Origin of the sequence: Rhizobium sp. 11_C7_N12_5, assembly GCF_051811145.1 — a bacterium.
GTDB classification, from domain to species: domain Bacteria; phylum Pseudomonadota; class Alphaproteobacteria; order Rhizobiales; family Rhizobiaceae; genus Rhizobium; species Rhizobium lusitanum.
In genome coordinates, this window is record NZ_JBPWPY010000001.1 from 2,309,483 (window position 1) to 2,365,393 (window position 55,911).

57 protein-coding genes, 1 pseudogene and 1 riboswitch (2 of these 59 only partly in view) are annotated in these 55,911 nt (G+C 60.2%); of the genes and pseudogenes, 28 read left to right on the forward strand and 30 right to left on the reverse strand.

Features of this window, described 5'->3' with window-relative positions:
• Together AB8B29_RS11400 and AB8B29_RS11405 are read left to right on the forward strand one after the other, a co-directional pair.
• A protein-coding gene (locus tag AB8B29_RS11400; protein ID WP_113118469.1) for a pyridoxamine 5'-phosphate oxidase family protein crosses the window boundary here: on the forward strand, positions 1-464 show its 3' portion. 220 nt of this gene lie to the left of the window's left edge; only the last 464 of its 684 coding nucleotides appear in the window; its start codon lies beyond the left edge, outside the window; its stop codon occupies positions 462-464.
• A gap of 29 nt (positions 465-493) precedes the next feature.
• Positions 494-1,156: a GNAT family N-acetyltransferase gene (locus AB8B29_RS11405; RefSeq protein WP_047562480.1), complete on the forward strand. Its 663-nt coding sequence runs from the start codon at positions 494-496 to the stop codon at positions 1,154-1,156.
• Positions 1,157-1,231: 75 nt separating this feature from the next.
• Here AB8B29_RS11405 and AB8B29_RS11410 read toward each other — a convergent pair whose 3' ends face one another.
• Entirely contained in the window at positions 1,232-1,717 is a 486-nt protein-coding gene (locus AB8B29_RS11410) for an HIT family protein (RefSeq protein ID WP_047638726.1), read from the reverse strand.
• Between the two features lie 232 nt (positions 1,718-1,949).
• Here AB8B29_RS11410 and AB8B29_RS11415 point away from each other — a divergent pair, with 232 nt between their 5' ends.
• The 3 genes and pseudogenes from AB8B29_RS11415 to AB8B29_RS11425 all read left to right on the forward strand — a co-directional run.
• Complete coding sequence (locus tag AB8B29_RS11415; protein ID WP_113118468.1) at positions 1,950-2,945, forward strand: sterol desaturase family protein; 996 nt, start codon at positions 1,950-1,952, stop codon at positions 2,943-2,945.
• A gap of 226 nt (positions 2,946-3,171) precedes the next feature.
• Positions 3,172-6,495, forward strand: coding sequence for a thiamine pyrophosphate-dependent enzyme (locus AB8B29_RS11420; RefSeq protein ID WP_439006539.1), 3,324 nt, complete (start codon positions 3,172-3,174; stop codon positions 6,493-6,495).
• A gap of 23 nt (positions 6,496-6,518) precedes the next feature.
• Positions 6,519-6,741 (forward strand): annotated as a pseudogene (locus AB8B29_RS11425) (flotillin family protein); the annotation flags it as partial.
• Positions 6,742-6,949: 208 nt separating this feature from the next.
• On the opposite strand, the gene AB8B29_RS11430 reads toward AB8B29_RS11425, so the two are convergent.
• The 14 genes from AB8B29_RS11430 to AB8B29_RS11495 all read right to left on the reverse strand — a co-directional run bounded on the left by AB8B29_RS11430 (position 6,950) and on the right by AB8B29_RS11495 (position 20,749).
• Positions 6,950-7,795: an aspartyl/asparaginyl beta-hydroxylase domain-containing protein gene (locus AB8B29_RS11430; protein ID WP_080760682.1), complete on the reverse strand. Its 846-nt coding sequence runs from the start codon at positions 7,793-7,795 to the stop codon at positions 6,950-6,952.
• A gap of 298 nt (positions 7,796-8,093) precedes the next feature.
• Complete coding sequence (crcB, locus tag AB8B29_RS11435) at positions 8,094-8,483, reverse strand: fluoride efflux transporter CrcB (protein WP_113118467.1); 390 nt, start codon at positions 8,481-8,483, stop codon at positions 8,094-8,096.
• 107 nt (positions 8,484-8,590) lie between these two features.
• Positions 8,591-9,994 carry a voltage-gated chloride channel family protein gene (locus AB8B29_RS11440; RefSeq protein ID WP_113118517.1) on the reverse strand — a complete coding sequence of 468 codons (1,404 nt, stop codon included), beginning with the start codon at positions 9,992-9,994 and terminating at the stop codon, positions 8,591-8,593.
• A 116-nt stretch (positions 9,995-10,110) separates the two neighbouring features.
• Positions 10,111-10,199: riboswitch (Fluoride riboswitch) on the reverse strand.
• 57 nt (positions 10,200-10,256) lie between these two features.
• Positions 10,257-11,081 (reverse strand): class I SAM-dependent methyltransferase, encoded by an 825-nt coding sequence (locus AB8B29_RS11445; RefSeq protein WP_047562469.1) that lies wholly within the window; start codon positions 11,079-11,081, stop codon positions 10,257-10,259.
• Positions 11,082-11,238: 157 nt separating this feature from the next.
• The gene (locus AB8B29_RS11450) at positions 11,239-12,282 is read right to left on the reverse strand and encodes a Gfo/Idh/MocA family protein (protein ID WP_037195072.1); all 1,044 of its coding nucleotides are present in this window, start codon (positions 12,280-12,282) and stop codon (positions 11,239-11,241) included.
• 8 nt (positions 12,283-12,290) lie between these two features.
• Positions 12,291-13,076 carry a ThuA domain-containing protein gene (locus AB8B29_RS11455; RefSeq protein WP_047562465.1) on the reverse strand — a complete coding sequence of 262 codons (786 nt, stop codon included), beginning with the start codon at positions 13,074-13,076 and terminating at the stop codon, positions 12,291-12,293.
• A 163-nt stretch (positions 13,077-13,239) separates the two neighbouring features.
• Positions 13,240-13,581: a DMT family transporter gene (locus tag AB8B29_RS11460; RefSeq protein ID WP_037195076.1), complete on the reverse strand. Its 342-nt coding sequence runs from the start codon at positions 13,579-13,581 to the stop codon at positions 13,240-13,242.
• Between the two features lie 19 nt (positions 13,582-13,600).
• Positions 13,601-14,164: a TetR/AcrR family transcriptional regulator gene (locus AB8B29_RS11465; protein WP_037195079.1), complete on the reverse strand. Its 564-nt coding sequence runs from the start codon at positions 14,162-14,164 to the stop codon at positions 13,601-13,603.
• A 95-nt stretch (positions 14,165-14,259) separates the two neighbouring features.
• Positions 14,260-15,348: an ABC transporter ATP-binding protein gene (locus AB8B29_RS11470; protein ID WP_439006540.1), complete on the reverse strand. Its 1,089-nt coding sequence runs from the start codon at positions 15,346-15,348 to the stop codon at positions 14,260-14,262.
• A gap of 100 nt (positions 15,349-15,448) precedes the next feature.
• Positions 15,449-16,324, reverse strand: coding sequence for a carbohydrate ABC transporter permease (locus AB8B29_RS11475; RefSeq protein WP_080760681.1), 876 nt, complete (start codon positions 16,322-16,324; stop codon positions 15,449-15,451).
• Position 16,325: 1 nt separating this feature from the next.
• Positions 16,326-17,231, reverse strand: a complete 906-nt coding sequence (locus tag AB8B29_RS11480) for a carbohydrate ABC transporter permease (RefSeq protein WP_037195084.1) — start codon at positions 17,229-17,231, stop codon at positions 16,326-16,328.
• Positions 17,232-17,302: 71 nt separating this feature from the next.
• A complete protein-coding gene (locus tag AB8B29_RS11485) occupies positions 17,303-18,571 on the reverse strand; it encodes an extracellular solute-binding protein (RefSeq protein ID WP_113118466.1) in 1,269 nt (422 codons plus the stop codon).
• A 236-nt stretch (positions 18,572-18,807) separates the two neighbouring features.
• A complete protein-coding gene (locus AB8B29_RS11490; protein ID WP_113118465.1) occupies positions 18,808-19,701 on the reverse strand; it encodes a sugar phosphate isomerase/epimerase family protein in 894 nt (297 codons plus the stop codon).
• Positions 19,702-19,705: 4 nt separating this feature from the next.
• On the reverse strand, positions 19,706-20,749 hold the full coding sequence (locus AB8B29_RS11495; protein WP_047562461.1) for a Gfo/Idh/MocA family protein: 1,044 nt from the start codon (positions 20,747-20,749) through the stop codon (positions 19,706-19,708).
• A 135-nt stretch (positions 20,750-20,884) separates the two neighbouring features.
• On the opposite strand from AB8B29_RS11495, the gene AB8B29_RS11500 reads away from it, so the two are divergent.
• The 3 genes from AB8B29_RS11500 (at position 20,885) to AB8B29_RS11510 (ending at position 22,793) form a co-directional block, all read left to right on the forward strand.
• Complete coding sequence (locus AB8B29_RS11500; protein ID WP_113118464.1) at positions 20,885-21,928, forward strand: substrate-binding domain-containing protein; 1,044 nt, start codon at positions 20,885-20,887, stop codon at positions 21,926-21,928.
• A 90-nt stretch (positions 21,929-22,018) separates the two neighbouring features.
• Entirely contained in the window at positions 22,019-22,408 is a 390-nt protein-coding gene (locus AB8B29_RS11505) for a group II truncated hemoglobin (RefSeq protein WP_113118463.1), read from the forward strand.
• Between the two features lie 7 nt (positions 22,409-22,415).
• Positions 22,416-22,793, forward strand: a complete 378-nt coding sequence (locus tag AB8B29_RS11510) for a DUF423 domain-containing protein (RefSeq protein ID WP_113118462.1) — start codon at positions 22,416-22,418, stop codon at positions 22,791-22,793.
• Between the two features lie 49 nt (positions 22,794-22,842).
• Here the strand turns inward: AB8B29_RS11510 and AB8B29_RS11515 are convergent, their stop codons facing one another.
• The 5 genes from AB8B29_RS11515 to AB8B29_RS11535 all read right to left on the reverse strand — a co-directional run bounded on the left by AB8B29_RS11515 (position 22,843) and on the right by AB8B29_RS11535 (position 25,715).
• Positions 22,843-23,157, reverse strand: a complete 315-nt coding sequence (locus AB8B29_RS11515; protein ID WP_037195102.1) for an antibiotic biosynthesis monooxygenase family protein — start codon at positions 23,155-23,157, stop codon at positions 22,843-22,845.
• Between the two features lie 18 nt (positions 23,158-23,175).
• Positions 23,176-23,454: a hypothetical protein gene (locus tag AB8B29_RS11520; RefSeq protein ID WP_113118461.1), complete on the reverse strand. Its 279-nt coding sequence runs from the start codon at positions 23,452-23,454 to the stop codon at positions 23,176-23,178.
• Positions 23,451-23,849, reverse strand: coding sequence for a DUF2325 domain-containing protein (locus AB8B29_RS11525; RefSeq protein WP_439006541.1), 399 nt, complete (start codon positions 23,847-23,849; stop codon positions 23,451-23,453). Before AB8B29_RS11525 ends, AB8B29_RS11520 begins: the two co-directional genes overlap by 4 nt.
• A gap of 158 nt (positions 23,850-24,007) precedes the next feature.
• Complete coding sequence (locus AB8B29_RS11530; RefSeq protein WP_113118460.1) at positions 24,008-25,261, reverse strand: TonB family protein; 1,254 nt, start codon at positions 25,259-25,261, stop codon at positions 24,008-24,010.
• A 4-nt stretch (positions 25,262-25,265) separates the two neighbouring features.
• The gene (locus tag AB8B29_RS11535; protein WP_047562451.1) at positions 25,266-25,715 is read right to left on the reverse strand and encodes a hypothetical protein; all 450 of its coding nucleotides are present in this window, start codon (positions 25,713-25,715) and stop codon (positions 25,266-25,268) included.
• Positions 25,716-25,910: 195 nt separating this feature from the next.
• On the opposite strand from AB8B29_RS11535, the gene hemP reads away from it, so the two are divergent.
• From hemP to AB8B29_RS11570, 7 genes are all read left to right on the forward strand, one after another.
• Entirely contained in the window at positions 25,911-26,084 is a 174-nt protein-coding gene (gene hemP / locus AB8B29_RS11540) for a hemin uptake protein HemP (protein ID WP_037195115.1), read from the forward strand.
• A 9-nt stretch (positions 26,085-26,093) separates the two neighbouring features.
• Positions 26,094-27,149 carry a hemin-degrading factor gene (locus tag AB8B29_RS11545; RefSeq protein WP_037195121.1) on the forward strand — a complete coding sequence of 352 codons (1,056 nt, stop codon included), beginning with the start codon at positions 26,094-26,096 and terminating at the stop codon, positions 27,147-27,149.
• A gap of 10 nt (positions 27,150-27,159) precedes the next feature.
• Positions 27,160-28,095, forward strand: a complete 936-nt coding sequence (locus AB8B29_RS11550) for an ABC transporter substrate-binding protein (RefSeq protein ID WP_113118459.1) — start codon at positions 27,160-27,162, stop codon at positions 28,093-28,095.
• 37 nt (positions 28,096-28,132) lie between these two features.
• Positions 28,133-29,206, forward strand: coding sequence for a FecCD family ABC transporter permease (locus tag AB8B29_RS11555; RefSeq protein ID WP_439006682.1), 1,074 nt, complete (start codon positions 28,133-28,135; stop codon positions 29,204-29,206).
• Between the two features lie 7 nt (positions 29,207-29,213).
• The gene (locus AB8B29_RS11560; protein ID WP_113118457.1) at positions 29,214-30,005 is read left to right on the forward strand and encodes a heme ABC transporter ATP-binding protein; all 792 of its coding nucleotides are present in this window, start codon (positions 29,214-29,216) and stop codon (positions 30,003-30,005) included.
• A gap of 180 nt (positions 30,006-30,185) precedes the next feature.
• Positions 30,186-30,533: a glycine zipper domain-containing protein gene (locus AB8B29_RS11565; RefSeq protein ID WP_037195129.1), complete on the forward strand. Its 348-nt coding sequence runs from the start codon at positions 30,186-30,188 to the stop codon at positions 30,531-30,533.
• A 9-nt stretch (positions 30,534-30,542) separates the two neighbouring features.
• A complete protein-coding gene (locus AB8B29_RS11570) occupies positions 30,543-30,947 on the forward strand; it encodes a hypothetical protein (protein ID WP_037195130.1) in 405 nt (134 codons plus the stop codon).
• Positions 30,948-31,065: 118 nt separating this feature from the next.
• Here the strand turns inward: AB8B29_RS11570 and AB8B29_RS11575 are convergent, their stop codons facing one another.
• Together AB8B29_RS11575 and AB8B29_RS11580 are read right to left on the reverse strand one after the other, a co-directional pair.
• Complete coding sequence (locus AB8B29_RS11575; RefSeq protein ID WP_034505427.1) at positions 31,066-31,617, reverse strand: RNA polymerase sigma factor; 552 nt, start codon at positions 31,615-31,617, stop codon at positions 31,066-31,068.
• A gap of 11 nt (positions 31,618-31,628) precedes the next feature.
• A complete protein-coding gene (locus AB8B29_RS11580) occupies positions 31,629-31,835 on the reverse strand; it encodes a NepR family anti-sigma factor (RefSeq protein WP_037195131.1) in 207 nt (68 codons plus the stop codon).
• Positions 31,836-32,095: 260 nt separating this feature from the next.
• Between AB8B29_RS11580 and AB8B29_RS11585 the strand changes: the two genes are divergently transcribed.
• From AB8B29_RS11585 to preA, 4 genes are all read left to right on the forward strand, one after another.
• On the forward strand, positions 32,096-32,890 hold the full coding sequence (locus tag AB8B29_RS11585) for a response regulator (protein ID WP_113118456.1): 795 nt from the start codon (positions 32,096-32,098) through the stop codon (positions 32,888-32,890).
• Between the two features lie 186 nt (positions 32,891-33,076).
• A complete protein-coding gene (locus AB8B29_RS11590) occupies positions 33,077-34,069 on the forward strand; it encodes a sensor histidine kinase (protein WP_439006684.1) in 993 nt (330 codons plus the stop codon).
• Between the two features lie 472 nt (positions 34,070-34,541).
• Positions 34,542-35,900: an NAD(P)-dependent oxidoreductase gene (locus AB8B29_RS11595; RefSeq protein WP_037195134.1), complete on the forward strand. Its 1,359-nt coding sequence runs from the start codon at positions 34,542-34,544 to the stop codon at positions 35,898-35,900.
• 13 nt (positions 35,901-35,913) lie between these two features.
• Complete coding sequence (gene preA, locus AB8B29_RS11600) at positions 35,914-37,227, forward strand: NAD-dependent dihydropyrimidine dehydrogenase subunit PreA (protein WP_113118454.1); 1,314 nt, start codon at positions 35,914-35,916, stop codon at positions 37,225-37,227.
• 90 nt (positions 37,228-37,317) lie between these two features.
• On the opposite strand, the gene AB8B29_RS11605 is transcribed toward preA, so the two are convergent.
• Positions 37,318-37,962, reverse strand: a complete 645-nt coding sequence (locus AB8B29_RS11605; RefSeq protein ID WP_037195138.1) for a TetR family transcriptional regulator C-terminal domain-containing protein — start codon at positions 37,960-37,962, stop codon at positions 37,318-37,320.
• A gap of 300 nt (positions 37,963-38,262) precedes the next feature.
• Here AB8B29_RS11605 and AB8B29_RS11610 point away from each other — a divergent pair, with 300 nt between their 5' ends.
• Positions 38,263-39,516, forward strand: a complete 1,254-nt coding sequence (locus AB8B29_RS11610) for a Zn-dependent hydrolase (protein WP_113118516.1) — start codon at positions 38,263-38,265, stop codon at positions 39,514-39,516.
• Positions 39,517-39,754: 238 nt separating this feature from the next.
• Positions 39,755-41,209, forward strand: a complete 1,455-nt coding sequence (hydA, locus tag AB8B29_RS11615; protein WP_092573297.1) for a dihydropyrimidinase — start codon at positions 39,755-39,757, stop codon at positions 41,207-41,209.
• A 33-nt stretch (positions 41,210-41,242) separates the two neighbouring features.
• On the opposite strand, the gene AB8B29_RS11620 is transcribed toward hydA, so the two are convergent.
• Positions 41,243-41,656, reverse strand: a complete 414-nt coding sequence (locus AB8B29_RS11620; protein WP_037195154.1) for a cupin domain-containing protein — start codon at positions 41,654-41,656, stop codon at positions 41,243-41,245.
• A 124-nt stretch (positions 41,657-41,780) separates the two neighbouring features.
• On the opposite strand from AB8B29_RS11620, the gene AB8B29_RS11625 reads away from it, so the two are divergent.
• From AB8B29_RS11625 to AB8B29_RS11655, 7 genes are all read left to right on the forward strand, one after another.
• Positions 41,781-42,572, forward strand: coding sequence for an ABC transporter ATP-binding protein (locus tag AB8B29_RS11625; RefSeq protein WP_037195157.1), 792 nt, complete (start codon positions 41,781-41,783; stop codon positions 42,570-42,572).
• Positions 42,573-42,579: 7 nt separating this feature from the next.
• Positions 42,580-42,915: a membrane protein gene (locus tag AB8B29_RS11630; protein ID WP_037195159.1), complete on the forward strand. Its 336-nt coding sequence runs from the start codon at positions 42,580-42,582 to the stop codon at positions 42,913-42,915.
• On the forward strand, positions 42,912-43,805 hold the full coding sequence (locus AB8B29_RS11635) for an ABC transporter permease (protein WP_037195161.1): 894 nt from the start codon (positions 42,912-42,914) through the stop codon (positions 43,803-43,805). Before AB8B29_RS11630 ends, AB8B29_RS11635 begins: the two co-directional genes overlap by 4 nt.
• Complete coding sequence (locus AB8B29_RS11640; protein WP_047638731.1) at positions 43,802-44,935, forward strand: ABC transporter permease; 1,134 nt, start codon at positions 43,802-43,804, stop codon at positions 44,933-44,935. Before AB8B29_RS11635 ends, AB8B29_RS11640 begins: the two co-directional genes overlap by 4 nt.
• A 55-nt stretch (positions 44,936-44,990) precedes the next feature.
• Positions 44,991-45,959, forward strand: coding sequence for an ABC transporter substrate-binding protein (locus tag AB8B29_RS11645; protein WP_037195165.1), 969 nt, complete (start codon positions 44,991-44,993; stop codon positions 45,957-45,959).
• A 390-nt stretch (positions 45,960-46,349) separates the two neighbouring features.
• Entirely contained in the window at positions 46,350-47,540 is a 1,191-nt protein-coding gene (locus AB8B29_RS11650) for an efflux RND transporter periplasmic adaptor subunit (RefSeq protein WP_037195167.1), read from the forward strand.
• 14 nt (positions 47,541-47,554) lie between these two features.
• Positions 47,555-50,878, forward strand: a complete 3,324-nt coding sequence (locus AB8B29_RS11655; RefSeq protein ID WP_037195169.1) for an efflux RND transporter permease subunit — start codon at positions 47,555-47,557, stop codon at positions 50,876-50,878.
• 42 nt (positions 50,879-50,920) lie between these two features.
• Here the strand turns inward: AB8B29_RS11655 and ureG are convergent, their stop codons facing one another.
• The 6 genes from ureG to AB8B29_RS11685 all read right to left on the reverse strand — a co-directional run.
• Positions 50,921-51,532 (reverse strand): urease accessory protein UreG, encoded by a 612-nt coding sequence (gene ureG / locus AB8B29_RS11660; protein WP_037195171.1) that lies wholly within the window; start codon positions 51,530-51,532, stop codon positions 50,921-50,923.
• Between the two features lie 106 nt (positions 51,533-51,638).
• Entirely contained in the window at positions 51,639-52,313 is a 675-nt protein-coding gene (locus tag AB8B29_RS11665; RefSeq protein ID WP_376774229.1) for an urease accessory protein UreF, read from the reverse strand.
• An 18-nt stretch (positions 52,314-52,331) separates the two neighbouring features.
• Positions 52,332-52,829, reverse strand: coding sequence for an urease accessory protein UreE (gene ureE / locus AB8B29_RS11670; RefSeq protein WP_037195175.1), 498 nt, complete (start codon positions 52,827-52,829; stop codon positions 52,332-52,334).
• Positions 52,830-52,910: 81 nt separating this feature from the next.
• The gene (locus tag AB8B29_RS11675) at positions 52,911-53,771 is read right to left on the reverse strand and encodes a GGDEF domain-containing protein (RefSeq protein ID WP_037195177.1); all 861 of its coding nucleotides are present in this window, start codon (positions 53,769-53,771) and stop codon (positions 52,911-52,913) included.
• Between the two features lie 272 nt (positions 53,772-54,043).
• Positions 54,044-55,756: an urease subunit alpha gene (gene ureC, locus AB8B29_RS11680; RefSeq protein ID WP_439006542.1), complete on the reverse strand. Its 1,713-nt coding sequence runs from the start codon at positions 55,754-55,756 to the stop codon at positions 54,044-54,046.
• A 3-nt stretch (positions 55,757-55,759) separates the two neighbouring features.
• Positions 55,760-55,911, reverse strand: partial view of a Urease operon accessory protein gene (locus AB8B29_RS11685; RefSeq protein WP_113118515.1) — the 3' end only. It continues 472 nt past the right edge of the window; only the last 152 of its 624 coding nucleotides appear in the window; its start codon lies off the right edge, out of view; its stop codon occupies positions 55,760-55,762.

The window sequence follows — 55,911 nt, forward strand, 5'->3', positions numbered from 1 at the left end:
CCGCCAGCCGCTTCCTGCGTGCGGCGGAAGACATGCCAGTCTGCCTGACCTGCAGCATCATGGACGGCTACGTGCTCGGCCGCTCCGCCTTCAATCATTCGGTCAACTACCGCTCCGCCATGGTCTTCGGCACGGCACGCCTGGTTGATGACGTCGAAGAGAAAGCCGATGCCTTGCGCCGCCTTATCGAAGACCTGTTTCCCGGCCGCTGGGACAGCCTGAGGCCGATGACGGGGCAGGAAGCGAAGGCGACATCGGTCCTGCGGATGAAAATCGACGAGGCGACTGCCAAGGTCCGCAACGGCCCGCCGGGCGACATCGACGAAGCGGACTACCCGGTCTGGGCCGGCGTCCTGCCCATAAGAAGCCAGCTGGCCCCGGCGCAAGCCGCGCCCGGCATGCCCGACGGGATCGCGCTACCGCAACCGCTCTCGGACCTGATAGGATCGGGCCGGATTCGCTGAGCTGCATTTGATGACCAAAGGACTTTGACATGGATCTTGCCAACTGGAGCGGCGTGCCACGCCCCGAAAGAATCACCCTCGAAGGTCGCTATGTGAGGATCGAACCGCTCGATCCGGCGCGCCATGGCGCGGAGCTGTTTGCCTCGGCTCAGGCTCCCGGCGCCGAGGATCGCTTCCGCTATCTGTTCGAGGATGCGCCTGCCGATTATGCTGCCTTTTCTCCCTGGCTCGAAAAATCTGCCTCCAGCACGGATCCCCTGTTCTTTGCGGTGATCGACAAGCGGACCGGCCGTGCCGAAGGTCGCCAAGCCCTGATGCGCATCGATAGCACGCACGGCGTCATCGAGATCGGCAGCATCCTCTGGGGGCCGGCGATCGCCCGCAGCCGCGCGACCACCGAAACCCTCTATCTCTTTGCATCCTACGTCTTCGATACGCTCGGCTACCGCCGTTTCGAATGGAAGTGCAACAATCTCAATGAACCGTCAAAACGTGCCGCCGAACGCTTCGGCTTCACCTTCGAGGGCATTTTCCGTCAGCATATGGTCGCCAAGGGCCTGAACCGCGACACCGCCTGGTTCGCGATGATCGATGCCGATTGGCCGAGACTGAAGGCCGGATATGAGCGCTGGCTTAGCCCCGAGAATTTCGACGAAGTCGGGCAGCAGAAGAGCAAGCTGACGTTCGGCTAACCAGCCAGAGCCCCTCTGGCGTGGTGTTTCGATGCCAAAGGGATTCTCGGCAGCACACGACGCGTTCGGTTTCCTCTATGCAACCAAGAACGCGCTTCGCATCAGCTCGACAACATCCGAAACCATCGGCCCCGTCACCTGCGGTGGATTTGGTGCTTCGCAAAACTCCCGCCAGATGTAAAATGTCAGCTCGGCCCCATCCGTCTCCGGCTCGGCAGCAGGCCTGCCGAAGGAGGCGAGAGCTCGATAGCGCTCATCCTTCCAGAACAGGGTCTCAAGCCAATCATAGACCGGTATGATATGGAAATGGATCGGATGCCCCGGCGAATGACCGTAACGGCCGATATAGACACGCTTGGGACGAAGCAGGGTTTCGACTTCCCGCTGCGCCCTGGCAAGGAGAGGCCCAAGCGATACAAGCGCTCCGGTCGGCAGATCGTACAATGCGTTGGTTCCCGACTTGGAGCCGACCATCAGGTAGCCCGGCAGGACCGTGTCGATGCGATGGTTCACGAGCCAATGTTCGGTCTCGTGAATTCTGTACTTGGAAGGAATATCCAATTCCGACACCTTTTCATTGCCGTCAGGGCAGCCTTCCCTAGAACAGTCGTTGGACGAGCCGGATTCCCGACGTAGAGCAACCGAGGATGGCGAACTCGATCGGTGTCAGCAATATAATGAAACAAAAACACTTCTGTTCCACTCAAGATTCCGCTTCCGTGGCCGCAATCATCACGGTACATATCGCCTATATTCGCGCCAACCCACCTGATGACGATCCGAGGATAGTGGCATGACATTTCAGAGCAGTTCGCGTCTCTACGCTGCTGTTTCATCCCTGTTGTGGCCGGCCATCTTTTGCGCCGGACTGACGGGCTCGTATTTCGCGTTCCATTCGCAGATGCATCTGCTGTGGTTCAATGTCGTCTATCTCTCGGTCGTTGCGACAATCGCGCTCTTCGAGCGGCTCATGCCCTATGAGGAGACTTGGCTCGATGCCGATGGCGAGACGTTCAACAACCTCGCGCATACGCTCCTGAGCAAGGGTGCCGTACAGATCGCGGCGGCCATCGGCACGTCATTTCCGATGGCGGTGGCAATCGTTGCGCAACCTTTCCTGAGCCACAAGGCAAATATCTGGCCGGATCAATTGCCGATGGCCTTGCAGGTCGTGCTGGGACTCATCATCGCCGAATTCGGCCTCTATCTCGCCCATCGCCTGGCCCACGAGCACCTGTCGCTCTGGCGTTTCCATGCCTTGCATCACAGCGTCGAACGCCTATGGGTCATCAATACCGGGCGCTTTCATATCATCGACAGCCTGTTCAAGATCGCGCTCAGCCAGATCCCGCTCTATCTGCTCGGCGCGCCGCTGCCGGTCTTCCTGTGGATCGGCGCCGTCACTGCCTTTATCGGCCTTCTGACCCATTGCAACATCGATGTGCGCACCGGCCCGCTCGACTGGATCCTGTCGACTCCGCGCCTTCACCGTTGGCATCACTCCAAGCTGCTTGCCGAGGGCAACACCAATTACGGCGAGAACCTTGTCATCTGGGACCAGATCCTCGGCACCTATTACAATCCGCCCCGCCCCTCCTCCACCGACATCGGCATCACCGGCAAGGTCGCCGACAGTTTCCTCGCCCAGCTTGTGCAACCCTTTTCCAAGAAGGGCGCCAAGCAGATCATCGGCAAGAAGCCGAAGGAATTGCGGGACAAGGAAGAGCTGGCCGCAAAGGCGGCTGCTGCCCGCGAGCAGGCCAACGAACCGATCCGCAAATCCAGCTAGCAACCCCTCCGGATCGTTGCACCAATCCGAATTTCCGGGTGGGCAAAATGTCGAACTCGCTCAGCAAAGGGCATCGGCTGCCACGAATCCCGGCCGGGCCAATGCACGTAAATCCATTTCAATTCGAGAGGATATTGTCATTTAACGTGTATTGAAAAAGGCACCCCGGGGGGTTACCTAGGTCCACACAAATTATTCATGATGAAAGATTAGGAAAATCATTGAGATGGAAGGGAGGTTTACCACAGAATACCTCAAGCAACTCCATAGAATATTCTTTATTTCTAGAGAAATAGATAGGCTTGAGCGAGAATTCATTAAGCAAGGCATAGCACATTTTCATGTCTCCGGCGCCGGGCACGAGTCGACGGCGCTGCTCAACGAATTCCTCCATGACGACGACTGGCTGCATCTGCACTATCGCGACAAGGCCCTGATGCTGGCGCGCGGCATGCCCATTCGTGAGTTCTTCTCGAGCCTGCTCGCCACAGCCAATTCCCATTCCGCCGGCCGGCAGATGAGTGCGCATCTATCCTCACGCGCGCTCAACATTACCTCCATCGTCGGCCCGGTAGGCAACAATGCGCTGCATGCAGTCGGTGTCGCCGCATCGCTGAAATACAAGCCCGGCATGCCGATCGCCATCTGCTGCGTCGGCGACGGTACGACCCAGCAGGGCGAGTTCCTCGAGGCCGTGGCAGAAGCGGTTCGCAGCCAGTATCCGATTGTCTTCATCGTCGAGGACAACAGTTTCTCCATCTCGACACGGACCAGCAAGCAGACCTTCTTCGATCTGCCCGATGGCCCCGCATCCTCCTTCTACGGCATCGACATCATCCGCACTGACGGCGACGATCTGCCGGCCTCGCGAGAGGCCTTCCGCAAGGCCGTTCGCCACAGCCGCAACAACCGTACTCCGAGCATCGTGCTTCTCAATCTCGAGCGCCTGTCCGACCATACCAATGCCGACGACCAGAAGACCTATCGCACCCTATTGGAGATCGAATCGGGCTCTTCCCGCGATCCACTTCCAAACTTGCGGGCGATGCTTCAAAAAGCGGGCGTCAGCGCTGATGCGCTCGAGAAGATCGAACAGGAGCTGACAGCGGAAGTGCAGGCGGAAGCCGCACTCGCCCGCAAGGAAGATGCACCCGAGGTCGAGCCGGATGCAAAAGCCCCATACCCCGCCTCCTTCGCCAAAACGGCGGAGTATCGCGGTCTCGAGCGCGAAGCAACGCTGACCATGCGCGAGGCGCTGAACGGCGTGCTCGACAGGCAATTGGCCGCCAATCCCGAAGTCGTGCTGTTCGGCCAGGATATCGAAGATCCCAAGGGCGATGTCTTCGGCGTCACCCGCGGCCTCAGCACCAAATATCCCGAGCGCGTTCGCAACGCGGCACTCACCGAATCCACCATCGTCGGCACCGCCGTCGGCCGGGCGCTCGCCGGGCAACGGCCAGTCGCCTTCCTGCAATTCGCCGATTTCCTGCCGCTCGCCTATAACCAGATCGTCTCGGAAATGGGCAGCATGTACTGGCGCACCAAGGGCGCCTGGGAATCTCCCGTGATCCTGATGGTGAGCTGCGGCGGCTACAAGCCCGGCCTCGGGCCATTCCACGCGCAGAGCTTCGAAAGCATGCTGGCCCATACGCCCGGCATCGATGTCGTCATGCCCTCCAGTGCCGGCGATGCCGCCGGCCTGCTGAATGCCGCGTTCGAATCGAGGCGCCCCACCGTTTTCCTCTATCCGAAAGCGGTGCTCAACAATTCCGACGGCCGCACCTCGACCGATCTCGACAAGCATTTCGTCCGTCCGGGCCTGTCGCGCTACGTTGCCCGCGGCCGCGACCTGACACTGGTCAGCTACGGCAACACGGTGTCTCTCTGTGCCAACGCCGCCAAGGCCTTCGAAGCGCAGGGCTTTTCCGTCGAGGTGATCGACCTCCGTTCCATCTCGCCGTGGGATGAAAGGGAAGTGCTGGCAAGCGCCAAGCGCACGAGACGGCTGATCGTCGTGCATGAAGACAACCGCACTGTCGGCATGGGCGCCGAGATCGTCGCCACCGTCACCGAAAAGGCCGACGTTCCCGTCGTCGTCCGCAGGCTTGCCCGCTCGGACGCGCATGTTCCCTTCAATTTCCGCAACCAGCTCGAAATGCTGCCGTCCTACCGCAAGCTCGTCGACCTGATGGCCGAGGTTCTCGAATGCGAGGTCACCTGGCACGAAGAGGATGATAGCGGCCCGACCGCCGCCATCAAGGCAATCGGCTCCGGTCCCGCCGACGAGAACGTGTTGATCACCGATCTCCTGGTCAAGCCGGGCGACACGATCGAGGTCGGTCAGCTCGTGGCCGTCGTCGAGGCGACGAAGGCCTCGGTGGAAATCTGTGCCAATATCGGCGGAGTCGTGCTCGAGGTCTTCGCAAGGATCGGTGACCAGATCGCCACCGACAGCACGCTTCTGACCGTTGACGCCAACCGGGATACGAGCGAACAGAACTTCGCTCTCGCCTCGGAGACGCAAAACAAGTTCGTGCTGCGCCGCCTGAAATCGCACTCCATTCCGGCACTGCGCCGTCATTCCGGCAGTTTCTCGGAAATAGCCGTCAGCGGCATCGGCTTTGCGACCGGCGCCCGCCGGGTCGCCAACGAAGACATCATCCATCATTGGCCGAACCGGCGCGCCGACGAAATCTTTGCACTGACCGGCATCAAGAGCCGGTTCTGGGTCGGTCCTGGGGAAGGCACGTTGAGCCTTGCGACAGCGGCCGTTCGCGATCTGCTGCGCCAGACCCAGATGTCGATCCACGACATCGATCTGGTCATCGCCGCGACGGGCACCCCCGATATCGCCACGCCGTCGCTTGCCAGCCGCGTCGCCGTTGCGGTCGCCGAAGACGGCGTGCGGCCGTCCCTTGCCGCCTACGATATGGGCGCCGCCTGTTCCGGCTATCTCTACGCGCTGCAGCAGGCCTACGATTTCATCGCGCAGCAGAATGACGCGAAGGTGCTGATCGTCACCTCGGAAGTGCTGTCTCCGCTGCTCGACATGAAGGATTTCTCCACCGCCATCCTGTTCGGCGACGCCGCCACCGCCAGCCTCGTGACCACCCGCGACATGGCGCGCAGCCCGCTATTTGCGGCAAGCCGTCCGACCATCAGCGGCCGCCCGGAACCGGGCGATCTTCTCTTCGTCCCTCTGCCGGATGAAGGCGTCATCGCCATGAACGGCCGCGCGGTCTTCACCGAGGCGGTGCACTCCATGTCCCGCTCGATCGAGGACGCTTGTGTCGACGCCGGCATTGAACTCGCCAATCTCGATCTGCTGGTGCCGCATCAGGCCAACCAGCGCATCATCGACACCATCGCCAAGCGCAGCGGCCGCCCGGCACTGAGCGTCATCGAGAACTACGGCAACACCAGCTCTTCGAGCATCCCGCTTGCCATGCTTCACGTCGCCAACGAACGGCCCGAGCCACTCAATCTCGGCCTCGTCGCTTTCGGCGGCGGCATGACATCGGGCGCGGCAATCGTGCGCACGATAAAATAGTCATCGCAGCAGCGGTTGCTGCCATTGCAGCCATCGCCGAACGCGAAGCCATGGCCAAGCAGGTGCGCGAGTCCGCCAACATCGGCTCGACCCGTGCTGTCCAGCAGCATGAGACGGAGGCTCGCGCGACAACCGGATCGTCGCGCAGGAAAGCACCATTGCGGTCGCCAGCAAGAGCCGCGAAGAGTCGGAAGCCAGGCGAAAGCCGAAGCCGCACGCGCACTGGCCATCGCCTGCTCAAGGAAGCCAGCTTCGATGGTGACAATGCCATCTCGGCGCCGCCTGGCAATCTGGGCGGTAAAACCACTACCACGCAGTCAACCGATGATAATGACGAAGATACCGAAGAGACGGATAAGCCAGTTCAACCGCTGAGCCTGACCGACCAAAAGCAAAACCCCGGAATCCGCTGCGGATTCCGGGGTTTTTCGTAGAATTCACAAGCCAGCGTGGATTATGCCCTTGGGCGATTTCTCAGCGCCTCTGCCTCGGCATAGAACTTCTTTTCCCATTCCTTGTGGTTGTCGAGACCTTCCTTGATGAACGGCGTGAAGATCGCCAGGTTCATCAAGGCCCAGTTGACAAAGCGGGCCGGGAATTTCAGCGGCTTGACGAAATCGACGAAGAGCACCACGCGGGTCTTGTCGGTGTGGTTCCAGGCTTCATGCTCGTAGGCGTCGTCAAAGATCAGCGCCTTGCCTTCCTGCCAATGGCAAATCTGCTTGTCGACGCGAATGGCGAGCTGGTCCTGTGGTTCTGGCACGATGAGGCCGAGATGCAGGCGCAACACGCCGTTATAGGGGCCGCGATGTGCGGGAAGATGCTTGCCGGGCTCGAAGATGGAGAACATGGCGGTCGTCAGCCCGGGGATTTTCTGTACCGCCGCCCAGGTGTTCGGGCATGCCTTGATGTTTTGCTCGGACTTCACGCCGAAACCGAGAAGGAAGAAGGTCTTCCAGCGGGTGTCGGTCGAGATGGTCTTCACATCGGTGGAGATGTCCTGGAATGTCGGCAGCTCGCTCTGGCGCAGCAGCACCTTTTCGAGCTCCGCGCGGATCGCCGGATAATCCTTCTCGATCTCGGCCGCCCAGGGGAAGGTCGCGCTGTTGTAGACCGGCGGATTGCCGAGCTTGGCATATTTCAGATTGAGGCCTTCGGCCCAGGCAACGATGCCCATGAAAAAACGTGTCAGGGCGCTCGGGCGGTCCATCGGCGCGATGCCGGTTGTGCCAAAGGTTTGTTCCGGAGCATGAGATTCGGTGGAAGTGGGAGCAGGTGCGCTCAAGGGGCTCTCCGTCATGTCTGTCTTTAGGGCGGTCAGGGAGGAAGGCTGCCTCAGGGGGAATCTGCACGGAAATTCCGGGGGAGCAACAGGTTCGACGCTTTCAATGCTCGCCCGCCCGTTCCTGATTGACGCCGGACTCCTCTGTTATGCGATGATCATAATAAGCGTTTATATGAGTTGATTAGTCGAATTTCGCAAGAGAGTCCGTTCACAACGAGCGGTGATTTGTCGTGGATTGAATCTCCGGTGATTTCTCGAAGAAATTCACCCCAGAATTGGCAAAAATACGGCACGACAGACCTGAGCCATCCGCCTAGATGGTTTGAGCCTGAATTATTAGCCGGACAACGGCAAATCCGGCAATCAGGGCCCCTAGCGACAGAAAAACGGACAGGCCGACATAAGCCACGAAGGGCATCCATTGGCCGCGCTCCCAAAGCACGACGCTCTCCAGCGCAAACGTTGAAAACGTCGTGAACCCGCCCAGAATGCCTGTTGTCAGAAAAAGCCGAAGCTCCTGAGACACTCCGCCACGGAAGGCGAAATATTCCGTCAGCACCCCCATGATGAATGCGCCGACGACATTGATGATAAGCGTACCGAACGGAAATTCGCCCCCGAACAGACGAGCAGCAAGCTCGTTGACGCCGAGACGGAAAGCGCCACCCAATCCGGCGCCGAGAAAAACGACAAGATAGATCACGACAATCTCCCGCTACGGTTAAGCGCCGATATTCACGTCCACGACATTGCCGATCAAAACATCTTGATCATCAGCTTCGCAATGCGCGAGACAATCGCAAAGCGACCTTATTGAATGTCCCGCTCCTGTTGTAGCGGCGGCGGGGCCTGATTGTTTTTGCGATCATCTTCACTGCGTCCATTCATGGTGATGTCGCGAATATGGCGAAGAGGGATACCGGAGGGAATGTGGCCGGAGGCCGCGCTCTTTGCGATGCCGAGACGCTGTGACAAATAGATGCTGGTATGGCCGCTGCAGATGTAGGCAAGAAAACAGGCGACGGCGAGATAGACCGTATGCGTCGCGCCGAAGAGCTCGATGCCCATGATCATGCAGGCGAGCGGCGTGTTGGTGGCCCCGGCAAAGACGGCGACGAAACCCAGACCTGCAAAGAGATCAGCAGGCGCGCCGAGGATCGCCGCAAGCGCATTGCCGAGTGCGGCACCGATAAAGAACAGCGGCGTCACTTCCCCGCCCTTGAAGCCGGCGCTGAGGGTAACGATCGTGAAAACTGCCTTCCAGAACCAGCTCCAATAATCGACATCAGCCGGATCGAAGAAGCCGAGGATCGTCGCGTCGGCAGGATTGGGCGACCAGACGCCAAGCCCGAGATATTCCCGGGTGCCAAGCAAATAGACGAGACCGATCAGCACCGCGCTGGCGATGACAGGCCGCAGCGGCGCGTAAGCACAGAGCCTCTTGAAGGCCGCAGACGCTATATGCGAGATCTCGCTGAAGCAGCGCGCCATCAGGCCGAAGAGCACGCCGGCGACGCCGACTTTGACAAGCAGCAGCGCATCGAGGTGGAAGGTGCTCGCCGGCGTGCCCGCGAGATAGCCGATATGGTACTGGATATGCTCGATGCCCCAGGAATGGCAGGTCCAATCGGCTGTTATCGCGGCCGCAAGGCTCGGGATCAGCGCTTCATACTGCATGCGCCCGATCGTCAGCACCTCAAGCGCAAAGACCGCACCCGCGATCGGCGTACCGAAGACCGCGCCAAAGCCGGCTGCTATGCCCGCCATGAGAAGTATGCGGATCTCGGTATGACTGAGGCGGAAAACCCTCGCGAAGGCGCTCGCAATGCTACCACCGAGCTGCACCGCCGTTCCCTCGCGCCCGGCAGAGCCACCAACCAAATGCGTCAGAACAGTCGACACGAGAATGAAGGGCGCCATGCGCAGCGGCACGCCGCCGCCAGGCTCATGGATCTGGTCGACGATCAGGTTGTTGCCGCCTTCCGCGCCGCGGCCGAAGCGCTGATAGACCAACACCATCAGGAAACCGGCAACGGGCATCAGGAAGATCAGCCAGGGATGTTCGAAACGCGCCGCCGTTGCCCTATCCAGGCTCCACAGAAACAGTGCGCAGAGCGAACCGACGGCTACCGCCATCGGCACGACAAGCGCTACCCATTTGAACAGGCCGCGAAATTGCTGAAAACGATGTTGAAAGAACAGAGATGCGGACATCATTTCGCCCCTCCCGCAGCACCGAAATTGGCTCTGTCGGGGACAATGGATATGAAATCTGAAAGAGATAACGGCAATAAAAAAGACATGACTCTACTCCCTCGCCTTTCGAGGCGCTTTGAGTAGGAGTCATCAGCTTCCCTGGAAAATTCAAGGCAGCGGTTCGGCCACCATGGCCCGGCAGAAATCCATTACCATTGGATTTTTCATACAGACAGGAAAGCGCCTCTGTCAATCCGGGCGCCCGCCAACTCTGTTTCCATCAATCGGCCTTGGCGATCATTTCGATCGGCGCAATCAGGCCGCTTCCGACCGACATGCCGACATTGCCCACGCGCTCCGCCGCCCTCGGCCCCATCAGTGCGCCGAGGCTCAGCGTCTGACCGCCAACGGCAGCGCTGGCACGCATCTCCTGCGCCATCCGGATCGCCAGAGCGCTGCGGTCCTGCTCGGATTCCACGGTGAAGCCGGCCTCTTTGAGCAGTTGACGATAGGTTTCGGGGCTGCGGACGAAGCTCGTTTCCGGCGTCATCGCCCAGGGCATCGGATAGGGCAGCGCGCCGTCGCGCATCTGCATGACTTCGTAGAGACCAAACCGGCCGCCGGGCTTCAGCACACGCCGCGCCTCGGCAAACAGACGCGCCTTGTCCTCGATGTTCATACCGACATGGATCAGCGTCGCTCGGTCGAAGCTTTGGTCGGCAAAGGGAAGCGCCAGAGCGCTCGCCTGCCGAAACGACACCTGCGCGGCCATGCCGCAACGCTCGGTCAGGACATTGGCGACCTTGACGAATTCATCGGTCAGATCGACGCCGGTGACCGCGCAGCCATAGGTGCTGGCGATATAGCGCGCCGGCCCGCCAAGCCCTGATCCGATGTCGATGAGCCGCAGGCCATCACTCACGTCGAGATCCCGAGCAAACTCCCGCGTGGCTTCGCGCCGCCCGAGATGGAATTCATCGATCCCAGCAAGGTCGTCGATACTGAGATGATCGATATCCTTGCCGCCCGCGGTAAGTGCCGCAAGGAGCGTCTCCTCCAGTGATCCATGCGTATAGTGGCTAGCAACCTTTTCTTCGGTGGACATAACACCTCCTCCCACAACCTCGTATCCGGAGCTTTCATGGAGGAATGCTGCGCCTGCCTCCGTATCCCGTCAAGCAATTGCGATAATATGGGTGGACCTTAATGAAGCGGCCGCCCGAAGGCGGCCGTTTGAATGTCGAGATGAAGCCGAGACGGCGTCAAACCTTCAGTTCGCGCCGCTCCGTCTCCGTCACCATGGCGAGATCCAGCACGCGCTGCAAGTTGGCAGCGTGGCGGAAGCTCGGGTCCTGGCTGCTGCCGGTCATAACAGCCTCGGCGAAGCGCTGATAGTTGGTCAACACCGGCGGCACCTCGATGACCCTCCACGTCGCCGTTTCGGTGTCATCGCCAAGGCAGCCGCGCAGTTCGGAACCATTCGGGCTATGAGACACTTCAAGGCCGCCGCGCTCGCCATAGATACGCAGCTTCAGCTCGTTCAGATGTCCTGTCGCCCAACGACTCGCATGCACCACACCGAGCGCACCGTTGGCAAAATCGACCGACATCGAAAAGCTGTCGTTCGCATCCAGCGTATACTCGCCGATGCGCTCGTCCGGCGCCTTGTTGAAGGTCTTCAGCCGGGCGAAGACATGATCGATATCGGTCGCCGCGCCATAGGCGGCGAAATCGAGAATATGGATGCCGATATCGCCAAGAACGCCGTTGGAGCCATGGCCGGTGGACAGCCTCCAGAGCCACTTGGATTCGCTGCGCCAATCGCCCCATGCCCTGGAGACGAGCCAGCTCTGCAGATAGGATGCTTCCACATGCTTCACTGTGCCGATCTCGCCCGAGATCACCATCTCGCGCGCCTTCTGCAGTTGCGCGACATTGCGATAGGTCAGGTTGACCATGTTGACGACGCCTGCCCTTTCGGCCGCCTCCGTCATCTCAAGCGCTTTTTCATAGTTCTCCGCGAGCGGCTTCTCGCAAAGAACGTGCTTGCCGGCGGCAAGCAGCGGCAGGGTCGTCGGATGATGGGCCTTATCGGGCGTGACGTTGGTCACCGCATCGAATTCATTCCAGGCCAGCGCCTCGTCCAGCGACGAGAAGCGGTTCCTGATGTCGAACGTATCGCAAAAGGCTGTGAGCCTCGTCGCATCCGTATCGACGGCGCCAACGATCTCGACGCCGGGAATACGGGCGAAATGCTCCACATGGTTCTTCGCCATGCCGCCCGTGCCAACTACTATGAGACGCATATTATACCTCAGCGATAACCGGCTTCGCCGGCTTGGTGCAGTCTTGGGCCACGCTCGACGATCGGCTCCAGCGCCTTTTCGACCGGCACATTCGGCGCATCATGGATGCTCGCCTGCGTGCCGAGCGGATTATGGGCCCATTTCACGGAGTTGATCAGCACCTTGTGGACGGTGTCGTTGTGATAGGTCGGGTAAGTCTCGTGGCCGGGGCGGAAATAGAAGATATTGCCCGCGCCACGGCGCCAGGTCATGCCGGAACGGAAGACTTCGCCGCCCTGGAACCAGGAGATGAACACCGTTTCCAGCGGCTCGGGAACGGAGAACTGCTCGCCGTACATTTCCTCGTTTTCGAGCTCGAAATGCTCGCCAAGTCCGGCCGCGATCGGGTGACGCGGATTGATGACCCAGAGACGTTCGCGCTCGCCGGCCTCGCGCCACTTCAGCGCGCAGGGCGTGCCCATAAGCCGCTTGAACACTTTCGAGAAATGGCCGGAATGCAGGACGATGAGACCCATGCCTTCCCAGACGCGCCTGGCTACGCGCTCGACGATCTCGTCCTTGACGGCGCCGTGGTCCTTGTGGCCCCACCAAAGCAGGACATCGGTATCCTTCAGCCGGGCCTCGCTGAGGCCATGCTCCGGCTCCTGCAACGTTGCAGTGGTCGCCTCAATACCAGCATCGGCATTCAGCGCCTTGGCGATCGTCGTATGCATGCCTTCCGGATAGATCTCGGCGACGACCTTGTTAGTTTGCTCATGGATGTTCTCGCCCCAAACGACGGCACGAATAGTCATTACGGCACTCCTCTTATACCATTGAAATTGAGTAGGTTATGCGGTCCAAAGCGCTTTGGAAAAGCGCCGCTTTTCGAGCCTCCAGCAGCCATCCTGCGCAAGACATAATGCGTCCCCGATGATTTGACAAAGGCAAAAACGGCCATGGATAACACCTGCTTTTTCAGTGCGACACGGATTTTGAAAAGAGATTGACGACAAGGACGCCGGCGATGATCAGCACCAGGCCGACGATGGCGGCAAGATCGAGTTTCTGGCGGAAAAACACCAGCCCAACGGCTGAAATCAACACGATGCCGAGCCCACTCCAGATGGCGTAGGCAATGCCCACCGGAATGACCCGCAGCGTTACCGAAAGACAATAGAAGGCGGCGGTGTAGCAGACTACCAGCACGGCCGTCGGGCCGAAGCGGGTGAACTGCTGCGACATCTGCAATGCCGTCGTACCGATCACTTCCAGCACGATCGCAACCAGCAGCATTGCATAGACCGATGCATTCGCCATTCCGTCTTCTCCGATGTTCCTAAAGTTGCGTGAGCTCGATCAGCCGCTCGACCAACCTGTGGCGGGCGCTCTCGTCCATGTCCTGACTGCCGAGCAAGTCCGCCAGCCAGATCCCGTCGGTCGCGAGCCTGACGATTGCCGCATCCACTGAGGAGTCCGTTCCGACATATTCCTCGCTGCGCTCGCGCACCCAGTCATGCCAGCGCTGGCGCAATTGCGGCTCGCTGAGCAGCACCATCGTCACCTGCGCCCAATCTTTCGTTCCCTGCGGCTGGTCGCGCAGCGAAAGGCAGGCGTGGAGATAGCCGCGAGTAAAGCGTCCGTGCGGCAGTGGATCGGCGCGCATCGCCTCCTCTATCGCCGCATCCAGCCGCTCGATCAGGCTGTCGAACAGGGCTTCGAGGAGCATGTTCTTGCTCGGAAAATGATGCAGCAATCCGCCCTTGCTGACACCCGACGCGCCGGAAACGGCGTCCAACGTCACCGCCGTCATCCCCTTTTCCGAGGCCAGCCGCGCGGCCACCTCCAGCAATTGCCGGCGGACGAACAGAGGCTGCTTTTTCCTATGGTGCGCAGTGGACATGGCGGCATAACATACCAATTAGACGGTTTCGTCAACGAACTATTCGGCAACCCTAAAATTCATGAATTCCAGACATCATCCGGGCCATTCTCTCCTCAATTCACGCAATGATGCGCGACATCATTCTCATCGAAGATCGACACCTTTGCCGCATCGACGGCGAAGGCAATCGGCGAACCGGCAATGACAGTGGTCATGCCCGGATCCGTGCCGATGATCTTCGAACCGTCCTTGAGCCGAACATGAACGAGCGAGCGGTCGCCCAGGCGCTCTACCGTCTCGACGTGACCGGCAATGCTACCTTTTTCCGCTGCCGTGACCACCAGATGCTCCGGGCGGATGCCGAGCGTCAAAGCACAGCCTCCGATACCGTTGAGCGGCACCGCCGTGTTGATGACCGAGCCATCCGGCAAAGTCGCAGTTGCAAGGCCGCCTGCTTCGCCGACGCTAGCCATGGTAATAAAGTTCATTCCGGGAGAGCCGACGAACTGCGCGACATAGCGGGTTGCCGGGCGCGTGTAGATCTCGACAGGCGTGGCCACCTGTTCGATCTTCTTGTTGTTGAGCAGCACGATACGGTCGGCAAGCGTCATCGCCTCCACCTGGTCGTGCGTCACGAACACCATGGTCGCTCCCAGCCGTTCATGCAGCTGCGCCAGCTCGACGCGCGTGCGGGTCCGCAGGCCGGCGTCGAGATTGGACAGCGGCTCGTCAAACAGGAAGACATCGGGCTCGCGCACGATGGCGCGGCCGATCGCTACGCGCTGGCGCTGCCCCCCCGACAGCGCCGAGGGCTTGCGATCCAGAAGATGCGGCATCTCTAGAATCTTCGCCGCAGCCTCGATGCGTCGTTCGATCTCGGCCTTCGGCGTTTTGATGTTGCGCAGGCCGAAGGACATATTGTCGCGAACGGTCATATGCGGATAGAGCGCGTAGGATTGGAATACCATCGATACGCCGCGCTCGCCAGGCGGCAGCTGATCGACCCGCCGCCCGCCGATCCAGATCTCACCGCTGGTGATCGACTCCAGGCCCGCGATCATCCGCAGCAACGTCGACTTGCCGCAGCCGGAGCCGCCGAGGAACACGACGAACTCCCCGCGCTCGATCGTCAGATCGATGTCGTTGAGAACCTGCACGGCACCGAAATGCTTGGTGAGGGACTTGATGTTGATTCCTGCCACTTTCTCCTCCTGCGGAAAACTTGAATTTTGCCAGACCTGCCATTCATCCCGTCCCGGCCCTTCGGATTATTGCCGAGGGGACGGGACTTTCCGCATTGGTTTATTTGACCGCACCGACAGCCACGCCCCGTGTGAGCGTACGCTGGAAAATCAGGAAGAAGATCACCGTTGGCGTGATGCCGAGCAAGGAGGCCGCCGCAATCGCTGTTGGTTCCTGCGTATTCGATCCCGACAGCACGCCCATGGCGACGGAGACCGTCTGGTTGTTGTTGGAGACCAGGAACACCAGGGGGATCAGAAACTCGTTCCAGGTCCAGATGAAGAAGAAGGTCGCGAGCACGGCGAGCGTGGGCCGCATCACGGGGACGATCACCAACCAAAGGATTTGCCAGCGGCTCGCATTGTCGATCTGCGCTGCTTCGATGATCTCGCGCGGAAACGTCGCCATGACCGATGAGAGAAGAAAGGTGCCGAAAGCGGTATGCAGGACGCCGAGGATCAGGATCACCGAGAGCATCGAGTCGAACAGCCCAACCTGCTTTGCCATGTAGTAAAGCGGATAAACCAGCGCTTCCTGCGGCGCCATGATGGCGATCAGCAAGAGAACCAGCAAGGCCTGCCCGCCACGCACCCGCCCGATGCCGATGGCATAGGCGTTGAGCAGGCTGAGGACGACAGCCAGTATGGCTGTGCATCCACTGATAAGGATGCTGTTGAAGAGCTTCCGGGGGAAATCGACTGTCGCCCAGAAGTTCTTGAGCGCCGTCAGGTCGAAGCTCTGCGGGAAGGCGAGCGGACCATTGGCGGCATAATCCGAAGGCGTCTTGATGGCGTTGAAAGCCGCCAGGAAGAACGGAAACAACGTTCCGGCCAGGAAGACGAGCAGGATAGCCAGAACGATCCAGCGACCAACCCCCTTTCCTTGGCGATGATGCACCGAAGCAACCGAGTTAGAGAGCGAAGACGTAGCTGTCATATTAGTGCCCTCCCTCGGACTGTTTCGATTGCATGCGCAGGAACACGATGCCGAGCACGATGGTCACGATTGTCTGTAGCGTCGCGATCGATGCGGCATAACCGACGCGGTTCGTTGTGAAGAAATGATAGTAGGAAAGATAAGACGGAACCGTCGTCGCATTGTCCGGGCCGCCTGATGTCAGGACATAGATTGGCGCAAAAACCTTGAGGGCCGCGATCAGCGTCGTGAGAGCGACCACGAAAATCTCGGGCATGAGCATGGGAATGGTGATAGAGCGGAAGCGACCGAACCAGCTCGCATTGTCGAGCTCGGCGGCTTCGTAAAGCGACGGATCGACGCGCGCCAATCCGGACATGAAGACGACAAGGCAATAGCCGACCTGAACCCAGACGATGACGGCTGAAACCGCCCAAAGGGCATAGTTTGCATCCCCCAACCAGTTCTTCGCCATGAAATCAAGGCCGATCGCCCTCAGCACCGCGTTGATGATGCCGATGGGATTGAGGATCCATCCCCATAGAATACCAACCGCGGTCAGCGGCAGGATTTGCGGCAGGTAGAAGCCGGCGCGAAAGAAACTCGACCATGTCTCGCTGAACTGCGCACTGATATAGTCGAACAGCACTGCCGCCAGCACCAGCCCCAGAAGAATGGGCACGATCGTCATCGAGATGATGAACAGCAGCGTATGCTGGATCGAGCCCCAGAAGGCGGCATCCTGGAGCAGCCTCTGATAGTTCTCAAAACCAACATAGCGAGGCGGGATGACGCCGCCCTTCCATGTCGTGAAGCTGATCGCGAAATTGGCAATCAGCGGAATGAGCACCACTACCGCAAACCCCAGCATGCCGGGGATCATGTAGAAATAGTACCCCGCTTTGCCGGCGCTCCTCGAATTCTCCATCGAATTCCTCCAGTCCGATACGGCGAGGCGGCATGAAAGCCGTCCCGCCGTTGTGATTGTCGCCGATGGTGTTATTGGGCCGCCTGCACGTCGTCATAGGCCTTCTTCAGGCGTACAACGAATTGATCAGGCGTGGTCGAGCCATTGACCAGGCCGGTCGTCGCCTGGATCAGCAGTTCGTAATAGCCAGGCACCGGCCAGTCCGGGTAGAAGCCGAGGCCACCCTTGCCGGAAATCTGGTTGAAGAGCTCGACGTTGCGCTTGCCGACTTCGTCGGTGACCGAGGCCGGATCGGCGGCAATGGCAACGCCACCGAGATTGGCCTGCATGTTCTGGTTTTCCTTGCGCAGGACGAGATCAATGAACTCGTACGAGAGATCCTTGTTCTTGGCGCTCTTGGGCACCATGAACAGGTTGCCGGTCGAACCCACGCTGTACTTCGGGGTCGGGAAGATGAACTGACTCCACTTGAAGTTCTTGATCGAACTCGCGAAGTTGCCGTTGTTCCAGGTGCCGCTGACAAACATCGGAGCTGTGCCCGATGAGAAGAGATTGTCGGCGCCGCCGGTACCCTTCAGGCCGGTCGAATCCTTCGAAATATAACCCTTGCTCACCCAGTCGGCGATCTTCTGAGCGGCAAACAGGAAGGGCTTGGTATCAAGCGGTGCCTTGAGCCCCTGATAGTTCTTGACCCAGGTGTCGTCAGCCTGCGTCAGTGCAAGCGTATAGACCAGATGCTGTGCGTTGGAATCCACCGTACCATAGGCAAGCGGTGTAATGCCCTTCTTCTTGAAAGTGTCCAATGCAGCTTCGAACTCGTCCAGCGTGGTCGGCACTTTCACGCCGTTAGCCTGGAACATGTCGATATTGTAGAAAACCGAAACGAATTCGCCATAAACGGGAATGCCGATAATTGGGCCCGAACCGTAGATTCCGTTCCCATCGTATTTGCTGAGCTGGCTATTGGTTTCGTTGAGGATCTTATCCCAGCCTCGCGACTTGAATTGATCGTCGAGTGGCGTCAGCAGACCTTGCGAGGCGACGAGGCCAGCCGTGGCATTGCCCTTGTTGTACTCCAGAACATCAGGTGCCTGATCCGAGTTGAGGATGAGGCTGCCTGCCTTCTGCAATTGCTCGAAAGTCTTCTGTTCGAAATTGATCGTAACGTCGGGATGCTTTGCTTTCAGTTCTTCCAGCGCCTTGGTCCATGCCTTGGCCTGCGAAGTATCCGGCAGTTCGAACCACCAGACGTTAAATGTCTTGTTCTGCGCTTGCGCCACACCGGCGGCAAGCAGAAGCGACATGCCGGCGGAGATCGCCAGCTTCGAAAAAATATTCATACATTCTCCTCCACCATGCGAACCTTGACGGTATCTGTCCGATGACATGGCCCGCGCTGCCATCGGCGTTTTCCTCTCACCTGCGCCAAGCGCCCGCCTGTCCCATGGGACAAGGTGCGGACGCTCGACAGTTCCTCCGTTGGGTATCCCGTCATGCCCTAAGCGTCGATCACTCAGGGCATTTCATTAACGCACAACTTGCTTCCTAAATCGATGCAGTTTTGCGGATGCATGCATTACTCGATGAAGTCCCCACCCCGGCTTGCCTTGAGATAGTTCAGGCCATGAACCTGGCCAGTCATTTCGAGCGCATCGCGATAGACCGGGTCATGCCAGCCCTCAATGTCGATGGAGCCGGACCAGCCGGCCAAGCGCAGCTCGGAAATGATGTCGGTCCAGTTGCTGTCACCAAAGCCCGGCGTGCGCATGAAGACGAACTGCTCCTTGCCGAAGATGCCGTGCTCCTTGATGACATCCCAGCGGATCGTCGCATCCTTGCCGTGGACGTGGAAAATCTTTTTGGCCCACTTGCGGATCTGCGGCAGCGGCTCGATCAGATAGACCATCTGATGGCACGGCTCCCATTCCAACCCGATATTGTCGTCCGGAGTCTCGTTGAACATCAGTTCCCAGGCATCGGGATTATGCGCGATGTTCCAATCGCCGGTCGCCCAGTTGCCGTCCATGGCGCAGTTCTCGAAGGCAATCCTGATGCCCTTGTCGGCGGCCCGCTTGGCAAGCTCGCTCCACACCTGCTTGTAGCGCGGCAGGCTGTCAGTGAGCGGCTTGTTGCGGATGCGCCCGGTAAAACCGGCAACGCAGGTCGCGCCGAAATGGTGGGCGTTGTCGATGCAGTCCTTCCAGCCCTGCAGCGTCTGCAGGTCCATCTCGCGCTCTTCAAGCGGATTGCCGAACATGCCGAGGGTCGAGATGGTGATGTCGCGGCCGCCGATGGCGTCGAGGCAGCGCTTGCCGAGCTCGCCGAGCTTCTGGCCGTTGGTCGTCTGCCAGAAGAAGGGTTCGAAGCTCTCGAAACCGAGATCGGCGATCTTGGCAATGCCCTGGGCGGCATCCTCGTTCGTCGCCCTGATCATCGTGCCGATGCGGATGGCCTTTGCCGGATTAGTCATGATGTCACTGTCCTTGTGCTGAAATGTCGACGCGCCGGCCCGTCTTGGCGCTCTCGATAGCGCCGAGAACCATGGCGAGGCTGCGGATGTTGTCGCGGCTTTCGGTTTCGGGCGGCTTGCCCGTCTTTATCGCCTCGATGAAGGAGGCGATGACGCTGGCATGACCATGCGTCTCCTCCTCATGCTTCGGGCCGGGAACCTCGATTGGGGTGAAGCCATGCAGCAGCCCCGGCTCATGGCCGGCAATGGTGGCCTCGAAATCCTCCTCGCCATCCCAGGTCAGCATGCCCTTGCTGCCGGTCAGCCGCCACTGGCTTTCCCAGCTCGTGCGCCGTCCCTCAGCGCACCAGGAGCCTCGATAGCTGAAGACGACATCGTCGGAAAAGTCGAAGAGCGCATGAGCCGATGCACCATGCTTGTACCAGGAGCCCACAGGGTTCTTCTCGAGGCAATAGACCGAGACCGGCACTTTGCCGGAAACGAAACGGGCGGCATCGAAGGTATGGATCGCCATGTCGAGCAGCAGCACATTGTCCATTTCCTCGCGGAAGCCGCCGAAATGCGGCCCGAGGAAGAAATCGCAATGAATACCCGTGAGTTCGCCGATTGCTCCCTCTTCCACGAAGCGCCGCAAGCGGCGAATGCCCGAGATGAAACGGCGGTTCTGGATGATGGCATGGACCTTGCCCGCCTTAGCGGCAAGATCGATCAGTGCCGCACCCTCGGCGAGCGACGTCGCCATCGGCTTTTCGCTGAGCACGTGGCAACCGGCCTTCAGCGCCGTCGAAACCACGCCGAAACGCGCGGCCGGAATGACGACGTCGAAAACCAGGTCGGCCTTGGTCGCGGCGATGACCTCGGCCAGATCCGAGCCGATCACAGCATTGTCGAGGGAAAACTCCTTGGCAAGATTCTCCGCGGTCGACCGGTTGAGATCAACCAGGCCCACGATCTGAATGGATTGGGCGAGCGATGGCGTCGAGGCGATGGCTTTAAGCCAGCCCTTGGACATAGCTCCGCACCCGCACAAAATGGCATTAAATTTCACGATATCCTCCAGCAGCCGGTGTCGAACCCCTCATGACACGCGCTCCGTAAACGTTTACGATACTATGCGAAAAGATTTTCCTGTGTCAATAGAGGAGGACAACGGAAAATGGCGCATGGAGGAAAACCGCAGCCGATGAAGGGAATTCGTCAGCTTGCCGACCATCTCGATATCTCGATCGGCACAGTATCACGCGCGTTGAACGGCAAGCCAGATGTCAACGAGGAGACCCGCAAGCGCGTACTCGCCGCCGCCGAACAGCTGGGCTATGTGGCCAACCAATCGGGGCGCAGCCTGCGGCAAGGCACGACAAATGTCATCGGCTTGATGATCCAATCCAGCAGGGAAACGGTTGAAAACAGCGACAACTTCTTTCTGACCGTGACGGGCGGGCTGCAGAGCGTGTTCTCGCGCCACAACCTCGATCTGATCATGCTCCCCTGCCCGAACGATGAAGATCCCTACGAGTATCTGAAGCGCATGGTAGCGAGACGCGTCGTCGATGCGATGATCATTTCGGAGACGCAGCGCATCGACAAGCGCTTTGATCTGCTTGCCAAAGCGAAGATCCCTTTCGCAGCACTTGGCCGCAGCCTCTCGGGCGCGCAGCATCCCTGGGCCGACCTTGATTTTGACGGCGTTGCCAATTGCGCTGTCGACCGGCTCGTCGCGCATGGGCACCGCCGCATTGCCATCAGCACTCCCGCCAGCGACATCAACCTCGGCTTCGTCTTCGTGGAGGGTTATCGTCGCGCGCTGGAGCGGCACGGCATCTCCTACGACCCGGCGCTGGTCATCCGGGCCAAATCGAGCGAACAGGGCGGCTATCAGGTCGCCGACGAACTGCTTCGCCTCGACGACAGGCCGACGGCCGTGATCCTGATCTACGAATTGATGGCCATCGGCCTCTATAGGCGGATGATGGAGACCGGCATCATTCCGGGGCGCGATATTGCCGTCGTGGGCTTTCGCGAGGCGCCGCGCGCCAAGTTCCTGCAACCGCCGCTCACCTGCTTTCGCACATCCCTGCACGATCTCGGTGTCGAACTGGCCGAGATCCTGCTCTCCAGCATGCCCGCCTACAGCCACATCTACCCCAAGACGAGGCGCCAGACGATCTGGCCGCTCGAACTCGTTCCCGGGGAAAGCGATGCTTTTCAACGGACGAGCATCAAATAAAGCAGCGCTGAAACGCCGCATCGGCGCTGCCGACGGTTGCGGCACCCTCTGTCAGTTGCCATGTAGGACATCGCAAACAGGGATCATGGCTTGAGCGAAGAAACCATCACACTTTACGAGGCGATCGGCGGCGATCGGACCGTGCGGGCGCTGACGGCGCGCTTCTACGAGCTGATGGACACGTTGCCGGAAGCGGCCAACTGCCGGGCCATCCATCCGCCGAGCCTCGAAGGCTCTCAGGAAAAATTCTACGAGTATCTGACCGGCTATCTTGGCGGGCCGCAGCTCTACATCGAGAAGCGCGGCCATCCGCGCCTGCGCAGCCGGCATTTCGTCGCCGCCATCGGCCCCAGGGAGCGCGACGAGTGGCTGCTGTGCTTCCGCCGCGCCATGGACGAGACCATCGACAACGAGAAGCTGAGAGCGATCATCTGGGAGCCGATCGAGCGACTGGCTTTCCACATGCAGAACCGGGAATGAGGAAGACATGAGCATTGACGCCATAATCCGTCCAGCTACCCTGTTTGTCGCCGGTATCCTCGGCGGCGGCGGCGTTGCGCTCGCAGCGGCGGCTTCCCACGGCGGCGATACGCATTTTCTCGGCGCCGCCTCCACCATGTGCCTCGCCCACGCCCCTGCCCTGCTGGCGCTTTACGCCGGCTATGACCGCATTCGTACGGCACCGCTCGCCGCCATGCTGCTGGGACTTGGAACGCTGATCTTCGCCGGCGATCTGATCAGCCGCCACTTCGGCGGCAGCTCACTGTTTCCCCTGGCCGCTCCGACGGGAGGATTCGGCATGATTGCGGGCTGGGCGGCGATAGCGCTGGGCGCCTTCTTCAGGATGGGCCGGGCAAAAGCATGAACGGGCAGCGCAAATTACCGCTAGCATGGGCAAGCTAAGCTACGCCCTCTCAAATCCCGGAAACCACAGTGAAGCCTTCGAATTGCGGCGGCCCCCAATAGAGCCTCTTGTTTTCACCCGCGCTGCGGTGTGCCAGACGGAAGTTTTCGGATTTCGTCCAGTTGAGGAAGTCCTCTTCGCTGCGCCAGGTGGTGTGCGAAGAAAACAGCGTGTAGCCCTCATCCATATTCGTCTTGCCACGCAGGAGACGAAACTCGAGAAAGCCGAGCACTTCGGACAGTTGCGAATCCCGCTCCCGCCACACCGTTTCGAAATCGCTCTCCAAACCGATGACGACTTTGAAGCGGTTCATGGCGATGTACATGGCAACCTCGTACGACGATCAGACCTTCTTGCGACGGGCGACAGTCTTATCCACGCCCGGTGCAAAGGCAATGACATTCGCGCCGTCCCGGGTTGCTTCGACCAATGGGCGATCCGCCGTCTCGCCCGGAAACCGCGCCTTCCAGGCAGGAAAGGTCGTTACGTTCGGCGCGCGCCGCTGTTCCTCGGCGCGACGCATCAGCAGTTCGTACAGTTCGGGCACCAGCCCGTCGCTGTTCTGCGCGGCCAGCTTGTGCAGGCCGATCAGCATAAACCCCTCGGGGCCACCATCGATCATTGGGAAACGTCTCGTTCTTTCATGGTCTGCAGCGCCCGCTCGAGGCTGGACTTGCTGCCGTTGCGCAAGGGAATGAACTCCTTGCCGAATTTCTTGCAGCCGGTCTTCACCCGCAGGCAGGCATCGTGGCTGATACAATCGATCGGGCAGAAGACGCAATCGACGGAAGGCAACACCGTATCGATGCGCGAGACTGCCTCACGCAAGCCGCCATCGTGATGGATCAGCTCAGCTCCGAAGTTGCTGGCGATCTGGCGCAGATGCGCCACCTGGCAATCGCGCCCGCCGACATAGAGGAAACTGCGCCCGTCGAGACTGGATTTCCCCGGAACCTCCGCCGGCGCCTGTGCCTGGCGGCTCTCGCGGCCAAAATCCTTCTTCCCCTTACGCGCCATGCATCACCCGTTTGCTGGTTGCTCTCGAGCACTCGATTCCATCGAGCGCGAGGCGACCATATTAAACATGAGTTTTAGAGTAAAGTATAAAGTTGAGGTTTTTCATCATATTTTAATGCAGCCGATAGGCCGTTCCGCTTTCAGCCGGTCTCTAGGGGCTAGCGCCCTGTAACCTGAACTTCCTGGGTGAAGGACCAACTCGGCTTGCCCCATTCTGGCGGCAATGGCGGGAACGGCGCGGCTCGCCGAATACCGTCGGTAACAGCCTCATCCAACTCAGGAATGCCCGAACTCCGCGCGATCGACAGTGAGGTCAAGTCACCACTCGAACCAATCGTAAGGCGAACGCGCACTGTAATGCCGCCTTCGTATTTCGACGAAAGGCGCACGGCACGACGGATACGCGATTGAACTTTGCCCGGATAGTTGGCAACCGCAGCGCTGCCCGAGCCCGTTCGGCGAGCATTCGATTGTGAATTCGTATCGGATTGCGCCGTCTCGGTCCCGTCGACAGACCCTTTCTTCGAATCCTGCTGGCTCTCACCCCTCGATCCCGACTTCGCCTTCACAATCTTTGCGACCGGCTTCTTGATTTCCTTCGGCTTCTCGACAGGTTTCGGCTTTTCAACAGGCGTTACGACTTCCGGTGCCGGCTGGACCGGTTGAGCCTCAACCGTCTCGCTATTGACGGGCTGAACCGGGTCGACCGGCTGCACCACGGTCATCTCGGCAGGCGCCTGTGTCGCCAATATCTGCGGCTGCTCGGAGGTTACTGTCTCGGGCTGGGTCTGCTCGTCCGGCTGGACGGCTTCAGCCGTTTCGACCGGCTGCGTTTCCGCGGTTTGCGGCTGAACGACATCGGGCTGAGGCACAGGGGTCTCTTCAGGCGTAACTTCGGTGGGTTGAACCGCCTGTGGCTGAACAGCCTCTGCCGTCACCTGCTCCGGCTCGGGCTGCTGATTGTCTTCGCCCGCCGCCATCTGATCGGCATCGGAATTGCCGATCATGATAACGCTGACGGTATCGCCCGCTTCCTCCTGCGCATCTTCCGGCGCCGCAATGAAGGTTAGTAGCAATATTACGACAACAACGGCATGGAACAGGCAGGACCCCATGCCGGAGAAAAGAAGGGACGTTGTGCGTGCCGCTATGGTCTTGCTCGGCCTCTCGGGCAGCGCATCCATCGGCAGCGGTTCCGCCGTCTCAGCGGAAGCGGGTTCTGCAGGATGGTTCGGAAACGAGCCGATCTGCGTAAAGCGGCTATAATGCATCACCGCTTCGCCGGCCGGCGGCCGCGATACGCCCTCGAAGCCGGTCAGTTCGTGGCCCGGAAGCACACTCGGATAATTGTCATTCATGCCACCGCCGGCGCGGCGGCGCTCCATGGAAACCTTGGCCGAGCGCGTCGCCATGGCCTCAGCCTTCGAAAGGAACTGATGTCTGCGAGCGGGTCGTCAACGCGGCCTTGCACTCACCCGCCGCAGGGCCATCGCACACGGGCGTGTCGTTGATGATGATGCGGGAGACGGTCTCGCACTTCACGCCGGGCATATCGAATTGCCGCACCCGCTTCTTGCCGAGCGGCAGGTCGCGGAAGTCAAGCACGGTGACGCGATCGACCGCGTTCTTGTCGTTGAAGAAGGCAAGCTCGAAGGAGATCTTGTTGATCGGCGCCGCCATGTCGTTTTCGGCGACGAAGGTCATCATGCATCCCTTCTGGGACGGCGCCAGCGCATTGAGTTCGACGTTGAGCTTGCGCGCGGCCGTTGCCGGAGCCGCGCCTGCATCCTGGGCAAAGGCCGGGACGCAAGATGCCGCGGCCAAAAGCCCCGAAGTAACGAGTGCCAAAATCGTTTTCGTCAGCATCGGCCATGTCTCCCGAATATGTCCTGACAAGCACCTGCCCGGGCCTTCCGCCTAAGCGTGCATCGTCGAAATTTTTAAACTTGACTTTATCAGTCTTCTATTGCGTCTTTATGGAACCATGAGTATGTGAGTCAAGTTAAATTTGGTCGCAACGCTGTTCGGCCTCCGATGAATTTTCAGGCAAAACTAAACAGGATGATCGCTGAGAAGACCCCAACGCAGCCGGCGCATTACGCGGCCGCCCAAGACATACGAATTGTCGAGAGCACGGATATTTTCCGGGGCCAGACCGAAATCATGATCAAGCACGAAGGCGTCATCTACCGCATGAAGATCACGCGCCAAGGCAAGCTCATACTCAACAAATAGGCATGACAAATGACTGAAACGACCAGACCGACCCCCGCCGCCATTCGCGCCTTCCGCGCAGAAAACCCGAAGATGCGAGAGCGCGACATCGCCGCCCGCCTCGATATTTCCGAAGCCGCCCTGGTCGCGGCCGAAGTCGGCATCTCGGCCATCCGCATCGATGCCGACGCCAACCGCTTTCTCGAGCGGGTCGCCTCGCTCGGCGAAGTCATGGCACTGTCGCGCAATGAAAGCGCCGTGCATGAAAAGATCGGCGTCTACGAAAACATCAAGTCCGGCGTGCAGGCCGCGATCGTTCTCGGCGAGAATATCGATCTGCGTATCTTCCCGAAGCGTTGGGCGCATGCCTTCGCCGTCACCAAGATCGATGGCGACCAGAAGAAGCTGAGCCTGCAGTTCTTCGACAAGGCAGGCGACGCGGTTCACAAGGTGCATCTGCGCCCTGATTCGAACGTCGACGCCTATCACACCATCGTTGCCGAACTGCGGCTCGAAGATCAGTCGCAGGAATTTGCCGAGGATCGCTCCGGCTATGACAATGGCGAAACCGATGGCGACGTCAGCCGCGACGAACTGCGCGATCACTGGAGCCGCATGACGGACACGCACGAATTCTTCGGCATGCTGAAGAAGCTGAAGATCGGCCGTCAGGACGCCATCCGCACCGTCGGCGACGACTATGCCTGGAAGCTGGAAACCGGCGCGGTCGGTGAAATGATGCAGGCTTCGGTGCGCGAAGGCCTGCCGATCATGTGCTTCGTCGCCAACGAAGGCACCGTCCAGATCCACTCCGGTCCGATCTTCAACGTGCAGACCATGGGCCCTTGGATCAACGTCATGGACCCGACCTTCCACCTGCATCTGCGACAGGATCATATTGCCGAGGCCTGGGCCGTGCGCAAGCCGACCAAGGACGGCCATGTCACTTCGCTGGAAGCCTACAACGCCAAGGGTGAGATGATCATCCAGTTCTTCGGCAAGCGGAAGGAAGGCTTCGACGAACGCCGCGATTGGCGCGCGATCATCGAAAACCTGACGAGAGCCGGCGCCAGCGTCGCTGCATGAGAGATGGCTTATGACGATGTTTAGGAATTTCAAGCGCATTAGACCGTGGGAAGTCACCCTGACCTTGGTGGTGATGGCCTTACCTCTCGCGCCGGCAAGTCCGATCGCCGGATTTAGCAGCCTCGTGCGGCACGCCCATGCCGCAGAGACGACCAAGAAGCTGGATACCACGCGCCTCGTCTCCGTCGGCGGCGACGTCACCGAGATCATCTATGCGCTCGGCGAGGAGAAGCGGCTGATCGCCCGCGATTCCACCAGCCTCTATCCGAAGGAAGCGACCACGCTGCCCGATGTCGGCTATATGCGAGCCCTGTCCCCCGAAGGGATCCTCGCCGTCAACCCGACCGCGATCATCGCCGTCGAAGGCTCCGGCCCGCCGGAAGCGCTGGCCGTGCTGCGCAATGCCAGCCTGCCCTTCGAGACCGTGCCGCAGACCTATGATCGCGACGGCATCCTGAAGAAGATCGACGTCGTCGGCTCCCTGCTCGGCGTGCCGGAAAAGACGAAGGCCCTGGAAGACAAGGTCGCCGCCGATCTGGATGCCGCCATTGCCGATTCCGCCAAGCGCCCCGAGGCCGAGCGCAAGCGGGTGCTCTTCGTGCTCAGCAATCAGAACGGCAAGATCCTCGCTTCGGGCACCGATACCGCCGCCGACGGCATCATCAAGCTTGCCGGCGCCGTCAACGCGATCACCGGCTTCACCGGCTACAAATCACTGACGGACGAAGCAATCATCGACGCCAAGCCTGATGTCATCCTCATCATGGATCGCGAGGGCCCGTTGTCGATGACGAATGACGATCTCCTCAAGCAGCCGGCGATTTCCTTGACGCCCGCCGCCAGCCATAAGGCGATCGTGCGCATGGACGGCCTGCATCTGCTCGGGTTCGGACCGCGCACCGCCAGCGCCGTTCGCGAGCTCAACGCAGCCGTCTACGGAGGCTGAGGTGGCATTCAACGATACCGTGACGGGGCTGAAGCAGATGTCGCAACGTACGACATACCGTCGCGATGGGGATCGCACCGCGCTTGCTGTTCTCGTCCTCGTCGGCCTCGTTCTCGTTTCGGCTATTGCTTTCGCCTTCTCGATCACGACAGGCGCGTCGAATGCTTCGATTATCGATGTGATCGTCAGCATGGCGACCGGCAGTGCCGACAGCGCGCTGAGCAATCGCGACCGCATCGTCATCTTCGACATACGCCTGCCCCGCGCCATCCTGGGCTTTCTGATCGGCGGCGGGCTGGCGGTCTCGGGTGCGGTCATGCAGGGGCTGTTCCGCAACCCGCTGGCCGACCCCGGCCTGATCGGCGTTTCCGCCGGCTCCAGCCTCGGCGCGGTGGCCATGATCGTGCTCGGTGGCGGTGTCCTTGCCCCGGTCGCCCACCTCTTCGGCATTTTTTCCCTGCCGATCGCCGCCTTCATCGGTGGCCTGGTGACGACGGTGCTGCTCTACAAGGTGGCGACCCGGCATGGCCAGACATCCATAGCCACCCTGCTGTTGGCCGGCATCGCCCTCGGCTCGCTTGCCCTGGCGGCTACGGGGATCCTGATCTACATGGCTGACGACCGGCAATTGCGCGATCTTACCTTCTGGAGCATGGGATCGCTTGCCGGCTCGACCTGGAGCAAGGTGATCGGTGCCGGACCGATCATTGTTCTTTCCCTCTTGCCGCTCCCCTTCATGGCACGTGGCCTCAACGCTCTGACACTCGGCGAAGCAGCGGCGTTCCACATGGGTGTCGCCGTGCAGCGGTTGAAAAATGTCGCGATCGTCAGCGTGGCTGCGGCCGTCGGCGCCTCCGTCGCCGTCAGCGGCGGCATCGGCTTCGTCGGCATCGTCGTACCGCACATATTGCGCATGATAATCGGGCCCGATCATCGCTTCCTGTTGCCGGCCTCAGCGCTGCTCGGCGGCTCGTTGCTGATCGTTGCCGATGTGGTTGCCCGCACCATCGTTTCCCCGGCCGAACTGCCGATCGGCATTCTGACAGCCGGCGTCGGCGGTCCATTCTTCCTGTGGATGCTGTTGCGGCAGCGCTCGCGCCTCAGCCTGTGAGCCAGCGATGATCGATGTTTCCAATCTCGTCGTCCGGCTCGGCGGCAAGGCCGTCGTGAAGGAAGTCTCTTTTGCGGCTGAGCCGGGAACGCTGACGGCGATCTGCGGACCGAACGGCTCTGGCAAGACGACGACGATGAAGGCAATTTCAGGCGAGCTGGCCTATCAGGGTTCGGTGCATATGAACGGCTCGGAAATCGGTAGCCTGCAGGCGTGGCAGCTCGCCGAAATGCGAGGCGTGCTGCCGCAGGCAAGCTCCATCTCCTTTCCTTTCACGGTTCGCGAAATCGTCCGCATGGGCCTGACTACCGGCCGCAACAGTCGTCCGGAACAGGCTGACCGCATAGCCGCGGACGCACTGGCCTGCGTCGATCTCATCGGGTTCGAGGGACGCTTCTACCAGGAGCTTTCCGGCGGCGAACAGCAGCGCGTGCAGCTCGCCCGCGTGCTTTGCCAGATTTCCGAACCCGTCATCGACGGCAAGCCCTGCTGGCTGCTCCTGGACGAGCCGGTTTCCAGCCTGGACATCAGCCACCAGCTAACCATCATGACGCTCGCACGGCAATTTTGCCGACGCGGCGGCGGCGTTATCGCTGTCATGCACGATCTTAATCTGACCGCCCTCTTCGCCGACCAGATGGTTCTGCTCAAGGAAGGCCAGCTGCGGGCCGCCGGCCCGGTCAAGGAGGTCTTGCAAGACCGGCATCTGCAGGATATCTTCGGCTGCAATCTAAGGGTCAATCGCATTCCCGCCGACGGTGTACCCTTCGTCCTCGCCCACAGCGCCCTCCCCGGCTGAGCTTCCCTTAAGTCACGCGCTTTGGAACTTTTCATTGCATCCACGCGTTGAGGTATAGTGATGGGAATAAATGTTCCGCACGCTCACCCACCTAGTGCGCCGCGCAATATCCGATCATAACGATAGGTGGCGCTCCACCGGCGCCAAGCAACGCAGTAAACGACGAAAGGGAGCTCAAACATGGCTTCATCCATTCTCCATTCGACACGCAAGCGTAACGGCAGCAGCCTGCACGATGTCGAGGCAAGCATCGAAGACCAGATCGAATCCCTGCGCGAGGAAGTTGCAGCCTTTGCCAAACTGATTGGCAATAACGGTGCAAAGCAGGGCAAGAAATTGCGCGCGAGGGCCGAGTCGGGATTCGACGACCTGACGGTTCGCGGCGAGGAATTGCTACGCGACCTGCAAAAGGGTTATACACGGGGCTCTCGCGAAGTCCGCAGGACCGTTCGCCAGCATCCGGTCGCCACGGTCGGCGCGGCTGCGGCATTCGGACTTGCAATCGCTCTGCTTCTGTCACGCCGCTAGGAAGTTGGCATGCTCGCTCCGATTCTCGGCCTGCTCTTGTCCGGCTCTATCAATCGCACCGTTGCGCGAACCAAGCGCAACGGTATTTTCATCGCCATAGCAGTCCTTCTTCTGCTGACGGGCTACGCCTTTGCGCTGATCGCCGCCGCGATATCGCTGGCGACCATCTATGGCGCCGCAGTCGCGGCACTTCTGATCGCCGCAGGCGCACTCTTGCTAGGTTTGATTGTCCTAGTCGTCATGGCGATCGTCAACAAACAGGAGCAACGCCGAGCCCGCGAACGGCGGCTCGCATTGGAATCTGCAGCAGCAGCGGTACTCGGCCTTGTCAGGAAGCAACCGCTGATGACAGCGGCCATTGCCGCCGCGCTCGTGTTTGGCAATGTATTCGGATCGAGCGACGACGACGATTGACGCCTCACGTAGAAAAAAGCCGACGCAAGCGCCGGCTTTGAGAAACGCATCAGGTGTAAAACATAATGAAAAATGGGAGGACGCCCGACCGTATCAAATACGGCCGGGCTTTTTGCTATCAGAAAGCGAATGCCTTGGAGGTAAGCGGCGCCGACGTCGCATCAGGCCCAAAGTCAGCTTCACCGGAGATGTCAAGCAATTCCTGCAGGCGCTGGCGAGCGCGGTTGACGCGGCTTTTGATCGTGCCGATGGCGCAGCCGCAGATCTCCGCAGCCTCTTCATAGGAAAAGCCGGAAGCGCCCACCAGGATGATGGCTTCCCGCTGATCCGGCGGCAATTGATCCAGCGCCTTGCGAAAGTCCTGCAGGTCGAGCGCGCCGTATTGCGAGGGATGTGTCGCCATCGATTCAGTAAATATGCCGTCGCTGTCTTGTACCTCGCGTCCGCTCTTGCGCATCTGGCTATAAAGTTCGTTGCGCAGGATGGTGAAGAGCCAGGCCTTCATATTCGTGCCCATCTCGAAATGATCCTGCTTGGCCCAAGCCTTCATGATCGTGTCCTGCACAAGATCATCGGCACGGTCATGGCGCCCGGTCAGCGAAATGGCGAAAGCACGAAGACTCGGCAGAGCCGCGAGAAGTTCGCGCTTGAAGCTCGATTGCGTTTCCATCACGCCCACCCCTATTCGGACACCTTTACGGAAGCCATGCGCTCTGCCTGATCCAACTTCTCAAGCAGATCAAGAAAGCGATCGGGAATGACTTCGTCCTGCATGGCAGCGTAGAAGGAACGCAGGCGGTTGCCGATCTGATTGTTGGGGTCGAGGATATCCATCACGCGTAGGTCTGATGCCTTGTTGTCCGCTTCCTCATTATTCTGAATTGTCATTTAACCTGCTCGCTTCTCATGTGTCGCGTTCGTGGGTCGGGTATGCTTCCTGCCTCCCGTCCGGAAGACCGGCAAACCTCTCCAGAACTGTTTCCTAACGAATCGTAAAGGATGAAGCCAACCGTTTGTAAGCATTGTAATGCGACTGCCTAAAAAAAGTTCCGACAAAGAGGAACTTTTTTACTCAACTGACGTTTGTTAGTCATTGCGGCCTCCGGGCTGTATTTTAATTAGAATGTGATAAAAGGCGGGAGCCATTGATGACACTTTCCACACGCATTGCGCCGCACCTTCCGTATTTGCGTCGCTACTCACGTGCTTTAACCGGAACGCAGACGTCAGGAGACGCCTATGTTGCTGCGGTTTTGGAAGCTATCATCGCCGATATTTCCATATTCCCGGATACGGACAACGACCGCGTTGCACTCTATAAACTGTTCACAAAGCTGTTCGGTTCCCTGACCCTACAGATTCCTGAACCGAATTCACCCTACGCATGGGAACAGCGCGCCTCGGTAAACCTGTCCAAGGTCTCTCCGGTTGCGCGTCAGGCGTTTCTGCTTGCCTCCGTTGAAAGTTTCCGTCTCGGCGAGATCGCCGATATTCTCGATGTGTCGGAAAGCGACACGATGCATCTGCTTGATGCGGCATCGCAGGAAATTTCGCGGCAGGTAGCGACCGATATCATGATCATCGAGGATGAGCCGCTGATCGCCATGGATATCGAGCAGATGGTGGAAAGCCTTGGGCATCGGGTCACGGGCATCGCTCGCACCCATGCCGAAGCGGTCGCGCTGCATAATGCCACCAAGCCCAGCATGGTGCTTGCCGATATTCAGCTTGCCGACGGCAGCTCGGGTATCGATGCCGTCAACGATATCCTCAAGACTGCAAACATCCCAGTCATCTTCATCACCGCGTTTCCAGAGCGCCTTCTGACCGGCGAGCGACCGGAGCCGACCTTCCTCGTCACCAAGCCATTCAATCCGGACATGGTGAAGGCTCTTATCAGCCAGGCTCTTTTCTTTAACGAAACCACAAAGGTGGCCGCCTGATTCAATTGAAACCTCCGTCGCGGAACAAAGGTGATAGCCGGACGTTTTGGTCCGCGGCGATCGGTTTACCGACTGTTATCCCGCACGATTTTATAGATCGGTCCGAGTTCTTCCGATTGAGAATGTCCCCGTCGGTGGACATCTCGAAATTCGAGTGAAAGGCACGCCGTGAATACGTCTGAACCATTGTCCGGCGCGCCTTTGAGTTTGGAAGGCAAAGCCGCTCTGATGGAGCGGGCGCTTGCTAGCGCCAATGTATCCGTCCTGTTTCAGGACACGACACTCGCAATCCGCTATGCCGACAACCTCCCCGAGCACCTCATGCCATCTTTGCTGATCGGCGGCAACGATTGCCATTTGTTCGGCGACAAGGATGGCGAGCATCTTACGCTGCTGAAGCGGGGCGTGCTTGAAAACGGCAGGGCCGTGACCGCCGAAGTAGAAATTGCAAGCGGCGACGGCGTGCGCATCTATGAGCTGAAAATGGAACGCGTTGGTGGCCGCAAGGCGCAAGGCGTGCTGTCCGTCATCTCCGAAGTCACGGAAAGCCGCCACCGCGAAAAAGTCCTGAAGTCGCTGCTGCGCGAACTGTCGCACCGCTCCAAGAATCTCCTGGCGATCATTCAGGGGATTGCGACGCAGACGGCGCGCCACACGCTTTCCCTCGATAATTTCCTGATCAAATTCCGCGGCCGCCTGCAATCCCTGTCGAATTCGCAAGACCTCATTACCGACTCCAGCTGGCGCGGCGCATACTTGTTCGAGCTTGCCGAGAAGCAGTTCGCTCCCTATTGGCCCGATGCCGGCGTCCCCATGCCGATCTACGGCATCAATGCACATCTGACACCCAATGCCGCCGTGCATCTCGGGCTTGCCCTGCATGAACTGATCGTCAACTCCGCGTCGCACGGCGCCATTTCAGCGGGGGCAACCAGTATCACGCTGAATTGCAAGGAAGCCGAGCTGGACGGGAAGAAAGCCATAGAAGTGGCTTGGCTGGAGCGTTTCCACGCGCCTGCCGACCATGAATTTGAGGATAACAGTTTCAGCCGCACGGTGCTCGAACGAGTCGTGCCGACTTCCATGAACGGGCGTGCCCAGTTCACCATCAGCGACGGCAATATCGGCTATCACCTCACCATTCCCGAGACAGAGTATGAAATACTGAGACGCCGCTGACGGCGTCAAGAAAACAGCCAGTGCGAGGGCGACGCACTGGCTGCTTTACACTCATCGGGAGGGGACCGTGAGTAGAAGTCCGATGATGGCTTTGGGCGCGCATCAGGAGATGCGATCATCATCCGGACGATAGGTAAACGGGGCAGCAGGGCCTTGGTTCCACGCGATCACGAAAAAAATCATTTTTTCTTCACATCCATCGCAACCGCGAAATGACGCCGGCTACGTTCCGGCGGCTGTACCGCGCCATGGCGAAACCGCGCAGCCTTCGAACACCCTCATCTGAAGATCACAAGAAAACCCATCAAAACATATAGTTGAACGACCCGACGCAGTCCTCCCGAACGCTTGCACGCCACGGCCGAAATGCGTGCCCAGGCAATTTCGAGGGTCAAAATTTTACCGTTTGATAAATTTTTTATCCTGAGTTACCGTTCTTGCCACTAGCCGTTTACTATAAGAGGGAACTTCAATGGGACGACTGGAAACTGGGATTCATAAAGGCAGGCTGACGCCCGCCGAATATGATGCAAACTTTTCCGATCTTCACCCGCGCCTGAACAATCACGAGGCGCTGGTCGCAGCCGACCGCTGTTATTTCTGCTACGACGCGCCGTGCATGACGGCCTGTCCCACCTCCATCGACATTCCGATGTTCATCCGCCAGATTTCGACGGGCAATCCGATCGGCTCGGCCAAGACGATCTTCGATCAGAACATCCTCGGCGGCATGTGCGCCCGCGTCTGTCCCACCGAGCAGCTCTGCGAGCAGGCTTGCGTGCGCAACACCGCCGAAGAGCGTCCGGTCGAGATCGGCCGGCTGCAGCGCTATGCGACAGATGCCGCAATGGCTGAGAACAAGCAGTTCTATGCCCGTGCCGCCACGACCGGCAAGAAGATCGCCGTCATCGGCGCCGGTCCGGCCGGTCTTGCCTGCGCCCATCGCCTCGCCGTGAAGGGCCATGAGGTCACTATCTTCGACGCTCGTGAAAAGGCCGGCGGCCTCAACGAGTATGGCATCGCCACCTACAAGGCAGTCGATGATTTCGCCCAGAAGGAAGTCGAATACGTGCTCGCCATCGGCGGCATCGAGGTGAAGAACGGCCAGGCGCTCGGCCGCGACTTCAGCCTGTCCGACCTCTCCCAGCAATATGACGCCGTCTTCCTCGGCCTCGGTCTTGCCGGCGTCAACGCATTGCGCGCCGAAGGCGAGGATCTCGACGGCGTCGCCGATGCCGTTGCCTATATCGCCGATCTGCGCCAGGCAAACGACAAGGCCGATATCGCCATCGGCCGCCGCGTCGTCGTTCTCGGCGGCGGCATGACCGCAATCGATGCGGCCGTGCAGGCAAAACTGCTCGGCGCCGAGGAGGTGACCATCTGTTATCGCCGCGGCAAGGAACACATGAACGCCTCGGAATACGAGCAGGATCTCGCCGCATCCAAGGGCGTCATCATCCGCCACTGGCTCGCCCCGAAGCGCATTCTCGACAAGGACGGCAAGGTCGCCGGCATCGAGGTTGAATATACCGAGCTGCGCGACGGCAAGCTCACCGGCACCGGCGATGTCGGCGTCATCGCCGCGGACCAGATCTTCAAGGCGATCGGCCAGACCTTCGAGGCCTCCGGCCTCGGCGCCCTGCGCATGGAAGCCGGCCGCATCGCCATCGACGGCGAAGGCCGGACCTCGGTCGAAGGCGTATGGGCCGGTGGTGACTGCGTGCTCGGCGGCGACGACCTGACGGTTTCAGCCGTCGCCCAGGGCCGCGACGCGGCCGAATCCATCAACCATGCGCTCGCTGCCGCCCAGTCGGCCGCTGCAGTCGCCTGAAAGGAGAATCGAAATGGCTGATCTCCGCAATAATTTCATCGGCATCAAGTCTCCGAACCCGTTCTGGCTGGCCTCCGCGCCGCCGACCGATAAGGCCTACAACGTCGAACGCGCCTTCAAGGCCGGCTGGGGCGGTGTCGTCTGGAAGACGCTCGGCGAGGAAGGCCCGCCGGTCGTCAATGTCAACGGCCCGCGCTACGGTGCGATCTGGGGCGCCGACCGCCGCCTGCTCGGCTTGAACAACATCGAGCTGATCACCGACCGCGACCTCCATACCAACCTGCGCGAAATGAAGCAGGTTAAGAAGAACTGGCCTGATCGTGCCTTGATTGCCTCGATCATGGTTCCCTGCGTCGAGGATGCATGGAAGGCGATCCTGCCGTTGGTGGAGGACACCGAAGCAGACGGCATCGAATTGAACTTCGGCTGTCCGCACGGCATGTCGGAGCGCGGCATGGGTGCTGCGGTCGGACAGGTGCCGGAATATATCGAAATGGTCGTGCGCTGGTGTAAGCAATACACCCGCATGCCCGTCATCACCAAGCTGACGCCGAACATCACCGACATCCGCAAGCCCGCCCGCGCCGCCAAGGCCGGCGGCACTGATGCCGTATCGCTGATCAACACGATCAACTCGATCGTATCAGTCGATCTCGACAATTTCGCACCGAACCCGACCGTCGGCGGCAAGGGCAGCCATGGCGGCTATTGCGGCCCGGCGGTCAAGCCGATCGCGCTCAACATGGTGGCCGAGATCGCCCGCGATGCCGAAACCTACGGCCTGCCGATATCAGGCATCGGCGGCATCACCACATGGCGCGATGCGGCCGAATTCCTGGCGCTTGGCGCCGGCAATGTGCAGGTCTGCACGGCGGCGATGACCTATGGCTTCAAGATCGTCGAAGAGATGATCACGGGCCTTTCCGACTGGATGGACGAGAAGGGACATCGCAGCCTGGACGACATCATCGCCCGCGCCGTGCCGAATGTCTCCGACTGGCAGTATCTCAACCTCAATTACATCGCCAAGGCCAAGATCGACCAGGATGCCTGCATCAAGTGCGGCCGTTGCTACATTGCCTGTGAGGATACCTCGCACCAGGCAATCACCAACATGGTTGATGGCGTCAGGCATTTCGAGGTGATGGACGAGGAATGCGTCGGCTGCAACCTCTGCGTCAGCGTCTGTCCGGTCGAGAACTGCATCACCATGGAGGAACTGCCGGCCGGCAGCCTCGACAAGCGCACCGGCAAGATCGTCGATCCGAACTACGCCAACTGGACAACCCATCCGAACAATCCGATGGCGCAGCACGCGGCGGAGTAAGCGTCTCTCCACCAGTCAACATTGCACCCACGTCCAACGACGTGGGTGTAAAAAGCCAGGCCGGTAGAGAGTGACGGTAAAAATGCCGAATTATGGTTGGCGAATGCCGAGCCCATCGACGAAGAGCTTTTCCAGATAGCGCGCAGCATCCTCGAACCGCCCCTCGCCCGAATGCTCTTGCCCGAGCACCGCGCGCACCTGCACGTCGAAGTCAGCATAATGCTGCGTCGTCGACCAGATGGAGAAGATCAGGTGATAGGGGTCGCATTTGGCGATCTTGCCGGCCTTGGCCCAGGCACGGATGACTTCCGCCTTCTCGTCGACAAGGCTCTTCAGCGGCCCGCGCAGCTCATCCTCGACATGCGGCGCCCCCTGCAGCATCTCATTGGCGAAGAGCCTGCTTTCGCGCGGGAAATCGCGGGCCATTTCGAGCTTGCGGCGGATGTAGGAGCGGATCTCGCTTTCAGGATTGCCGTTGGCATCGAAGGCACGCAGCGGTTCCAGCCAGGTAAACAGCACCCGGTCTATCAGCGCCCGATGCATGGCCTCTTTCGTTCGGAAATAATAGAGCAAATTGGGCTTCGACATGCCCGCCACTTCGGCGATCTGATCGATGGTCGAGCCGCGAAAGCCGCTTACGGAAAATACATCGAGTGCGGCCTCGAGTATGATTTCCTCTTTTTCTTCCTGAATCCGGGTGCGGCGTTGGGTGCGGGCGGCTCTGGGGATGGCCATATCTGCTCTGTTTCTCCTTGAAATCCAAGCCTTTCGGCCAAGCTCTCATTCACCCTGTCAGTGCTTTGAATTTAGGCAATCGCCTGAAATTTTATCGGAATTTTTCGTGCTTTTCGTCTTGAGCCGCGCCACGGAAGTTGTAATGTTTACCAATCGGTCAAATTATCTGTCAGATGTCTCTTAAAGGCAACTGGCGATTTCCCGAGGCGATAAAAACAAGTAGACGCTTCGGATAGACCATCGGGAACAATCGGGCATGCACCTTGCATGCCCGGGGACGAAACAGGTGAGGATTGCATCATGGTGGCAGCGCCAGGAGAGAACATGCGTATCAATGGCGATCGCCTTTGGGACGCATTGATGGACATGGCGAAGATCGGCCCCGGCATTGCCGGCGGCAATAATCGTCAAACGCTGACCGATGCCGACGCCGAAGGACGCAGCCTTTTCAGGACATGGTGCGAAGACGCCGGCATGAAAGTCGGCGTCGACAAGATGGGCACCATGTTTGCGACCCGCGCCGGCACCGATCCAAACGCACTACCGGTCTATGTCGGCTCGCATCTCGATACCCAGCCGACCGGCGGCAAATATGACGGCGTGCTCGGCGTGCTCGGCGCCCTCGAAGTCGTTCGCACCATGAACGATCTCGGCATCCGGACCAAGCATCCGATCGTGGTCACCAACTGGGCCAATGAAGAGGGCGCGCGCTTTGCTCCCGCTATGCTCGCCTCGGGCGTCTTTGCCGGCGTACACTCGCTTGACTATGCCTATGGCCGTAAGGATCCGGAGGGCAAGACCTATGGCGAGGAACTGAAGCGCATCGGCTGGCTCGGCGACGAAGAGGTCGGTGCCCGCAAGATGCACGCCTATTTCGAATATCATATCGAACAAGGGCCGATCCTCGAGGCCGAAGAGAAAACCATCGGCGTCGTCACGCACTGTCAGGGCCTGTGGTGGCTGGAATTCACGCTGACCGGCAAGGAAGCCCATACCGGCTCGACGCCGATGAACATGCGTGTCAATGCCGGTCTCGCCATGTCACGGATCGTCGAGATGGTGCAGAGCGTGGCGATGGAGAACCAGCCGGGCGCCGTCGGCGGCGTCGGCCAGGTGTTCTTCTCGCCGAACTCGCGCAACGTGCTTCCCGGCAAGGTGGTCTTCACCGTCGACATCCGCACGCCCGACAAGGCGAAGCTCGATCGCATGCGCGCCAAGATCGAGGCCGAGGCGCCTGCCATCTGCGACGCCCTCGGCGTCGGCTGCTCCGTCGAGGCCATCGGCCATTTCGAGCCTGTGACCTTCGACCCAAAGCTCGTTGCCACGGTGCGTAGCGCCGCCGAGAGGCTCGGCTACAGCCATATGAACATCATCTCCGGCGCCGGCCACGATGCCTGCTGGGCCGCCAAGGTGGCGCCGGCCACCATGGTCATGTGCCCCTGCGTCGGCGGCCTGTCGCACAACGAGGCCGAGGAGATTTCCAAGGAATGGGCGACCGCCGGTGCGGATGTGCTGTTCCATGCGGTCGTCGAGACGGCGGAGATCGTGGCTTGATCACGGCTCGCGCCCAGCCATCCCCCTCTTCCGCCCTTCGGGCACCTTCTCCCCGAGGGGAGAAGGGGATTTCCGCCACAGCACCATCTTTCTCAAGAAACCGTTGGCACAATCAGAAATTGTTTATCGCCGAAGACTCGCCACGCCTCTCCTTCTCCCCTCGGGGAGAAGGTGGCCCGAAGGGTCCGATGATGTGGCGTCACGGATGCCAGCCTCTTAAGAACAGGGAACAAACGTCATGAGCACAGTCATCAAGGGTGGAACCATCGTCACGGCCGACCTGACCTATAAGGCCGATATCAAGGTCGAAGGCGGGAAGATCGTCGAGATCGGGCAGAACCTGTCGGGCAACGAGGTGCTGGATGCCTCCGGCTGTTATGTCATGCCGGGCGGCATCGATCCGCATACGCATCTCGAAATGCCGTTCATGGGCACCTATTCCTCCGACGATTTCGAGAGCGGCACCCGCGCGGCGCTCGCCGGCGGCACGACGATGGTGGTCGATTTCGCGCTGCCCTCGCCCGGCCAATCGCTGCTCGAAGCGCTGACCATGTGGGACAACAAGTCGACGCGGGCGAATTGCGACTATTCCTTCCACATGGCGATCACCTGGTGGGGAGAACAGGTCTTCAACGAGATGGAGGCCATCGTTCGCGACAAGGGCATCAACACCTTCAAGCACTTCATGGCCTATAAGGGCGCGCTGATGGTGGATGACGACGAGATGTTCTCGTCCTTCCAGCGCTGTGCCGAGCTCGGCGCATTGCCGCTCGTCCATGCCGAAAACGGCGACGTGGTCGCGCAGATGCAGGCAAAGCTCCTGGCCGAAGGCAATAACGGGCCGGAGGCACATGCCTATTCCCGTCCGGCCGAGGTCGAAGGCGAGGCGACGAACCGCGCCATCATGATCGCCGATATGGCCGGCTCGCCCGTCTACATCGTCCACACCTCCTGCGAACAGGCCCACGAAGCCATCCGCCGTGCCCGCCAGAAGGGCATGCGCGTCTATGGCGAGCCACTGGTCCAGCACCTGACGCTCGATGAAAGCGAATATGCCAACCCCGATTGGGATCACGCCGCCCGCCGCGTCATGTCGCCCCCCTTCCGCAACAAGCAGCATCAGGACAGCCTCTGGGCTGGCCTCGCCTCGGGCTCGCTGCAGGTGGTCGCAACCGACCACTGCGCCTTCACGACAGAGCAGAAGCGCTTCGGCCTTAACGATTTCACCAAGATTCCGAACGGCACCGGCGGCCTCGAGGATCGCCTGCCGATGCTCTGGACCCATGGCGTCAAGACCGGTCGCTTGACCATGAACGAGTTCGTCGCCGTCACCTCCACCAACATCGCCAAGATCCTCAACATCTATCCGAAGAAGGGCGCGATCCTCGTTGGCGCCGATGCCGATATCGTCGTCTGGGATCCGAATCGCTCGAAGACCATCACCGCCAAGACGCAGCAGTCGGCGATCGACTACAACGTCTTCGAGGGCAAGGAAGTGACCGGCCTGCCGCGTTACACGCTGACCCGTGGCGTCGTCGCCATCGAGGAAGGCACGGTAAAGACGCAACAAGGCCACGGCGAGTTCGTCAAGCGCGAGCCGTTCACCGCCGCCAACCGGGCGCTTTCGACCTGGAAGGAAGTCACCGCGCCGCGCAAGGTTCAGCGCAGCGGCATCCCCGCAAGCGGGGTGTGACGCTTGGCCCCAGTCGTTCGGCCCATCGGTTTATCAACGTGGCACATGCCGCTCCAGATCCGGCAGCAGGACGACGCTTTCCTGCTCGTTCGGATCGGTGCGGGCGATGACGGCTGTCGCCGGCCGGTCGCTGAGATTGGCGGGAAGATGCGGGACGCCGGCCGGAATGTAGAACATTTCGCCCTCGCGAACGATAACGTGTTCTTCCAGCTGATCGCCGAACCAGCAATGCGTCTCGCCGGAAAGTGCATAGATCGCCGTCTCGTGCGACGCATGCAGATGCGCCTTGGCGCGGCCGCCCGGCGGAATGGTCAGAAGATGCATGCAGATGCCCGTCGAACCGACTGTCTCGGCGGCGATTCCCTCGAAATAGCTGAAGCCCTGCTTTCCGGCATAGGTGCTGCCGGGCCGCACGACACGACAGGTGGGCTTTGATGACAAACTCATGGCATTGCTCCTCTGGATCCGGCAGCCGCGCGGCGCCCTGGTTTTCCAAAGCTACAGCAATGCCAAACTGGATAACAAGCAATCCGCCCCGACTGCGTGGCGAAAATAGGACTGGTAGGTGTTAATGACGTCGTCCGCTTCCTCCGTCGTCTCCGCGCGGAACCTCTGTCTCACCTACGATACGAATGACGGGCCTGTGCATGCGCTGAGCAATGTCGATCTCGATGTTCGAAAGGGCGATTTCGTCTCCTTCATCGGCCCTTCCGGCTGCGGAAAGACTACATTCCTGCGCGTGATCGCCGATCTGGAGCGGAAAACCTCTGGCGATATCACCGTCAATGGCATGACGCCGGACGAAGCGCGCAAGGCCCGTGCCTACGGTTATGTCTTTCAGGCGCCCGCACTCTACCCCTGGCGCACCATCGAAAAGAACATTGCCCTGCCGCTGGAAATCATGGGCTATGCCAGAAACGAACAGGCCCAGCGCATCGCCCAGACGCTCGACCTCGTCAATCTCAGCGGCTTCGAGAAGAAATTCCCCTGGCAGCTTTCGGGCGGCATGCAGCAGCGCGCCTCCATCGCTCGCGCGCTCGCCTTTGACGCCGATCTTCTGCTGATGGACGAGCCCTTCGGCGCGCTCGACGAGATCGTTCGCGACCACCTCAATGAACAGCTGCTGAAGCTCTGGAAGCGAACGAACAAGACCATCTGCTTCGTCACGCATTCCATCCCCGAGGCAGTCTATCTCTCCACCAAGATCGTGGTCATGTCCCCTCGTCCCGGCCGCGTCACGGATGTCATCGAATCCACGCTTCCGCTCGAACGCCCGCTCGGCATTCGCGAAACGCCTGAATTCCTGGAGATCGCCCATCGTGTCCGCGAAGGTTTGCGGGCCGGACACAGCTACGAAGAATAGGATCATCATGAACCCGCAATTCCTCCTCTGGCTCACCGGCGCGATGGCGATCTTCATCAGCGGAGCGACCGCCTCGCGCGCCTATATCGCCAACAACAACATATTGGTCCTGATCCTGGCGCTCATCCTTTATTGCATCGGCAACCTGATGATGGTGCGGCTCATGCGCGAGGGCGGGCTGGGTCTGGCGATATCAGCCTCCTCCATTGCCCAGCTCATCGTCGTCAACATCATCGCCTTCCTCGTCTTCGGCGAACGGCTGAGCCTGCCGCAGCTGGCTGGCGTCGGGCTCGGTATCGTTGCCATGGCGCTGATGCTGCTGCCGGCACAAGGGAGGGCATGACCGTGGAGAAGCAGCAATTCTTCAGACACAAGTTCGTGCCGGTCGCAAGCATCGTGCTCGCGATCGTCGTCCTCTGGTATGTCTTCGCGGTTGTGCTCAACGCGCCGTTCCAGCGCGATCTCGATCGCCGCGGCAATGTCACCTCGACAACAATGGAATTCATAGGCAAGACGCTGGCCCAGCCGAAACCGATCCTGCCGGCGCCACATCAGGTGGCGCAGAATGTGTTCGAAAACACTTTTCTTCGGGCGCTGACCAGCAACCGCAGCCTGGTCTACAATGCCTGGGTGACCTTGTCCTCGACGGCAGTCGGCTTCGCCTTCGGCACGGTTCTCGGCATCCTGATCGCGGTCGGCATCGTGCATGTGGTGGCTCTTGACCGCAGCCTGATGCCCTGGATCATCGCGTCGCAGACCGTACCGATCCTCGCCATCGCGCCGATGGTCGTTGTCGTGTTGGGTTCGATCGGCGTCACCGGCCTTATTCCCAAGGCGCTGGTCTCGACCTACCTCTCCTTCTTCCCCGTCGCCGTTGGCATGGTCAAGGGACTGCGATCGCCGGAAACCATGCATCTCGACCTGATGCGCACCTACAATGCCAGCGCCATGCAGACCTTCTGGAAACTGCGGGTTCCCGCGTCGGTCCCATTCCTCTTCACCTCGATGAAAGTTGCAATCGCAGCGAGCCTGACCGGAACGATCGTTGGCGAACTGCCAACGGGCGCAGTCGCAGGCATCGGCGCCAAGCTCCTCGCCGGCTCCTATCAAAGCCTGACGATCGATATATGGGCGACGCTCGTCGCCGGCTCGATACTCGCCGCCGTGTTGATTGCCATCGTCGGCATCGCGGCGCGTATCGTCGATCGTGCTATGGGAGGTCGGGCGGCATGAAGAATTCTCATTTGTCGTGGCAGGGCACCCTTTCCCTTCTTCTCTGCCTTGTGGCGCTCCCGGCGCTGCCGCTGCTCGCCGCGGATGCAGCAACGCCTATCAGCAGCGGAACCACTTTCGTCATTTTCATTCTCATTGCGGCCGCGGCCGCGATTTCCTTCATGAACCTGTCCGCAACCCTCAGCGCGGCGATCCTCTTCTTCGCCGCGCACGCAGCGGCCTGGCTGCTGCTGGCCGGAATATCGGGCAATGAAGGCAACGCGCTTGCGTCGTTTTTTATCTTGCTTGCCGCTGCCTGGCTGCTTGCCTGGCGTTGCGTCTCCATCTTGTCGACCATCCGCGTGCACTCGACCGCCGACAGCTATACGTTACGATTGCTCATTCCCGCGATCTTCGGCGTCTGGATCATCATCATCTGGGAAGCGGTGACGCGCGGCGCCGGTGTGCCTTTCATCCTCCTGCCGCCGCCGAGCGCCATCGGCGCGCGGATTGCCGGCTCCATCTCGATCCTGTGGACGGACGTCCAGCAGACGATCTTCCGATCGGTCCTGATCGGCTACACCATCGGCTGCGCCAGCGGCTTCATCGTCGCTATCCTCGCCGACCGCTTCACCTTCCTGCGCCGCGGCCTGCTGCCGATCGGCAATCTCGTCTCGGCATTGCCGATCATCGGCGTTGCGCCGATCATGGTCATGTGGTTCGGCTTCGATTGGCAGTCCAAGGCCGCCGTCGTCGTCGTCATGACCTTCTTCCCGATGCTGGTGAACACGGTGGCCGGCCTGGCGGCAGCCGGCAATATCGAGCGCGACCTGATGCGCACCTATGCATCGAACTACTGGCAGACGCTGCTGAAGCTGCGCCTGCCGGCCGCCGCTCCCTTTATTTTCAATGCGCTGAAGATCAACTCGACCTTGGCTCTCATCGGTGCCATCGTAGCGGAGTTCTTCGGCACTCCCATGTCGGGCATGGGCTTTCGCATCTCGACCGAAAACGGCCGGTTGAATCTCGACATGGTCTGGGCTGAGATCGCGGTCGCCGCGGTCGCAGGCTCCGTCTTCTACGGTATCGTCGCCATTATCGAGAGAATGACGACGTTCTGGCATCCGTCTATCCGCAGTGGGCAGACGTAATCCGGGATCTCCTCAAGGGATCAAGGCATAACTTCAGAGGGAAAAGGGTGAAAACATGAAAAAACTGATGTTCGCATTGATGGCAAGCGCTATGACGCTGGCCGCAACCCAGGCCGCGACGGCCGCCGACAAGCTGACGCTGCAGCTGAAATGGGTGGCCCAGGGCCAGTTCGGCGGCTATTTCGTCGCCAAGGACAAGGGCTTCTACAAGGAAGAAGGCCTCGACGTCGACATCAAGCCGGGCGGCCCGGATATCGCCCCGGAACAGGTGATCGCCGGCGGCGGCGCCGATGTCATCGTCGACTGGATGGGTGGCGCGCTGGTTGCCCGCGAAAAGGGCGTGCCGCTGATCAACATCGCCCAGCCCTTCGAGAAGTCCGGCCTGGAATTGATCTGCCCGAAGGATGGCCCGGTCAAGACGGAGAAGGATTTCAAGGGACATACGCTCGGCGTCTGGTTCTACGGCAACGAATATCCGTTCTTCGCCTGGATGCACAAGATCGGCCTGAAGACCGATGGCGGCAAGGACGGCGTCACCGTGCTCAAGCAGAGCTTCGATGTGCAGCCGCTCGTCCAGAAGCAGGCCGACTGCATCTCGGTCATGACCTACAATGAATACTGGCAGGCAATCGATGCCGGTTTCAAGCAGGAAGACCTGACCGTCTTCAACTATACCAAGCTCGGCGTCGACCTTCTGGAAGACGGCCTCTATGTCAAGGAAGACAAGCTGAAGGATGCGAAGTTCAAGGCCGATATGGTCAAGTTCGTCCGCGCCTCGATGAAAGGCTGGAAATATGCCGTCGAACATCCGGATGAAGCCGCCGGGATCGTCATGGACAATGGCGGCCAGGACGAAAACCACCAGAAGCGCATGATGGGCGAAGTCGCCAAGCTCATCGGCAGCGGCAAGCTCGACGCGAAGCTTTATGATCGCACCGTCGAGGCGCTGCTCGACCAGAAGATCATCAACAAGAAGCCGACCGGCGCTTATACGCATGAGATCACGGACGCGGCCCTGAAATAGTCTCAGGCATCGCGAACAACCGAAACGCGCGAGGTTTCATGCCTCGCGCGTTTTTTTCATTTTGTAACAGCCGCAACAAAAAGCTGGCCTTATCGCGACACTTGCACGAAAAGCTCACAACTATCAACTATTCGAATGCCGACATCACAATGCCGTGATTGCTTCGCAGAGTTGCGACGGGTAAAATTACCCGCGAAATCATTTTCTCGTGATCTTGTGAAATTTGGAAACCGCTCCCATGTACAGGAGCGAATTTAGGATGAGGGACCTGCAGGCATGACAGACGGATATTGATCCGCCGGAGTAGCCGGCCCGCACGCATTGATCCCCGTGTTCGCGACGGAAAACAGCGAAATCCTTTTACCGAGATGCCGAACTGGAACCGGACGCATGGCCCTTACGCCGTTTAGATTTCTAAGCACGACCGCAATCATGCTTTCCTTGTTGGCCGCACCCGCCGCGCTGGCGGAGGAGCCTGCCGTCACGACCCCGAAGCAGAACCTGCCGGCGATCGTCATTACCACCGCCACGATGCGCAAGCTGGTCGACAGGGTCGTCGCGACGGGCACGGTGAAGGCCGTCGAAGAAATCTACATCCAGCCGCAGGTCGATGGCCTCTCCATCCGCTCGCTGAATGCCGATGTCGGCGACAAGGTCGAGGCAAACAGCACGCTCGCCACGCTGAACGAAGACGCGCTGATCCTGCAGAAGAGCCAGATGCAGGCCACGCGCGCCAAGGGCGAGGCAAGCCTTGCCCAGCTGCACGCGCAGCTCGCCGAGGCTCACGCCAACGCGGAAGAAGCTGAATTGCAACGCGTCCGCGCGGTCACAATGGGCGCCAAGGGCACGATGTCGACCTCGTCAGTCGAGCAGGCAAACGCGTCGGCCGCAGCCAACAAGGCTCGCGTGGGGTCCGCCGAACAGGCGATCGCGGTCGCCGAAGCCGATCTCAAGGTCACCGACAGCCAGATCGCCGACACCGACCTGAAACTTGCCCGTACCGGCATCAAGACCCCGGTCGCAGGCACGGTTGCCTCGCGCAACGCCCGCGTCGGCGCCATCGCCAACGGCAGCGGCGATCCGCTCTTCACCATCATCCGCGACAGCCAGCTTGAACTGGTGGTCGACGTTTCCGAAAGCGACATCACCAAGATCGCCACCGGGCAGAAGGCTTTGATTTCGCTCTCCGGCAGCCGCGAAAAGCTTGGCGGCACCGTCCGCCTCGTCGCGCCTGTCGTCGATTCCGTTACTCGCCTCGGCGCGGTGCACATCACCATCGACGAGGGCGACAAGGCGCGTGCCGGCATGTACGGCAGCGCCGAGATCGTCATCCGGCAGGAAGAGGGTGTCTCCCTGCCGCTGACCGCCGTCAATAGCGACGAAAACGGCTCTTCCGCCCGCAAGGTCGAGAACGGCGTCGTCAAGTTCGTCAATGTCGAGACCGGCATCCAGGACGGAGCCTATGTCGAGATCCTCAAAGGCCTGACGGCCGGCGAAGATGTTGTCGCCAAGGCCGGCGCCTATGTCCGCGACGGCGACCACATCACGCCCGTGCGCGAAACGCCGCAAGCCTCCAACTGAGCGAGAATGGCAAGATGAACTTCTCCGCCTGGTCCATCCGAAATCCGATCGCCCCGCTCCTCGGCTTTTTCCTGCTGATGGTGGTGGGCGCGCACGCCTTCTTCAATCTGCCCATCACGCGCTTCCCGAACATCGACGTGCCTGTTGTCAACGTCACGGTGACGCAGAGCGGCGCCTCGCCCGCCGAGCTCGAAATGCAGGTGACGAAGGAGGTCGAAGACGCCGTTGCCGGCATCAACGGCATCGACGAGATACAATCGACCGTCACCGACGGCCAATCGCAGACCGTCGTGATCTTCCGCCTGGAAGTGCCGACCCAACAGGCCGTTCAGGATACCAAGGACGCCATCGATCGCATCCGCGGCAATCTGCCGTCCACGATCGATGAGCCCATCGTCTCGAAGGTCGATGTCGAAGGCCAGGCGATCCAGAGCTTCGCCGTCTCCTCGCCGAACATGACCCTTGAGGAAATGTCCTGGTTCGTTGACGACGTTATCAAGCGCGCGCTGCAGGGCCAGGCGGGTATCGGCCGCGTCGATCGCTACGGCGGCGCCGACCGCGAGGTGCGCATCGAGCTCGATCCGAACAAGCTGAATGCCTACGGCATTACGGCGCTTTCGGTCAGCCAGCAGTTGCGCAGCACCAACATCGATCTGGGTTCCGGCCGCGGCCAGGTCGCGGGCAGCGAACAGGCGATCCGCGTGCTTGGCGACGCCCGCGAGGTCGCGCAGCTTGTCGATACCACGATCGCGCTGACCAACGGCCGCTTCGTCAAGCTCTCCGCTCTCGGCGTCATCAAGGACACCTATCAGGAGCCGAAGTCGTTCTCGCGGTTCAACAGCGCCCCCGTCGTCACCTTCGGCGTGTTCCGCGCCAAGGGCGCCAGCGAGGTAACGGTCGCCAAGACGGTTGGCGATACGCTCAACAAGGTGCGCGCCGAAAATCCGAACGTCTCTATCGAGATGATCGACGACTCCGTCTATTACACCTACGGCAATTACGAAGCGGCGATGCACACGCTGCTCGAAGGTGCGCTCCTGGCGGTTCTCGTCGTCTTCCTCTTCCTGCGGAATTGGCGCGCGACGCTGATTTCGGCGGTCGCCCTGCCACTGTCAGCGATCCCGACATTCTGGATCATGAACCAGATCGGCTTCTCGCTGAATCTCGTCAGCTTCCTGGCGCTGACGCTGGCAACAGGCATTCTCGTGGATGATGCCATCGTCGAGATCGAGAACATCGCCCGCCACATCAAGATGGGCAAGACGCCTTACCGTGCCGCCATCGATGCCGCCGATGAAATCGGCCTGGCCGTCATCGCGACGACCTTCACCATCATCGCGGTCTTCGTCCCGGTCTCCTTCATGCCGGGCATTCCGGGCCAGTACTTCATTCAGTTCGGCCTGACAGTCGCCTTCTCGGTGTTCTTCTCGCTGCTTGTGGCGCGTCTGATCACACCGATGATGGCGGCCTATCTCATGCGCGCCGAAGATGCGGTCGACGATCACCACGACAAAGACGGCCCCTTCATGCGCGGCTACAGCGCACTGGTGCGGTTGACGACCAAGCGGTGGTATACGCGTTATCCGACGCTGCTGGCGGCCTTCGCCTTTTCCATCGCCTCGGTTTTTGCGCTGATCATGTTCGTCCCCGGCAGCTTCATTCCGCCGGACGATTCATCGCGTATCGTTCTGTCAGCCGAGCTGCCGCCGAATGCACGGCTCGAGGATACGGAACAGGCGACCAACGAGATCTACCGGCGCGTCAAGGGCATCGACGGCGTTGAAAACGTCTTCGTTCTCGGCGGTGCTTCGCCGAAGGGCGATTTGGAGCTTCGCCGCGCGACCGTGACGCTGACACTCGGCAAGCTCGACCAGTCGCTCGTCAAGAAGCTGGTGAACGACGTCCTCGGCTCGCTGCCAGTCATCGGCCCTCACCTGCCGAAGGTCACCGTGCATGGCCGCGAGCGTCCGCAATGGGATGTGGAAAAGGAAGTCTTCGCGAAATTGCGTTCGATACCTGACGTCCGCATCACCAAGCTCAACGACCGTGGCGACCGCGACCTCACCTACAACTTCCTCTCCCGCAACGAGAAGGATCTGAACCAGGCGGTCGGCATTCTCGAAGCCAAGTTACGAACCGATCCTGCGCTCGCCAACGTCAGCGCCGACGGCGCCCTGCCGCGTCCCGAACTGCAGATCTATCCGCGCAAGGACGAAGCCGCACGCCTCGGCATCACGCCGCAGATGATTTCCGATACGGTTCGTGTGGCCACCATCGGCGATATCGACGCGTCGCTTGCGAAGATCTCGCTCGACGATCGCCAGATACCGATCCGCGTCCAGGCTTCGCTCGGCATGCGCCGCGATCTGGCGGCGATCCGTGCCTTGCGCATCAAGACCGCCTCAGGCACCACCGTGCCGATGTCGAGCGTCGCCGACATCGATTATACCGAGGGCCTGTCTTCGATCAAGCGCAACAACCGCTACCGCGTCGTTTCCATCGGCGCGGACCTGCCGCAGGGCGTGGCGCTGGATACGGCATCGGAGCATTTCCTCGATATCGTCAACAGCGCCAAGATCCCGGCAACCGTGCATCTGGCCGAAAGCGGCGACACCAAGGTCCAGAAGGAAATGCAGCAGAGCTTCGGCAATGCCATGCTGCTTGGCCTACTGCTGGTTCTGACCGTGCTGGTGCTGCTGTTCAAGGACATCATCCAGCCCTTTACCATTCTGCTGTCGCTGCCACTGGCGATCGGCGGCGTGGCGCTGGCACTCATCCTGACGGGCAATGCCCTGTCCATGCCTGTGATGATCGGCATTCTCATGTTGATGGGCATCGTGACCAAGAACGCCATCCTGCTCGTCGATTTCGCCATCGAGATGATGCATCAAGGCATGCCGAGGCTGGAAGCCGTCGTCGAGGCCGGCCGCAAGCGTGCGCGGCCGATCATCATGACCTCGATCGCCATGTCGGCCGGCATGCTGCCGTCCGCGCTCGGTGTCGGCGAAGGCGGCTCCTTCCGCGCGCCGATGGCGATTGCGGTGATCGGCGGCATCATCGTGTCCACCGTCCTCAGCCTGGTGGTCGTGCCGTCCTTCTTCTTGATCATGGACGACCTCTCGCGCCTGCTCGGCTTCCTCTTCGGCAAACTGGTCGGCAAGAAGGACGCGGATGATGAAGTCGTGACCAAGGAAAGCCTGGCGACTGCCGTCAATGAAAACCGACAGTCGCTCGCCGCCTTGGAAGAGCGACTGGAGGTCATCGAGAACAGGGATGTCAGGGGTCGCAAGGCGACCGGTACGAATGTGCTGAAGCTGCCGCCGTTCGCCGCCGAATAGCGGTCGGCTCGACCTGGCGAAACCGATAGGTGACGGGACGGCCTAAAGGCCGCCCTGTTCCTTCAGGAAGCTGACGATCGTACCGACGCCCTCTCCCCGCTTCATGTCGGAAAACACGAAAGGACGAGCCTGGCGCATGCGCGTGGCATCGCGGTCCATCACCTCGAGATCGACCTCGACGAAAGGCGCCAGATCCTTCTTGTTAATAACGAGCAGGTCCGATTTGGTGATGCCGGGGCCGCCCTTGCGCGGAATTTCCTCGCCCTGGCACACAGAAATTACGTAGATGGTGATATCGGCGAGATCGGGCGAGAAGGTCGCGGCCAGATTGTCGCCGCCGGATTCGATGAAGACGACGTCGAGATCCGGAAGCCGCTCGTTGAGGCCGGCGATAGCCTGCAGGTTGATCGTCGCATCCTCGCGAATGGCGGTATGCGGGCAGCCGCCGGTTTCGACGCCGACGATGCGATCCGACGTCAGCGCCTGCATCCGCACCAACGCCTCCGCATCTTCAGTCGTATAGATGTCGTTGGTGACGACGGCGACGGAATAATCGTCGCGCATCGCCTTGCACAGCTTTTCCGTCAGCGCCGTCTTGCCCGAACCGACGGGGCCGCCGATACCGACACGCAAAGGTCCATTTCTCGATTTCATGCTGGAAACTCCAATAAAATAGCAGCATAGCGAAGCGTCGGCCTGCCGCACAGCGGCGAATGACGTAGGGCGTGCCTCGATTGTAGCATTTCCCCAAAGACGCGGATCATGAGCGAAAGAGCCGCGTCTCCTGGGTTTCATGACGCAGGCTTGCAATGTCGGCGTGCACAGTCGCAGCGCCAAGATCATCGAGATCGGATTGCGCTACCCGTTTCGCCACGTCGGCGATGATATCCTCCAAGGCGGCCAGGATCGCAACGCCATCCTTCTGCCCGGTCACGCCGAGCCGGATGCCGGCCGAAAGCATCTGCGACGCAAGGGCATGCAGGAAGGCGGCTAGTGTCTTCTCGATGGATATCTCGTGTGCGGCGGCTACCGCGCCGACTGCGACGGGATATGCAGTCTTTGCCGGCAGCATCGAAAATATCCCGTGCGGCCAGGCGCCGGCGGCCGACAAAAAGGCGTCGCCGAGCAGCATCGTTTCATTGTGGCGCTCTTTCGAGCCCGCCAGCGCTTCTGCAAGTTCCGCTACCGCGGCAAGCCGCAGCGCATCCTCGCCGGCATGATGTGCCTCGGCAAGCAGGACGGCATCATTCCAGACAGGGCCATGCTGGATGAGGGTCGCGATCCAATCACGCAGGCTCTTGCTATCGTGAACCAGCCCGTCATGCACCGCACGCTCGAGCCCACCGGAATAGGCAAAGGACCCCACCGGAAAAGCCGGCGACAGCCAAGCCATCAGCCGCAACAGCGCCTGCAGATTGCGATCGTCCGCTGCCATCCCCTCGCTCATCGGCGTTCAATCGTGCGAATGGTGATCGTGCCCATGATCGTGATGATCGGCATGGTCATGCGAATGGCCGCCATGGGAGTGGTAGGCACCGCGAGCAGGCTGGAAAGGCTCACTGACTTCCGTGACCGTCGCGCCGAGCCCTTCGAGCATGGAACGGATCACATGATCGCGCAAAATCAGGATGCGTTCCTCTTCGATCTGCGCCGGGAGATGGCGATTGCCAAGATGCCAGGCAAGCTCGATCAGATGCCTGCGATCACGCGGCTTGATTTCGAAAAGCTTCTCATTCGCCGCAACGATCTCGATCAACTCGCCGTCCTCGCGCACCAGGAGGTCGCCATTGGCAAACAGGACCGGCTCTTTCAGGTCGAGCATGACCATGTCGCCGTTTTCGAGATGCAGCAGCTTGCGGCGCAGATGCCGCAAATCATGCGGCAGGACGACACGATCGATCGGATTGGAGGACGGCGTGCCGGCCGGCAGATAGGAGGTAACATGTTGCATGGCGGGTCCAATTCAAAGCTTTGTCAGACCATGCAAAATAGTCGCTTCCGGCGCAAGCGCCAATGCCGCTTTCGCAAAGCTCTATATTCGTTGCGCGTAGCGCTTCGGTTCCACATGCTCCGCCGTGGCTTCGCGCTTCTGGTCGGTTGCAGAACGATGCCAGACGTGGTTCAGCCGTTCGTATTCGTGGACCACGCGGTTGCGGCCAAGCGTCTTGGCGAGATAGAGCGCCTTGTCGGCTGCCGCATAAACGGCTTCCGACTTGCGGTCCTTGCCTATGTCGGCGATTCCCGCGGAAATGGTGATCTTCACCGAACCACCTTCGACGGCGATGGGATGATTGGCGATCTCAGCCCTGATGCTCTCGATGCGGGCAACGCGTTCAGACGTGTCGCCGCCGTGAACGATGGCGCCGAATTCCTCGCCGCCGAGACGAGCGATCACGTCCTCGCCGGCAAAGACATGCGCAAATATCTGCGATACGGCAACGATGACGGCATCGCCGGATGCATGTCCGAAGCGATCATTGATCGTCTTGAACCGATCGACATCGAAGATGACGAGTGACGCACCTTCGGCGGCCTGATCCAATGCTTCGGTAAAGGCACGACGATTGAGCAAGCCGGACAGCATGTCGGTGCGGCTCAGCCGCTGGAACTCGGCGCGGGAGACGGCAAGCTTGTGAATCGAACAACCTGCCAGCGCCGCCAGCGCGCCGGAAACGGTACCGCCGACGATCCATGCCAAGAGGACACCGAGACGCATCGCCTCCGAAATCGGCACTGGCAAGAGATCGAACCACTGCAGCACGGGCAGCATTACAAGCATGATCAAAAGTGACATGATGACGGCTGCAAAACTCATCTTTAACGCGAAAATATAGATCGCACGCCGCCGCTGAAAATTACCGAGATCGGCTTGCAGCGAAATCCATTGTCTCATGCGATTCACCTTCCTCAGCCACCATTTCAATCATGTGAAATAGGGGTGAAGACGCTTCCAGGTCTTTAATGTAACGATTAAAATGCGTGGTATTTCCCAAGTTGTGAACAATCAGAAATGGCCGCCGACATCATCGCTTTCGCAAGTCGAAAAGCGATGCGCAAAGTTGCCGCCACAAGCCTATGATAACGCAGCATTAAGTACGCGGAGCTGAAAAAGCCCCGGAAACCGGGGCTTTTTCAGCTGCCAATGATCGGCCGTCAAAAAACCTGTCAGAACAGGAAATAACGCTGCGCCATCGGCAGCACCGTCGCCGGCTCACATGTCAGAAGCTCGCCATCGGCGCGAACTTCATAGGTCTCGGGGTCCACCTCGATATGCGGCGTCAGGCTATTGTGGATCATCGACGCCTTGGAAATGCCACCGCGCGTGTTCCTGACGGGCAGGAGCGTCTTGGCAATGCCGAGCTTGCCGGCAAGACCTGCATCGAATGCAGCCTGGGAGACGAACGTCACCGAGGAATTCGTGCGATTCTTGCCATAGGCACCGAACATCGGGCGATAGTGCATCGGCTGCGGCGTCGGGATCGAGGCGTTCGGATCGCCCATCGGTGCAGCCGCTATGGAGCCGCCGAGCAGGATCATCTCCGGCTTGACGCCGAAGAAGGCCGGGTTCCAGATCACTATATCGGCACGCTTGCCGACCTCGATCGATCCCACCTCGTGGCTGACGCCATGGGCGATGGCCGGGTTGATCGTATATTTGGCGATGTAGCGCTTCACGCGGAAATTGTCGTTGTCGCCGGTCTCCTGGGCCAGGCGGCCGCGCTGACGCTTCATCTTGTCGGCGGTCTGCCATGTCCGGATCGCCACTTCGCCGACGCGGCCCATGGCCTGGCTGTCGGACGAAATGATCGAGAAGGCGCCGATATCGTGCAGGATATCCTCGGCTGCGATCGTCTCCTTGCGGATGCGGCTTTCGGCAAAAGCGATATCCTCGGGGATCGATGGCGACAGGTGATGGCAGACCATCAACATGTCGAGGTGTTCGGCGATGGTATTAACCGTATAGGGGCGCGTCGGATTGGTCGAAGACGGGATGACGTTCGACTGGCCGCAGATCTTGATGATGTCGGGCGCATGCCCGCCGCCCGCGCCTTCCGTGTGGAAGGCATGGATGGTACGACCCTTGATGGCACCGATCGTATCCTCGACGAAGCCACTTTCGTTCAACGTATCCGTGTGAATCATCACCTGCACGTCATATTCGTCGGCAACGCTCAGGCAGCAGTCGATCGCCGCCGGCGTGGTGCCCCAGTCCTCATGCAGCTTCAATGAGCAGGCACCACCGAGCACCATCTCCTCCAGAGCTGCCGGCAGCGAGGCATTGCCCTTGGCCGAAAGGCCGATATTCATCGGGAAGGCGTCGAAGGCCTCGATCATGCGCGCCAGATGCCAGGGTCCCGGCGTGCAGGTGGTCGCCAGAGTGCCATGCGCCGGCCCGGTGCCGCCGCCGAGCATCGTGGTGATGCCAGACATCAGCGCTTCCTCGATCTGCTGCGGGCAGATGAAATGGATGTGGCTGTCCATGCCGCCGGCGGTGACGATCTTCCCCTCGCCCGCAATCGCCTCGGTGCCCGGCCCGACGATGATGTTGACACCCGGATGGGTATCCGGATTGCCGGCCTTGCCGATCGCGACGATGCGGCCGTCCTTCAAGCCGATATCCGCCTTCACGATCCCCCAATTATCGAGGATCAAAGCATTGGTGATGACGGTGTCGACGGCGCCGTTCGCGCGCGTCACCTGGCTCTGCCCCATGCCGTCGCGAATGACTTTGCCGCCACCGAACTTCACTTCCTCGCCATAGGTGGTGAAATCCTTTTCCACCTCGATGAACAATTCGGTATCGGCCAGCCGCACCTTGTCGCCGACGGTCGGTCCGAACATGCTGGCATAGGCGGCGCGGGAAATCTTATAGGGCATGAATCAGTCTCCTTCGGAGGCAGAGATAAGGGTCGTATCGGCGAGGCGCTTCAGGCGGCCCCGGGACACATAGCCGTCCACCAGCCGCTTCTCGGCGGCAAAGGGATGGCCGTCCCAGCCCGTATGGCTGAAGCCGGTAATGGCGATATCGTCGT

Coding starts and splice junctions, on each gene's coding strand:
- AB8B29_RS11405 (WP_047562480.1), top strand. CDS start 494: ATGGATCTTGCCAACTGGAGCGGCGTGCCACGCCCCGAAAGAATCACC.
- AB8B29_RS11490 (WP_113118465.1), bottom strand. CDS start 19,701: ATGACTAATCCGGCAAAGGCCATCCGCATCGGCACGATGATCAGGGCG.
- AB8B29_RS11580 (WP_037195131.1), bottom strand. CDS start 31,835: ATGACAATTCAGAATAATGAGGAAGCGGACAACAAGGCATCAGACCTA.
- AB8B29_RS11645 (WP_037195165.1), top strand. CDS start 44,991: ATGAAAAAACTGATGTTCGCATTGATGGCAAGCGCTATGACGCTGGCC.
- AB8B29_RS11520 (WP_113118461.1), bottom strand. CDS start 23,454: ATGATCGATGGTGGCCCCGAGGGGTTTATGCTGATCGGCCTGCACAAG.
- AB8B29_RS11525 (WP_439006541.1), bottom strand. CDS start 23,849: ATGGCGCGTAAGGGGAAGAAGGATTTTGGCCGCGAGAGCCGCCAGGCA.
- AB8B29_RS11420 (WP_439006539.1), top strand. CDS start 3,172: ATGGAAGGGAGGTTTACCACAGAATACCTCAAGCAACTCCATAGAATA.
- AB8B29_RS11510 (WP_113118462.1), top strand. CDS start 22,416: ATGAGCATTGACGCCATAATCCGTCCAGCTACCCTGTTTGTCGCCGGT.
- AB8B29_RS11485 (WP_113118466.1), bottom strand. CDS start 18,571: ATGAATATTTTTTCGAAGCTGGCGATCTCCGCCGGCATGTCGCTTCTG.
- AB8B29_RS11480 (WP_037195084.1), bottom strand. CDS start 17,231: ATGGAGAATTCGAGGAGCGCCGGCAAAGCGGGGTACTATTTCTACATG.
- AB8B29_RS11530 (WP_113118460.1), bottom strand. CDS start 25,261: ATGGCGACGCGCTCGGCCAAGGTTTCCATGGAGCGCCGCCGCGCCGGC.
- AB8B29_RS11545 (WP_037195121.1), top strand. CDS start 26,094: ATGACTGAAACGACCAGACCGACCCCCGCCGCCATTCGCGCCTTCCGC.
- ureC (WP_439006542.1), bottom strand. CDS start 55,756: ATGCCCTATAAGATTTCCCGCGCCGCCTATGCCAGCATGTTCGGACCG.
- AB8B29_RS11595 (WP_037195134.1), top strand. CDS start 34,542: ATGGGACGACTGGAAACTGGGATTCATAAAGGCAGGCTGACGCCCGCC.
- ureE (WP_037195175.1), bottom strand. CDS start 52,829: ATGCAACATGTTACCTCCTATCTGCCGGCCGGCACGCCGTCCTCCAAT.
- AB8B29_RS11450 (WP_037195072.1), bottom strand. CDS start 12,282: ATGCGTCTCATAGTAGTTGGCACGGGCGGCATGGCGAAGAACCATGTG.
- AB8B29_RS11585 (WP_113118456.1), top strand. CDS start 32,096: ATGACACTTTCCACACGCATTGCGCCGCACCTTCCGTATTTGCGTCGC.
- AB8B29_RS11650 (WP_037195167.1), top strand. CDS start 46,350: ATGGCCCTTACGCCGTTTAGATTTCTAAGCACGACCGCAATCATGCTT.
- AB8B29_RS11500 (WP_113118464.1), top strand. CDS start 20,885: ATGAAGGGAATTCGTCAGCTTGCCGACCATCTCGATATCTCGATCGGC.
- AB8B29_RS11565 (WP_037195129.1), top strand. CDS start 30,186: ATGGCTTCATCCATTCTCCATTCGACACGCAAGCGTAACGGCAGCAGC.
- ureG (WP_037195171.1), bottom strand. CDS start 51,532: ATGAAATCGAGAAATGGACCTTTGCGTGTCGGTATCGGCGGCCCCGTC.
- AB8B29_RS11575 (WP_034505427.1), bottom strand. CDS start 31,617: ATGGAAACGCAATCGAGCTTCAAGCGCGAACTTCTCGCGGCTCTGCCG.
- AB8B29_RS11625 (WP_037195157.1), top strand. CDS start 41,781: ATGACGTCGTCCGCTTCCTCCGTCGTCTCCGCGCGGAACCTCTGTCTC.
- AB8B29_RS11475 (WP_080760681.1), bottom strand. CDS start 16,324: ATGACAGCTACGTCTTCGCTCTCTAACTCGGTTGCTTCGGTGCATCAT.
- AB8B29_RS11440 (WP_113118517.1), bottom strand. CDS start 9,994: ATGTCCGCATCTCTGTTCTTTCAACATCGTTTTCAGCAATTTCGCGGC.
- hydA (WP_092573297.1), top strand. CDS start 39,755: ATGAGCACAGTCATCAAGGGTGGAACCATCGTCACGGCCGACCTGACC.
- AB8B29_RS11675 (WP_037195177.1), bottom strand. CDS start 53,771: ATGAGACAATGGATTTCGCTGCAAGCCGATCTCGGTAATTTTCAGCGG.
- AB8B29_RS11610 (WP_113118516.1), top strand. CDS start 38,263: ATGGTGGCAGCGCCAGGAGAGAACATGCGTATCAATGGCGATCGCCTT.
- preA (WP_113118454.1), top strand. CDS start 35,914: ATGGCTGATCTCCGCAATAATTTCATCGGCATCAAGTCTCCGAACCCG.
- AB8B29_RS11620 (WP_037195154.1), bottom strand. CDS start 41,656: ATGAGTTTGTCATCAAAGCCCACCTGTCGTGTCGTGCGGCCCGGCAGC.
- AB8B29_RS11550 (WP_113118459.1), top strand. CDS start 27,160: ATGACGATGTTTAGGAATTTCAAGCGCATTAGACCGTGGGAAGTCACC.
- AB8B29_RS11430 (WP_080760682.1), bottom strand. CDS start 7,795: ATGACGGAGAGCCCCTTGAGCGCACCTGCTCCCACTTCCACCGAATCT.
- AB8B29_RS11445 (WP_047562469.1), bottom strand. CDS start 11,081: ATGTCCACCGAAGAAAAGGTTGCTAGCCACTATACGCATGGATCACTG.
- AB8B29_RS11665 (WP_376774229.1), bottom strand. CDS start 52,313: ATGGCAGCGGACGATCGCAATCTGCAGGCGCTGTTGCGGCTGATGGCT.
- hemP (WP_037195115.1), top strand. CDS start 25,911: ATGATCGCTGAGAAGACCCCAACGCAGCCGGCGCATTACGCGGCCGCC.
- AB8B29_RS11640 (WP_047638731.1), top strand. CDS start 43,802: ATGAAGAATTCTCATTTGTCGTGGCAGGGCACCCTTTCCCTTCTTCTC.
- AB8B29_RS11605 (WP_037195138.1), bottom strand. CDS start 37,962: ATGGCCATCCCCAGAGCCGCCCGCACCCAACGCCGCACCCGGATTCAG.
- AB8B29_RS11415 (WP_113118468.1), top strand. CDS start 1,950: ATGACATTTCAGAGCAGTTCGCGTCTCTACGCTGCTGTTTCATCCCTG.
- AB8B29_RS11570 (WP_037195130.1), top strand. CDS start 30,543: ATGCTCGCTCCGATTCTCGGCCTGCTCTTGTCCGGCTCTATCAATCGC.
- AB8B29_RS11555 (WP_439006682.1), top strand. CDS start 28,133: ATGTCGCAACGTACGACATACCGTCGCGATGGGGATCGCACCGCGCTT.
- AB8B29_RS11465 (WP_037195079.1), bottom strand. CDS start 14,164: ATGTCCACTGCGCACCATAGGAAAAAGCAGCCTCTGTTCGTCCGCCGG.
- AB8B29_RS11560 (WP_113118457.1), top strand. CDS start 29,214: ATGATCGATGTTTCCAATCTCGTCGTCCGGCTCGGCGGCAAGGCCGTC.
- AB8B29_RS11535 (WP_047562451.1), bottom strand. CDS start 25,715: ATGCTGACGAAAACGATTTTGGCACTCGTTACTTCGGGGCTTTTGGCC.
- AB8B29_RS11460 (WP_037195076.1), bottom strand. CDS start 13,581: ATGGCGAATGCATCGGTCTATGCAATGCTGCTGGTTGCGATCGTGCTG.
- AB8B29_RS11655 (WP_037195169.1), top strand. CDS start 47,555: ATGAACTTCTCCGCCTGGTCCATCCGAAATCCGATCGCCCCGCTCCTC.
- AB8B29_RS11455 (WP_047562465.1), bottom strand. CDS start 13,076: ATGACTATTCGTGCCGTCGTTTGGGGCGAGAACATCCATGAGCAAACT.
- AB8B29_RS11635 (WP_037195161.1), top strand. CDS start 42,912: ATGACCGTGGAGAAGCAGCAATTCTTCAGACACAAGTTCGTGCCGGTC.
- AB8B29_RS11630 (WP_037195159.1), top strand. CDS start 42,580: ATGAACCCGCAATTCCTCCTCTGGCTCACCGGCGCGATGGCGATCTTC.
- AB8B29_RS11515 (WP_037195102.1), bottom strand. CDS start 23,157: ATGTACATCGCCATGAACCGCTTCAAAGTCGTCATCGGTTTGGAGAGC.